This is a genomic window from Chitinophaga qingshengii (genome assembly GCF_014529935.1).
GTDB classification, from domain to species: domain Bacteria; phylum Bacteroidota; class Bacteroidia; order Chitinophagales; family Chitinophagaceae; genus Chitinophaga; species Chitinophaga qingshengii.
In genome coordinates this window covers 1-57,671 of the sequence record NZ_JACVFC010000003.1, presented here as the reverse complement: position 1 = coordinate 57,671, position 57,671 = coordinate 1, and the positions used below count along the sequence as shown (strand labels likewise).

The 57,671-nt window shown below is 47.4% G+C and carries 35 protein-coding genes (1 of these 35 running past the window's edge); 10 read left to right on the top strand and 25 right to left on the bottom strand.

What is annotated here, in order from left to right:
- From ICL07_RS20150 to ICL07_RS20115, 8 genes are all read right to left on the bottom strand, one after another.
- Positions 1-337 carry the 5' portion of a ribulokinase gene (locus ICL07_RS20150; protein ID WP_188089850.1) on the bottom strand. It extends 1,313 nt beyond the left edge of the window, so only the first 337 of its 1,650 coding nucleotides appear in the window; its start codon is at positions 335-337; its stop codon lies off the left edge, out of view.
- An 80-nt stretch (positions 338-417) separates the two neighbouring features.
- Positions 418-1,950 (bottom strand): alpha-N-arabinofuranosidase, encoded by a 1,533-nt coding sequence (locus tag ICL07_RS20145; protein ID WP_188089849.1) that lies wholly within the window; start codon positions 1,948-1,950, stop codon positions 418-420.
- 93 nt (positions 1,951-2,043) lie between these two features.
- Complete coding sequence (locus tag ICL07_RS20140; RefSeq protein WP_188089848.1) at positions 2,044-3,882, bottom strand: cellulase family glycosylhydrolase; 1,839 nt, start codon at positions 3,880-3,882, stop codon at positions 2,044-2,046.
- Positions 3,883-3,889: 7 nt separating this feature from the next.
- On the bottom strand, positions 3,890-5,464 hold the full coding sequence (locus tag ICL07_RS20135; protein WP_188089847.1) for a GH39 family glycosyl hydrolase: 1,575 nt from the start codon (positions 5,462-5,464) through the stop codon (positions 3,890-3,892).
- 21 nt (positions 5,465-5,485) lie between these two features.
- Positions 5,486-7,567 (bottom strand): beta-galactosidase, encoded by a 2,082-nt coding sequence (locus ICL07_RS20130; protein ID WP_188089846.1) that lies wholly within the window; start codon positions 7,565-7,567, stop codon positions 5,486-5,488.
- 24 nt (positions 7,568-7,591) lie between these two features.
- Entirely contained in the window at positions 7,592-8,788 is a 1,197-nt protein-coding gene (locus ICL07_RS32725; protein WP_188089845.1) for a glycan-binding surface protein, read from the bottom strand.
- 21 nt (positions 8,789-8,809) lie between these two features.
- Entirely contained in the window at positions 8,810-10,381 is a 1,572-nt protein-coding gene (locus tag ICL07_RS20120; RefSeq protein WP_246485122.1) for a RagB/SusD family nutrient uptake outer membrane protein, read from the bottom strand.
- Positions 10,382-10,388: 7 nt separating this feature from the next.
- Positions 10,389-13,514, bottom strand: coding sequence for a SusC/RagA family TonB-linked outer membrane protein (locus ICL07_RS20115; protein WP_246485121.1), 3,126 nt, complete (start codon positions 13,512-13,514; stop codon positions 10,389-10,391).
- Positions 13,515-13,650: 136 nt separating this feature from the next.
- Here ICL07_RS20115 and ICL07_RS20110 point away from each other — a divergent pair, with 136 nt between their 5' ends.
- Entirely contained in the window at positions 13,651-13,818 is a 168-nt protein-coding gene (locus ICL07_RS20110; protein WP_188089843.1) for a hypothetical protein, read from the top strand.
- 170 nt (positions 13,819-13,988) lie between these two features.
- Here ICL07_RS20110 and ICL07_RS20105 read toward each other — a convergent pair whose 3' ends face one another.
- A complete protein-coding gene (locus tag ICL07_RS20105) occupies positions 13,989-14,996 on the bottom strand; it encodes an aldo/keto reductase (protein ID WP_188089842.1) in 1,008 nt (335 codons plus the stop codon).
- Positions 14,997-15,006: 10 nt separating this feature from the next.
- A complete protein-coding gene (locus ICL07_RS20100) occupies positions 15,007-16,017 on the bottom strand; it encodes a zinc-binding alcohol dehydrogenase family protein (protein WP_188089841.1) in 1,011 nt (336 codons plus the stop codon).
- Positions 16,018-16,174: 157 nt separating this feature from the next.
- Here ICL07_RS20100 and ICL07_RS20095 point away from each other — a divergent pair, with 157 nt between their 5' ends.
- On the top strand, positions 16,175-17,110 hold the full coding sequence (locus ICL07_RS20095; protein ID WP_188089840.1) for an AraC family transcriptional regulator: 936 nt from the start codon (positions 16,175-16,177) through the stop codon (positions 17,108-17,110).
- Between the two features lie 64 nt (positions 17,111-17,174).
- On the opposite strand, the gene xylA is transcribed toward ICL07_RS20095, so the two are convergent.
- On the bottom strand, positions 17,175-18,506 hold the full coding sequence (xylA, locus tag ICL07_RS20090; protein ID WP_188089839.1) for a xylose isomerase: 1,332 nt from the start codon (positions 18,504-18,506) through the stop codon (positions 17,175-17,177).
- Between the two features lie 25 nt (positions 18,507-18,531).
- On the bottom strand, positions 18,532-20,007 hold the full coding sequence (locus ICL07_RS20085; RefSeq protein WP_188089838.1) for a xylulokinase: 1,476 nt from the start codon (positions 20,005-20,007) through the stop codon (positions 18,532-18,534).
- Positions 20,008-20,171: 164 nt separating this feature from the next.
- On the opposite strand from ICL07_RS20085, the gene ICL07_RS20080 reads away from it, so the two are divergent.
- A complete protein-coding gene (locus tag ICL07_RS20080; RefSeq protein ID WP_188089837.1) occupies positions 20,172-21,071 on the top strand; it encodes an AraC family transcriptional regulator in 900 nt (299 codons plus the stop codon).
- 36 nt (positions 21,072-21,107) lie between these two features.
- Here the strand turns inward: ICL07_RS20080 and ICL07_RS20075 are convergent, their stop codons facing one another.
- From ICL07_RS20075 to ICL07_RS20050, 6 genes are all read right to left on the bottom strand, one after another.
- Positions 21,108-21,935 carry a hypothetical protein gene (locus ICL07_RS20075; protein ID WP_188089836.1) on the bottom strand — a complete coding sequence of 276 codons (828 nt, stop codon included), beginning with the start codon at positions 21,933-21,935 and terminating at the stop codon, positions 21,108-21,110.
- A complete protein-coding gene (locus ICL07_RS20070; RefSeq protein WP_188089835.1) occupies positions 21,932-23,362 on the bottom strand; it encodes an acyl-CoA dehydrogenase family protein in 1,431 nt (476 codons plus the stop codon). The genes ICL07_RS20075 and ICL07_RS20070 overlap by 4 nt, the downstream gene beginning before the upstream one ends.
- A gap of 52 nt (positions 23,363-23,414) precedes the next feature.
- A complete protein-coding gene (locus ICL07_RS20065; RefSeq protein WP_188089834.1) occupies positions 23,415-24,416 on the bottom strand; it encodes a 3-oxoacyl-ACP synthase III family protein in 1,002 nt (333 codons plus the stop codon).
- Between the two features lie 618 nt (positions 24,417-25,034).
- Positions 25,035-27,626, bottom strand: coding sequence for a cation-translocating P-type ATPase (locus tag ICL07_RS20060; protein WP_188089833.1), 2,592 nt, complete (start codon positions 27,624-27,626; stop codon positions 25,035-25,037).
- Between the two features lie 151 nt (positions 27,627-27,777).
- The gene (locus tag ICL07_RS20055) at positions 27,778-28,500 is read right to left on the bottom strand and encodes a LytR/AlgR family response regulator transcription factor (protein WP_188089832.1); all 723 of its coding nucleotides are present in this window, start codon (positions 28,498-28,500) and stop codon (positions 27,778-27,780) included.
- Positions 28,497-29,321 (bottom strand): sensor histidine kinase, encoded by an 825-nt coding sequence (locus ICL07_RS20050; RefSeq protein ID WP_246485120.1) that lies wholly within the window; start codon positions 29,319-29,321, stop codon positions 28,497-28,499. The genes ICL07_RS20055 and ICL07_RS20050 overlap by 4 nt, the downstream gene beginning before the upstream one ends.
- Before the next feature lie 424 nt (positions 29,322-29,745).
- Here ICL07_RS20050 and ICL07_RS20045 point away from each other — a divergent pair, with 424 nt between their 5' ends.
- From ICL07_RS20045 to ICL07_RS20030, 4 genes are all read left to right on the top strand, one after another.
- Entirely contained in the window at positions 29,746-32,118 is a 2,373-nt protein-coding gene (locus ICL07_RS20045; RefSeq protein ID WP_188089830.1) for a TonB-dependent receptor, read from the top strand.
- A 16-nt stretch (positions 32,119-32,134) separates the two neighbouring features.
- Positions 32,135-32,941 (top strand): DUF4249 domain-containing protein, encoded by an 807-nt coding sequence (locus ICL07_RS20040; protein ID WP_188089829.1) that lies wholly within the window; start codon positions 32,135-32,137, stop codon positions 32,939-32,941.
- Positions 32,942-33,139: 198 nt separating this feature from the next.
- A complete protein-coding gene (locus tag ICL07_RS20035; protein ID WP_188089828.1) occupies positions 33,140-33,592 on the top strand; it encodes an Hsp20/alpha crystallin family protein in 453 nt (150 codons plus the stop codon).
- Between the two features lie 76 nt (positions 33,593-33,668).
- Positions 33,669-33,962, top strand: a complete 294-nt coding sequence (locus ICL07_RS20030; protein WP_188089827.1) for a hypothetical protein — start codon at positions 33,669-33,671, stop codon at positions 33,960-33,962.
- Between the two features lie 236 nt (positions 33,963-34,198).
- Here the strand turns inward: ICL07_RS20030 and ICL07_RS20025 are convergent, their stop codons facing one another.
- The 5 genes from ICL07_RS20025 to ICL07_RS20005 form a co-directional block, all read right to left on the bottom strand.
- Positions 34,199-35,833 (bottom strand): tetratricopeptide repeat protein, encoded by a 1,635-nt coding sequence (locus tag ICL07_RS20025; protein ID WP_223152038.1) that lies wholly within the window; start codon positions 35,831-35,833, stop codon positions 34,199-34,201.
- Positions 35,834-35,868: 35 nt separating this feature from the next.
- Complete coding sequence (locus ICL07_RS20020; protein ID WP_188090639.1) at positions 35,869-36,831, bottom strand: PorP/SprF family type IX secretion system membrane protein; 963 nt, start codon at positions 36,829-36,831, stop codon at positions 35,869-35,871.
- Between the two features lie 78 nt (positions 36,832-36,909).
- Positions 36,910-50,301 carry a DUF7507 domain-containing protein gene (locus ICL07_RS20015; RefSeq protein WP_188089826.1) on the bottom strand — a complete coding sequence of 4,464 codons (13,392 nt, stop codon included), beginning with the start codon at positions 50,299-50,301 and terminating at the stop codon, positions 36,910-36,912.
- Positions 50,302-51,430: 1,129 nt separating this feature from the next.
- Positions 51,431-53,404, bottom strand: coding sequence for a sensor histidine kinase (locus ICL07_RS20010; RefSeq protein ID WP_188089825.1), 1,974 nt, complete (start codon positions 53,402-53,404; stop codon positions 51,431-51,433).
- A gap of 30 nt (positions 53,405-53,434) precedes the next feature.
- Positions 53,435-54,067: a response regulator transcription factor gene (locus tag ICL07_RS20005; protein ID WP_188089824.1), complete on the bottom strand. Its 633-nt coding sequence runs from the start codon at positions 54,065-54,067 to the stop codon at positions 53,435-53,437.
- A gap of 611 nt (positions 54,068-54,678) precedes the next feature.
- Here ICL07_RS20005 and ICL07_RS20000 point away from each other — a divergent pair.
- Entirely contained in the window at positions 54,679-55,389 is a 711-nt protein-coding gene (locus ICL07_RS20000; protein WP_188089823.1) for a sensor histidine kinase, read from the top strand.
- Positions 55,390-55,437: 48 nt separating this feature from the next.
- On the opposite strand, the gene ICL07_RS19995 is transcribed toward ICL07_RS20000, so the two are convergent.
- The gene (locus ICL07_RS19995; RefSeq protein WP_188089822.1) at positions 55,438-56,151 is read right to left on the bottom strand and encodes a DUF3667 domain-containing protein; all 714 of its coding nucleotides are present in this window, start codon (positions 56,149-56,151) and stop codon (positions 55,438-55,440) included.
- A 9-nt stretch (positions 56,152-56,160) separates the two neighbouring features.
- Positions 56,161-56,403, bottom strand: coding sequence for a hypothetical protein (locus tag ICL07_RS19990; protein ID WP_188089821.1), 243 nt, complete (start codon positions 56,401-56,403; stop codon positions 56,161-56,163).
- 83 nt (positions 56,404-56,486) lie between these two features.
- Between ICL07_RS19990 and ICL07_RS19985 the strand changes: the two genes are divergently transcribed.
- Positions 56,487-57,248: a response regulator transcription factor gene (locus tag ICL07_RS19985; RefSeq protein WP_223152035.1), complete on the top strand. Its 762-nt coding sequence runs from the start codon at positions 56,487-56,489 to the stop codon at positions 57,246-57,248.
- A gap of 274 nt (positions 57,249-57,522) precedes the next feature.
- Positions 57,523-57,671 (top strand): transposase (locus ICL07_RS19980; protein ID WP_188089820.1); only part of this gene is annotated, 149 nt, incomplete at its 3' end.

Here is a 57,671-nt window from a genome sequence, read left to right as displayed (position 1 = left end):
TATTGGCAAATGCCGGTTGCAATGCCAGCGGCATACCGGTTTCATCTACTGCTACCGGCGTACTGCCGGTAGTATCTACCGATATCGCTTTTATTTGCCGGGACACATAAGGACCGGCCTGTTGCAGGCACTGCGTAATAGTAGCCGCCAACCCGTCTATATAATCCTGCGGATGCTGGCGGAACTGGCTACGGGCGGGGTTGCAGTATAAACCATCCTTCCAACGCGGATAGTAGTATACCGCAGCCGCCACCTCATCGCCATTGCGGGTATCCACAACAATGGACCGGACAGAATCAGTTCCAAAGTCAACTCCTATTACAAAAGAGGCATTCATCTTGTCTATTTCTTTTTTTCAGGCAAACGGCTGGCAGGGCTACACGGCCGTGTAGCCTTTACCTGTATATCAACGGATTTTTATTTCAGTTCCAGTACTACCACGGAGAAGGGCGGCAGCTTTACTGTCAGTTTATTATTTTTTAACACAGCGCCGTTAAACGCTACCGGCTTGATTTTGTCCGGCTGCGTAAAGCTGTTATGGTCCTGCAGTTTGGCAGCAGAAAGTATACGGCCGGAAACAGCTTTGTAAGCCGCGTTTGTTTGTACTGTTATTTCCTGTGTTTTAGAAGCGTCGATGTTAACGAGTGAAATATGGGTCGCCCCGGTTTTGTCTTTAGAAGCAGAAGCGGTAACAGCAGTCAGCTGCTCGTTCTTATACGTGTACCTGTTGCTTTGAATATCGACGGGAATCAGCGTAGCATCCTGATGCACCTTATACATCTCCATAACATGGTAAGTAGGCGTTAGTATCAGCTGCGCTCCTTTTGTCAAAATTACCGCCTGCAGTACATTGACCGTCTGCGCCAGGTTAGCCATACGCACCCTGTCGGCGTGGTTATTGAAGATATTCAGGGTAACGCCTGCGATCATGGCATCGCGCATGGTGTTTTGCTGGAAGAGGAACCCCGGGTTCGTACCTGCTTCCACGTTATACCAGCCGCCCCATTCATCTACCACCAGTGCTACCTTTTTCTTCGGGTCATATTTATCCATGATAGCGGAATGACGGCGTATCAGCGTATCCATAAAACAAGCGCTGCGCATTGTCTGGAAATACTGTTCTTCAGAAAAATCAACCGCATCGCTTTTTTTATCCCACTCAATCACGGAATAGTGATGGAGGGCTATACCGTCCAACATATGCAGGGGAATGTTTTTCATCAGTACTTCCGTCCAGTTATAATCGGAAGAATTGGCGCCGGAAGCAATTTTGAAGAGGTTGCCGCTCATGAAGGTGGCATATTTTCTATAGATATCCGCGTAGTATTCCGGCCGCATATTACCGCCGCAGCCCCAGGCTTCGTTACCTACGCCCCAGTACCGTACCTTCCAGGGTTGTTGCCGCCCGTTCTGCTGGCGCAGGTCAGACATCGGGCTTTTACCGCTGAAATTGACATACTGCACCCAGTCGGCCAGCTCCTGCACCGTGCCGCTGCCTACGTTGCCCGCCAGGTAGGGTTCTGTTCCCAGTTCTTCACACATGTCCAGGAAATCGTGCGTACCGAAGCTGTTGTTCTCTGTAACACCGCCCCACCAGGTATTCACGATGGTCGGTCTTTTTTCCTTCGGACCAATACCGTCTTTCCAATGGTAGGTATCCGCAAAACAACCGCCCGGCCAACGCAGGTTAGGTATGTTCAAGGCTTTTAAGGCAGCGATGATATCTTTCCTTACCCCCCTGATATTGGGAATACGGGAAGTATCTCCTACATAAAAACCACCATAGATACAATTGCCCAGGTGTTCAGCAAAATGACCGTAAATATTGCGGTTAATGGTCTGCGTTGGCACCTCTGTACGGAAAGTGATGTTGTTCTGTGCCTGTGATGCAGGCGAAACCGCCAACAAACACAATATTCCCATACAGAGAAAGCGGAACTTATTTTTCATGACGCGGAATTATAGCGATTACTGATTGATAGTTTCAAAGTAACAAAATATTTGTCAGATTTACAATTATAATTTTTTAATTCGCGATAACTGCTATTTAATAATCTTGACCACCTTACATTTTTTTGACCATCCCCTACCCTTGGCTACCACTACATAGGTGCCTGTTTTTAGCGCTGCACCCATAGACAACAGATCGGATGCTGAAGGATGCGCCTTTATCTCTACCGGTTTACCGGAAGCATCAATAATTGTTATGCGCTCTATTTTATCCTGCTTATCCGCGGTAACGCTGAATGTGGCGGTAAACGGGTTCGGATATACATTCAGTTCATCTTTAGACGGAGTGGCCATACCCACCGATGGCACTGCTGCTACAGCCGCAGCAGGCAAACCGATAGCGGTCATTGTCCATTGCTGGTTGTAACTGCCGCTGCCTGACCACTGCGCCAGGTCGGCACCGTTGGCTGTTTGTCCCAGGCCATCGAGGTACAACCCGGTAGCACGGTTCTTCAGTTTGACATAATTATCTGCCGCCTCCGGTTTCCACTGCTGATTATAGCTGGTGCTGAAGCTCCATTGCCCGGTCACCGCTCCGTCGGCTGTTCTCCCCATACCGTCGAGATACAGCCCGGTGGCCCGGTTTTTCAGTCGTATATACCCGTCGGCCGCTTCCACGGCCCATTGCTGGGCATCGCTGCCACTGCTGCCCCACTGCCCGGCATTGGCGCCATTGGTATTCCTGTATATGCCGTCTGCCAGCAGACCGGTGGCCCGGTTCACCAGCCTTATATAACCGGGAGCATTACCCGCAGCCTTCATGATAGCGGAAATGGTTTCCTGGTCCAGCACCGCGCCGGTACCCCTGTCGTACATCTCTTTGTTGATATCCCAGCAGATGGGGATAAGCCCCTTTGCCCTGGCCGAGCTGGCAAAGTAATCGTAAAAATGCCACCGGGAAGCATTATGCAATGCCTGATCGGAAGGAGGGCTGAGCGTTCTTCTGATGGCCGCAAATTCTCCGATGATCACCGGTATCCCTTTGTCAATGAACTTTGTTTTCATGAGACTCAGTTGAGCATCCATATAACTCTCTTCGCCCCAGGTAGCGTTCCGGTTAGTGTCTGTCGTGGAATGGTAGTTAACACCCCAGTAGTAAAACATTTTACCCCAGGTTTCATCTTTGGTGATGAGGGCAAACTGGGAAGGGTCGTAGTAATGCACCTCCATCATCAACCGGTTGGCGATGGGATCGGCAGGCAGGGTGTTCATCAATGTGTTCGTCTTATCAATATTCGTAGATGGTCCCTGGATGATGAGCGTGCGGGAACTGTTGTTACCACCGGTCGCCCGCACGGCATTGACAAATGTCTGATGGTAGGACAACAATACCGACATGCCGGTGGCATCGTTTACGGCAGGCTCATTAGCGCTGGCAAACAGCAGGCGTTCATTGTAATTTTTAAAAGTGTTGGCAATCTGTGTCCAGTAGTTTTGTTGTTTTGCATTTACCTGCACCTGGGCAGCGGGCGTGATGTTATTTTCCAGCCAGCCATTATCCCAGTGTATGTTGATAATAATATACAGGCTGTCCCGCATGCAATAATCCACCACTTCTTTTACTCTGGCCATCCATGCAGGATCTATCACCCCGTTGGTACTATGGCAGTCCCAGGCCACCGGTAGCCGGATAGTATTGAAACCCGAAGCCTTCACGGCATCGATAGTGGTTTGCGTAACAACGCCGCCCCATGCATTTTCTCCGCAGATAGCTTCCAGCGTGTTACCCAGGTTCCATCCCACCTTCATTTTAGCTGCAATAGACTGCGCCGAAGGCAACTGCGCCGATAAGGAAAAAGTTGTAAAAAGCAGCAGCAGTAGCTGCGCGGCTATGCGCAGGCCGCAGTGTTTAACATTTGTACGTGGCATCATAAAATGGTTAAATTTTGAGGATGTTGATAAAAAAGACATCGTTTTCACGGACATCTATTGTTTTCGTAAATAGTGCTTTTTCTTTGAGGGAGATGATAGTGCGGGACACCGGTGCGCCGTTGTTCTGCTGCTTTATAAATTCCACCTGTTGTTTATTCAGCTGCGCCGGCTTACCCATAGACAGATACGTCGTATAGGCGTCGTTGTTATTATAGCCTACTTTATATAGTTCTACTGCATATTGCCCTGCTGCCATTCCCGCTACATTCAATTGCAGCTTTCCTTTCTCTTTTGAAGGAAGATCACGGACATAGTACCGCTGGTTGTGCACGGAGTCGCCGGGATGTGTATTCGTGAAGTCCCACATCAACGCCTGTACGTTTCCGGAGCTATCGCGGCATATCCAGGAGGCGGAATCTTTGTTGGCCAGCTCTGTACTGCCCAGCCGGTTCAGCAACTGGTAAGCATAAAATACCGGCTTGTTGATGCCCTGTATGGTAAGCATTCCAAAACCGCCATGAAAGGGCGTAAACCGCGGTCCCGGTTCTTCAAAAATATCGGTGAACACCCAGTAGGACATTGAGTTTGCGGCCCTGCCTGCCTGTTTTAGTTTTTGCAGCACATAGGCGGCTTCATGGTAACTGTCATGGATAGGGTCTGCCGGCGTATAGGAGGCGCTCCATTCGGTATAATGCAGTTCCAGCTCCGGCATCTTCGACGCGGCAATTTCAGCGCGCGACTGCAACACATCGCCGCTCACGCTCGCAGGATTTTTATCGAGCACGGTGCCGGAATGACCGAACTCGTCCAGATACCCCTGTTTCACGCCATAGGCATGTGTGCTGATAAAATCCAGGGGGACCTTATGCTGGTAACAGTAATCAATCATCTCCGGCTCCCAGGCCGCTCCTGCGGTACCAGGCCCGCCAACACGGTAAGCCGGGTTAACGTTCTTTATGCCGCTGGCGGCATGCGTATACAATTTAAAATAGTCGGCCTGGCTGCCGGCCCAGAAACCTTCCAGATTAGGCTCATTCCAGACTTCAAAGTACCAGCTCTTCACTTCCTCTGCACCATACCGTTCTGTAAAATGAGTTACCAGGTGTTGAACCAGTTTTTCCCATTCCTCATAGTCACGCGGCGGCGTTACATTGCCACGCCACCAGAAAATAGTCTTAGACCCGCTGGCCAGCGCAGACGGCATGAAGCCCAGCTCTACAAAAGGCTTCATCCCAATGCTGTGCAGGAAATCGAACAACACATCTATGTACATATAGTTGTATTGCGGATTCCCTTTTTCGTCCCGGGTGTAAACCGCCATTTCGTCGTTCAGCAGCCCATGCATGCGGATATACCGGAAACCGCATTCTTTCCGGACATAAGCCAGCTGCTGCTGCCAGTCGGCACGAAGCCCTTCGGCGGCGCGGCCCGCGCCCACACATGCATTGAGCATGTCGGGCAGCGGTCCGGCTGTTTTGCTGAGGTTAACGTTAATGACCCTTTTTTCCGGGAAATTTTGTGAAGCAGCATCATTCGGAATCATAAAAAGTGCCGCTGCTATTACATGCCAATATTTTTTCATCTTCATTATCGTTTCAACAGATTATTCCTTCCAGACAAGCACGCCGCCCGGTTTTACAGTCCTTTCTCCGATCAGTATTTTTGCCGCGCTGTTCATAGGCATGGTGTAATCATCAGAAGAATAATTCACCGCCACATAAAAACCATCCCGCCAGTATACGAACACTCCCGGCGGATATTGTTCTGTTGTAGCGCCTGCAGCAGTATAAACGTCCTTCAACACGTCCTTTTCCAGCCGGGCGTCGTCGGTATCCACACCGATGTAGGTAACAGTACCTTTGCCCAGCTTGCGTTGTACCACGGCAGCAGCGCCTTTGTAAAACTGGTCGTTATAAACCGCCAGCGTTTCGGTATTTTTGCCTGGCTGTAGTAAGTCTCCCCAATTGTTCCATTTATAGTGACCGGATTTCGTTTGTACGTCGCCGTAGTATTGGTCCGGCAGCATATCGAAGGCGGTGATGCGGGCTCCAATCAATGCCGTTAAAGGCGCGGCCCAACCGGCTTCCCACAGGTACCCTGCGCGGTTTTTCGCCGCCGTACGGCAGGTAATAACCAGGTGGCCGCCGCCCGCTGCATAGTCCTGCCAGTTTTTAATCAAACCACTGTCTGCCAGTTCATATGCCGGAACAATCACTACGTTGTATTTGGATAAATCCGCCGTTTCCGGCACCACATCGGCCTGCGCGCCCAGCGACCTGGCTATCTGCAGGAATTTGACGGGGTAATTCCAGTTGTCCCATTGCCTGGTTTGCCGTTGCTGATCGAAAGACCAGTAGTTCTCCAAATTCCAGAGCACAGCGGTAGAACGTTTAGCCAGTTTTTCAGGTAACGGCGCCCTGGTATCGGCTTCCTTACGCAGGATGTTCATTTCCTTCATGAACTGCATATAGTCGTACCCGCCCGGCGATGGCGTTTCGCCGTCCGTTTCCATGATACCGGAATGATACTGTTCCGCACTGTAGTTGATCTGGCGGAACCGATAAGAACAAGCCAGCTTACCACCGGCTGCAAAAATGTGATACAGCCACATACGTACTGCACCGGGCAAAGGCAAGGGCGTAAAATTGCCCCAGTTGACAGTTCCCGGCTGTATCTCCATAGCGCCGGTTACGCCGCCTACCGATTTGTAATACTCGGCAGCAAAAAGGATCAGGTTACTGTTGCCTAACCGGAATCCCTGCTGACCGATATTGTACGTTCCCCCATTGGGGTAAGCGGTGTACGTGGCGAAGTCCAGCAGCTTCGTGCGCCGGGGATCGGCCCCGGTGGACACGGCGGTGTAATTGGTGGTGATAAACTGATGGGAGGAAATATGTTCCCTTAAAATATGGGCCTGAAAGTCGAGGAATTCGCCCTGTGCATCTGCCAGGTAACGTTTCAGATCGAGTACAGCATGAGGATTGCTGCCCCACCAGCCAACAAGGTTCACATTGGGTAAAATAATCTGGTCAAAGCTGTTGTACCACTGGCTCCAGAAAGCGTTTCCCCATACGGTATTCAAGGTATCAATGGAATGATACTTTTTTTTCAGCCATTCCCGGAATGCTTCCTGGGAAGAGGGGCTGAAATCGTGTTTAGCTTCCGGCTCATTATCCAGCTGCCAGCCGATAACGTTTTCATTTTTTCCATACCGCTGTGCCATTTGGGTTACAATACGGGCTACCAGCCTGCGGTATACCGGGTTCACCACGGAGCTCAGCTGCCGGGTACCATGTTCGCCCCGGATATACTGGCTGTTCATCAGGAAGGTTTCGGGGTACTGGTAACGCATCCATGCCGGCGTAGTAGCGGAGGGTGTACACATCACTACTTTCAGGCGGTATTTGGCGCAAAGGTCCATCACCTTGTCCAGCCATGCAAAATCAAACTTTCCTTCTTCCGGCTCCATCTTAAACCAGGCAAATTCCGCAAGATGCACAAACTCAAATCCCATCTCGGAAATCCTCTTAATGTCGCGCTCCCAGCGGTTAGGGTCCCAATGTTCGGGATAATAATAAATACCCGTCGTGATCAGGCGTTTAGCCGGAAAAAAAGGATTGTCTGGTTGGGAAAACGCCTGCGCTACTGCCAGTACCGCACATAACAACAAAATACACTTCTTCATTTATCAGCTTTAATAATTAAACGATCATTTGATTTTGACGACCCTGATGTTATCGACGGCAGCGTATAACCCGGTGGCGGTAGGCCCTGCGGAGAAATTGGCCGTTTGGATATTCACCGGGCCGGCGCCGGTGGCGGTCAGCAGCGTGGTCATGTCGGTAGCGCTCACGCCTTTGCCGTCGTTGGAACGGAAGCTGCTGAAGGGGATCGTCACCGTGCGCCAGCCTTTGGTGACGTAGCTGGCGGTGGTGCCATCGCTGTGCTGCCACGGCTCATAGCGGGCCATGAAATCGTGGCTGTCTCTCACTACATAGATGGTGGTGCCATTCCATGCGGCAGGAACGTTGATTTCAAACTTCAATGCATATCCCTCCAACGCAGCCTGCAGACTATCTTTCGGCACCCATTGCACGTCTTTGGTATTGATGCTGCGCCCATTAGCCCACCAGGTACGGTCTCCACCAGCGAGTATATCGTTTTTCAGTACCGCGTAAGTGCCGTTACCACCCGGAAAGTCAGCACCTGCACTCTCCAGATTGGTACCCCAGCTGAAGGAGTTAATGTCATCGAAGTTGCAGAGCATGCCGGTGGTAAGATCGTTGACATTATAAACAGTGGTATCGGCGCCGGACTTTGTTGTCACCACTACCCTGCCGCTATGGCTGAGTGATGGCAACACAAAGCCGATGGCCGTTCCTTCTTTGGCAACGGCGAATTGGGTGATGGGTACGCCGGCAAAGGACACCCCTTCTGTAAAAAAGAAGTTGCTGCCGTATATGTATACTGAATCGCCTGTGTGGGCATTTTCATTGGAGATGCCGGTAATGACCGGCCGCGGCGCCACAATACTGAAAGAAAAAGTGGTGGCGCCCTGTGGTGTCACGTAGCGAATGCTGTTCAGGTCTTCCGCTGATACCGTCGGGAAAGGTATGACGGCCGGCAGCTGCACTACCGCGCTGGTATCGGAAAACATAACGCTTTTGATACTGGCAGGCACCCCGTTAAAAGTTACTGTTAAGGCATCTGCCAGATGATGACCGCATACTACTACCCACTGACCGGGTTCTACTGCGGCCAGTAGTGTATCATTCGGAGATGCTGCGTAGTTTCTGATATGAGTGATGACAGGGCCGTTTCCATTCCTGTCCTTTTTACAGGCGGTTTGCACCAGCGCCATTATCCCGGCGAGCAACCATAACGAATGGGAAATTATTTTATTCACTGGAATAAGTGTTTACATGCTTTAATAATAGGATACCGGTGGTTCCAGCAACTTAGGATTGGCCGTTACTTCGGAAGAAGGAATGGGAAATGCAAAGCTGTGAATGGTGGCAGGCGTGATAACGCCATAAGGGCTGGCCGGCGTTACTACACCGTCTGCGTAGGTAAACGTCACCCGCGCCTCATCGTTCAGTTTGGCAATAGCTTCCGTCGGGTTATAGTAAGACAACCGCACCAGGTCTGTCCAGTATTGTCCTTCCGCTGCCAGCTCAAGCCGTCGCTCCAGCAAGAGGGTGTTTGCATCTATCGACGTCCTGGGAGGCACCCCAGCCCTTTCACGTACTTTGTTAAAATATAGCAGCGCATCGGGATTGCTGGTGGCGGCATTATTGCCCAGCAGGGCTTCCGCATACACGAGGTATACGTCTGCCAGTCTTAATAAAGCATTATGCTCTACGGAAGATGTCTGCGTCATGGTAGGCGCATTGTTGTCCTTGTTGGTGCCGATGATATGTTTTTTTAACGCACAGTCGCCGGTAAAACGGTACCCGCCGCCTGCTGCGTTCAACTCCGCATAATAGTCACCATTCAGCATAAAAGTGGCTTTACGGCGCACGGAATCCTGCGAGGTATATAACTTATACAGGTCTACCGTAGGACCGATATTGAACCATCCGGCCTGGCCGTTAGCCGATATTTCCGCGCCCGTGGAGTAGATCTGTAACATATTTCCCTCCAGCCATGCACCGCCGGGCGCCCATTGCAGGGCGAATAAGGACTCAGGGTTATCGTTGAACGTTGTTTTAAAAAGATCTGCATAATTGCGCAGCAGCGACAGCCCGCTGTTCTTACAAACATTACCGGCGTATTTTGCCGCGCTGTCCAGCAGCGCCTGGTCGCGTGTACCAGCGCGGTCCAGTCCCGCTACCGTGAGGTATACTTTACCCAGCATACCTTGCGCCGACCAGGTGGTCAGTCGTCCTGCCACATCGGCGGAAGGCAGGTGTTGTGCTGCAAAAGCCAGGTCATTGATCACAAAACGGAATACGTCTGCCGTCTTTATCCGGTTAAGCAACGGGGAGACCACCAGTTTACTGTTGTCTTCAATCACCGGTACGGCCCCCCAATGTACGGCCAGGTTATAATAGGCAAAGCCTCTTATAAAACGGGCCTCGGCAATAGCAGCATTTTTGTTTACCGCTGCAATACTGTCGGGCGCTTTCTGTTGGATGGCCTGGATGGTAATATTGCAGTGTGCAATGATGTTGTACATCGCCTTCCAGTTGGAAACCATGATCCCGTTCAAACCGGTAACGCTGAATGTATTCAGCTGTACCGCATCTCCCCAGTAGCCTACCGCCAGGTTGCCGCTCAGCACATCGCCCACGGGAAGGTAACAGGTGTAGTTCCAGTCGCCCCAGGGCGAGCCAGCATACAGTGCTGCCGTTGCCAGCCGCAGGTCGTTGGTGGACTGGTAAAAATTATCCGCACTGATCTGCGATAGCGGCGGACGGTCCAGGAAACTTTTGGAACATCCTGCCAGCAACATCACTCCTATCTGCCAGCATAATATTTTTATAATACGTTTCATCATCTCTTATTTATTTGGTCAATTTTACATTTGCGCCGATGGTAAACACGCGCGGTTGTGGATAGAACCCGTTATCAATACCAGCGGCCAGCGGGTCCCAGGAGCCGATTTCAGGGTCTAAGCCCGAATAATTGGTAATGGTAAATGCATTGGATACATTGACATACAGCCGCAGGTAGTGTATACGGATCTTAGAGAGAAGTTTATCCGGCAACGCATATCCCAGGGAGATGTTCTTACACCGCAGGAAAGAGCCGTTTTCCACGAACTTGTCGGAGGTACGGTTATTATCGTTGGTGTTGTCATTTCTCAACCCAACAATCCTGGTATCCGGATTTTTTACGTAAACATTTTTGATGTCGGTGGATGAACCCGCAGGGTCTACCAATGCCAGCTGCGCATAGTTCATGAGCGAACGCAGGTAACCAAAGCTTGTACCGGGATAATCGCCATTGATCCGCATCTGGTTAAAGACTTTATTGCCAATATTGGCATTGAAGAAGATATTAAGATCAAAATTTTTGTAGGAGAAAGTATTATTCAGGCCTATCTGGTATTGGGGAATGGGTGATCCAAGGAATGTTTGGTCCAATTCGTTGATGATGCCATCGCCATTGATGTCTTTGAATTTCAGATCGCCATACCAGATGCTGCCGCCGGCGGGGCCTACGGGCAAACGCACGCCGTTTTTAACCGGCAGCGCATGCGTTTCAAAATCTGCGGGGGTAGCAAATACGCCACCGTCCACCACATAACCGTAGAACTCCCCGATAGAGCGGCCTACTACCGTTTTGCTATAGGGCCGGCTCAGTGAAGCGCCGTCTGTATTAAGTTTGATGACTTCATTGATATTACGTGAAACTGTCACATCTGTTTTCCAGGTAAATTTTTTACCCTGGATATTGGTTGAACTAATCCTGAAATCGAAGCCTTTATTATTAACCGTTCCGATGTTGACGTAAGGCGCATCCAGCGAGCCGGGCGCCCATCCAATGGAAGTACCGGAATACAGTGGTAGGGGAATCTGCATGACCAGTCCATCGGTTCTGCGGTTATAGAAGTCAAAGGCAAAGTTCAGCCGCCAGTTAAAAAACGTTCCATCCAAACCGATATTGGTGTATTTGGTTTTCTCCCACTGAACATAGGGATTGCCCACGTTGACCGTAAGCTGCGCCACGCCGGTGAGGCCTGTTGCAACGGTCGACAGCGTAGAGGTGTAAGCATAGTCCCTGATATTCTGGTTGTTGGTCAGTCCATATCCCAACCTTAGCTTCAGATCATTTATTTTGTTGAACGGCTGCATAAATTCCTCGTTCTTCAGCTTCCAGGCAAACGCGCCGGACCAGGTGGTAACCCAGCGGTTTTGCGGTGCAAATTTGGAAGAGCCATCAGCGCGAACGTTGGCGGTGAACAGGTATTTATCATTAACCCCGGCATTGAGGCGGCCGAAATAGGACTCCTGGGCATTCTGCCCTTTGATGCCGGTATTGGCGGCCGTGGTGGGATCTCCGCTGCTGATTACCTGCACGTTATTGGAGGGGAAATTGGAGCGGGTGGCACTGGAAGCTTCGTTGGTGCTCAGCTGCGCCTCGTGGCCCAATAACATATTCACATTGTACTTCTTTTCAAAGAGATGTGAATAGGTCAGGAAGTTCCTGATGGTAGTAAATAAGTTTTGATTGTAGATGTAGGCACCGCTGTTATTGACGCTTTTTGACAACCCAAACGTATAGGAAGGGTTAAAGCGGTCTTCCGTAGCCATGGAGAAGCTCGCGGTGGCTTCATTTCTCAGCACAAAATCTTTCAGGAAAGATATTTCAGCATACAGGTTACCAAAGAGCTGATTCCTGTTGACCTGATCTTTATTGATTTGTGCAAAGGCGGCAGGATTGGGCATACTATTGACCCACCCGTTCGGATTATAGGCGCCGCCCCAGCTGCCATCCGTGTTTTTCACCGCGATATCCGGCGTCTGGCTCAACGCCATATTGACAATACTGGAGCTGGTGGAGTTCACATTCTCTTTGATATTGATCAATTGCAGGCTGGTGCCTATCTTTAGCCAGTCGGTCGTTTTATTATCCAGGTTAAGCCTTACCGAGAGCCGTTTAAAATCGGAGCCAAGCGCAATGCCTTCCTGTTTAAAATAAGAGCCGGACAGCAGGTATTGTGTTCGTGCATCTCCACCGTTGACCGTCAACGAGTGATTATACATCGGAGCATTTCTGAAGAGCTCCTGCTGCCAGTCGGTGCCTATACCGAGGTATTGCGGGTTAGCAAATTCCGGCCGGGTATCGAATCCCCAACCCAGTCCTTTGTTACGTTCGTTGATAAAAGCGGCATACTCCCGCAGGTTCATCAATGGTAGTTTTTTAGGCAGCTGCTGAAAGCCGGTGTACATATCGTACATAACGGCCGGCGGTGCAATCAATCCTCTTCTGGTAGTGATCACGATTACGCCGTTGGTAGCCTGCGACCCGTAGATGGCAGTAGCGGAAGCATCTTTCAGCACATCGATGGATTCTATTTCAGAAGGGTTGATACCTGCCAGCGGATTGGTGCCTGCTCCGGGAGCGGCCGTACCGCCGATGATCACACCATCGATGACATACAAGGGCGCAGTGGCGCCAAAGGAGGATATACCACGGATTTGCACGGAAACAGCGCCACCCGGCTGACCGGAAATTTGTTGCGCCACCAGTCCCGGCACCTTTCCCTGCAACGCCTGATCGAAAGTGACCGGCTGCGTTTTCCGTATCTCGTCTCCCGTTACCGAAGCGATAGATCCCGTAACATCCTTGCGTTTTGTTTTACCATATCCGATCACCACTACATCTTCCAGCTGGGAAACATTCTCCGCCAGCTCCACCCGGATAATACCAGTGCCGGCGATGGTGACTTCTTTCTTCTGAAAGCCCATCATGGACACTATTAATACGTTGCCTGCCGACGCTTCGATCGTGAACCGGCCCGCCGCATCGGTGACAGCATGGCGGCCCGCATTTTTCAGCGTTACGGAAGCACCCGGAACAGGCGTGGCATTTTTTTGATTCGTGACGATGCCGCTTATGCGGGCGGTTTGGGCGAAGCTGCCGGTACTGAAAAGGAATCCTCCCAGTAGCCATATAAACAGCATCGCCGGAAAGCGATTTATTTTGGTTGAGTACATAAGATTTTTTTAGCGTAAAAACTTCTGGTATTCACAGACAGGTACCCCAAAGCAACCGGATGGACATCCGATTGCATGAATATTCGTGTAACTCAGGGGTATTGTGCAGCATGAGAGAGCATCACAGGAAATATCGTCGGCGGTGGGCCGGGTATTCGCGGTAAACCGCATCTTTACCATGAACCTGGCGCCACCTGACAATATCTCCGTGAAAAGCAGATGGGATAAACAGTATGTCCGGCATAGGCAAACAGACAGTAATTATTTTTGAACGGGCAATAAATCGCCATGAGCCCCGAAGGCCCGGTAACAGTTGAAATTTCATAAACGTGGATTAGGTATCGTAAAAATAGAACAGTATACCCGTATCGTAGGTACCCGATTGTTTCAATTAAAGGGTCTATTTGTTACAAAAACCTGGTTTTCGTTGCTTTCCTTACATTATTCGGCCGTCCATAGTTGTTCCCAGAAAGCCGGAGGAATGACTTTATCCAGCATACGAAAGTTTTCGCTTACCCTTGTTGCTTTGGTGGTGTTGACCGCCACGCTCCTGACGCCGCGAACTTGCAGTCCAAAACTTAAACAGGCTTCTGCCGGTTTAACCTGATGATCCGCACAGATACGAAAAAACCGGTCCCTCCATTCAAAATAAGGCGCATCTCCCGGCAGGCTTCTGTCGAGCTTATGGTAATCAAAATAATCGCTCCCCAGCAGAAAACCGGAATGATAAACCGCCGAATTGATCACATGCACGCCTTTTTTATCCTGCGCTTCTATAAAGGACAATAATTCCGGCGGATGTGTAAATACGGTGAGGCTATTGGCTACCATCATCCAATCGAGTGGTATGTCGCCGGCCACCTGTTGCAATACCCTCCAGTCTTTGGCGCCAATACCCACTGCAGCCACCAGACCTTTTTCCTTCAGGTCAAAAAGTGCCTGATAGGCTTGCAGGATATCGTCGTATAGCCGTGCCCGGTGTTTGGTATCCTTTGCCCTGGCAAGGTATTCATCCGGATCATGTACGGAAACCATTTGCGGTATAAAGCCCCCCAATAATTCATTGCCTTGTTCGAAACATTCTATGATGCCCTGATAACTGATCCGTTGTACCGCATCGTGCTGCAGGTCTTTCCATACGCCAGGCTCAAAGAGCGGTTCCGGTGTTTTCAGTTCGGTGCGGTACCATCCCAGTTTATTGCTGATAATGATTTCCGACCGGTCTGCCTGCAATTCTTTCAGCGCGGCGCCCAGTGTCTCCAAAGCCAGTCCCGCTCCATATTTCCCCGCCGTATCAAAAACAGTCATGCCCGGCGAGCAACGGATACATTCTTTCACAATACTGGTTTTCTCCTGCTCGCTGATGCTCACAAAAAGATTACCCAGGCCGCTTGTACCAAAAATCAGGGCTGGTAGCGGCTGCCCGTTTATTAACAATGATGAATGCATGCGTAATGTTTTAATCCAGGCTGATCATCGCCTTTACTAAATTGCCGTCGGCTATCAGGGAAGGGAATTCTTCCACCATATCATTAAAATGCAGGTAATGCGTGATATATTTTTCAGGTGTGATCTTACCTATACGGATATTTTCCAGCACCCAATCGAAGTCTTTCCGGGTAGCGTTGCGGCTGCTGAGCAGTGTGCCTTCCCGTTTGTGAAATTCGGGATGACTGAAAGTGATGTTGTCTCTTTGCAGTCCTACCAACACATATCTGCCGGCATGCGACATATACCTGAACGCATTGTTGATAGCGCCCAGGTTACCGGTAGCGTCTATCACCACCGTAGGCATGTCTCCCTGGGTGATGTCCCTGAGCTGCTCTTCCAGGTGTTCCTCCTGTGCCAGGAAAGCGCCTTGTACGCCGGCGATTTTTTTTGCCCAGGTCAACCGGTAGGCACTCACGTCGATGGCCAGTACATCAGCTCCTGCTATGGCGGCCATTTCCATCGTTGCCAGGCCTATAGGGCCCGCTCCCACCACCAGCACATTTTCCTGCGGTGCGATCCCTGCGCGCCTGACACCATGTGCAGCGATCGCAAAGGGCTCTACCAGCGCCAGCCGGTCGGCGTTCAATCCATTAGCCGGTAACAGCAGGTGCGATGGTACCATCAGCAACTCCGCCATTCCACCATCCGTGTGCACCCCTATCACCTGCATATGCTGGCAGCAGTTGGTGTGGCCACTTCGGCAGGCTATACACTTACCGCAATGCTGGTACGGGATGACGGTAACCGCATCGCCTTTACGTATCCCCTGTACCTCGCCTTCCACCAGCTCTCCCGCCAGTTCATGCCCCAGTACCCTGGGATAGTTAAAATAAGGTTGTGTACCGCCGAAAGCATGGATATCGGTACCGCATATTCCGATACGCCGGATTTTTATAATAGCATGTCCCGGTAAACATACCGGCTCCGGAACCTCCCGGTATTCCAATCTCCCTGGCTTAATACAAGAAATTATCCGCATGAATCTCTTTTTTAAAAGCGACATTGTTCCGGGACGGTAGTTGTCGGCATAGATGATGAAAAATATCAGGCTAAGGCCATCAGGTAAGTCCCTATTGAATAATAACGTTTATGTTTCTCCCAAAAATAGCCATCGTACGCCTCTCTAAAATTTCCCTATGTCGATAAAAAATTGTACTTTATCGATATTTCATTTTTCCAGATTTACCGGCATGCGCAACGAGCAGACATCTCCCGATTTTATATTGCTGAACATCGGCCATGCCGTGCATAATGCCGATTGGAACTGGCGGAAAGTCTGCAGTCCGTTTATCCGGGTACACTTCATAGAAAGCGGTACAGCACGGCTTATCCGGGAGGACAAAGTATATGAACTGAAAAAGAACCATTTATACCTCACGCCGGCCTACACCAGCCATGGGTACAAATGCGAAGGACATTTATCTTTGTATTACATCCACATTTATGAAGAACAGCACCACCACACCAGTTGCTTTGACCTGATAGATGTTCCGGTGGAGATAAAAGCCGATCCATTGGTTATACAACTGGTCAAACGTCTGGCTGATATTCATCCTGAGCGGAAGTTGCCGCATTTCGATCCGTGGTCGTATGACAACTTTCCCACGCTTATCCGGAACATAGCCCGGCAAAATACCACGCCGCTGGGCTATGAAATGGAGGCGCAGGGTATCATCAGGCAAATCATATCCCGGTTCCTGGTGCACGCCACCCATAAAAACCGGCATATCGACAAACGTATCCTGCAAGCGCTGCGCTATATACACAGCCATCTTCATAAACCTGTCAGCGTAGATATGCTGGCAGAAAACAGTTTTCTTACCAAAGACCATTTTATCCGGCTGTTCAAAAAATATATGGGATGCACACCGGGGAAATACATTAACGGGAAAAAGATAGAAAAGGCGCAGCGGATCATGATGACCCGCGATGTAGCCATCAAAGACCTCGCTTACAGTCTCGGATTTGAGAACGATGCGTATTTCAACCGTTTCTTCAAAAGAGAAACCGGGGAAAATCCCGGCAACTATAAAAAAAAGATCCGGCTTCTGGCCGGTGGCGATTTCACCTAATAAAAAAACACAGCGATGAACTGCTGTGTTTTTTTGCGTTTGTATAACTTTTGTTTTTTACGATCTACACGATACAATTGTTGATCAGGTTCTCCAGCCATTCCTGTTTTCCGCTGGTTTGCACTGGCTCACCGCCTGATACGGCCAGCTGGCGAAGGTCTTCGAGTGAAAGCTTTCCTTCTTCAAACTCGCGGCCTTTGCCGGTGTCGAAGGAAGCGTAGCGGTCGCGCCGAAATTTTTTATAGGTCGTTTGTGTCAGTACTTTTTCCGCGATCACGGCAGCCCGTGCAAAAGTGTCGATACCGCCGATATGTGCATGGAATATATCTTCCAGGTCTGTTGAATTACGCCGGGTTTTAGCGTCAAAATTTACGCCGCCGCCCGAAAATCCGCCAGCTTCCAGGATAATGAGCATGCTTTCCACCAGTTCATTGATACTCGTCGGAAACTGGTCTGTATCCCAGCCATTCTGTGCATCACCGCGATTAGCATCAATACTGCCAAGCATACCGGCATCAGCAGCAACCTGCAGCTCATGCTGGAAGGTATGCCCTGCCAGGGTAGCGTGGTTTACTTCGATATTCAGTTTAAAGTCTTTTTCCAGTCCATACCGGTGGAGGAAACCAATAACAGTAGCGCTGTCAAAATCGTACTGGTGTTTGGTAGGCTCACAAGGTTTAGGTTCAATAAAAAAGGTCCCTTTAAAACCCTGTTTCCTGGCGTAATCGCGGGCCATGCCCAGGAAGCGTGCCAGGTGTTCCTGTTCCCGCTTCATATCTGTGTTCAGCAGTGTCATATATCCTTCACGGCCTCCCCAGAAAACATAATTTTCTCCACCCAGCGCCAGCGTGGCATCCAACGCATTTTTCACCTGTGTGCCGGCATAGGTCACTACAGCAAAATCAGGATTGGTAGCGGCGCCATTCATATATCTCGGATGACTGAATACGTTAGCAGTTCCCCAGAGCAGTTTAACACCGCTGGCAACCTGCTTCTGGCGGGCATAGTCCACTATCAGCTGCATCCTTTTTTCATAGGTGGCAATATCAGTGCCTTCGTCAATCAGGTCCACATCATGGAAACAGTAATAGGGTAACCCCAACTTGGTGATAAACTCAAATGCTGCGTCCATCTTGTCTTTCGCGCTTTGCGCAGGATCTGCGGACTTCAGCCAGGGAAAACTTTTGGTACCCGGACCGAAAGGATCTCCGCCGGTACCACAGAACGTATGCCAGTAGCTCACCGCAAAGCGAAAAAGGTCTTTCATGGATTTTCCTGCGATGATCCGGTTTTCATCATACCACTTATAGGCAAGCGGATTATCTGACTGCGGCCCTTCATAACGGATTTTACCTATCCCTTTAAAATATTCCTGATTTCCAAGTGTAATGCTCATACAAGGGTGATTTTAAAATGATATATTAAAGTTTTGATCGTAGCTCGGTGAGCCATTTCCCGTAGACATCGCGGTACTGCGCCTGCAGGTCTGCCTGGGGTTCTATGACCATCAGGCGTTCCATTCCCCGGAAGGCCTCCCCCATATTCACGTATCCGGCGCCGATGGCAGCTCCGCGTGCCGCCCCCTGCGCCCCGTCCGTATTATACAGCTCTATAACAGTGTTGGCAGTATTGGCGAAGATCTCACGGAAAAGCGGGCTGAGAAACATATTGGCGTGGCCTGCCCTCACCCGGTGAATCTTCAGCCCCATGCCAGACATAATATCTAACCCATAATTGAGCCCGAAAACAATTCCCTCCTGTACTGCCCGCAGCAGTTGCGGGCGGCTATGCCGGTTAAAATCCAGGTATCTGACGGACGCACCGGCCTGCCTGTTGCCCAATATCCGCTCCGCTCCGTTACCAAAGGGGAATACCATGAGTCCATCCGAGCCGGGAGAACAGGTAGCAGCTTCAGTATTCATGGCAACGTAATCAACATCACCCAGTATATTTTTCAACCAGCTGTTGGCGATCCCTGTACCGTTGAGGCACATCAATACGCCGTCCCGGAGATGCTGTTCGTCGTTGCTGACATGAACGAAGGTATTCACACGGCTCTGCTGGTCAGACGCATGTTTATCGTGCACGGCATAAACCACCCCGGATGTACCCGCCGTAGTGGCGGCTTCACCGGGGTTCAGCACATTGAGTGACAAGGCATTGTTGGGCTGATCGCCTGCACGATAGGTAACGGGTATGCCGGCCGGCAGCTGCAGCGCTTCTGCAGCGGCAGCGCTCAGTATTCCCTGTTGGCCAAACGCGGGTACCACGGCAGGCAACAGGGCTTTATCAATATTGTAGTATTCCAATAGTTTGCTGCTGACAGCACTGGCTTTGAAATCCCAGAAGGCGCCTTCAGACAGACCGGAAACGGTGGTGCATACCTCCCCTGTTAGTTTCAGGGCAATAAAATCGCCCGGCAACATTATCTTATCTATGCGTTCATAGACATGTGGTTCATTTTCGTATATCCAGCGCAGTTTGGAAGCGGTAAAATTTCCCGGGGAATTCAGCAGGTGGTCCAGGCAGTATTGTTTTCCCAAGGCGTTGAAAGCCCTGTTACCGATGTGCACCGCACGGCTATCGCACCAGATAATGGCCGGGCGCAATACCTGTTGTTGTTTATCTACACATACCAGGCCATGCATCTGGTAGGCAATACCAATACCGCCAATAACAGCCGCATCTATCCGCACCTGTCGCCGGAGCAGGTTAGTAGCATTGACCACCTCCTGCCACCAGCTTTCGGGGTCCTGCTCCGCCCATCCTTTATGAGGCACCTGTATGGCCATCTCCCGGGAAGGACTGGTAGCAGATGCGATGCACCTGCCACTATCGGCATCCAGTAAGGCAGCTTTTATAGAGGAGGAACCAATATCATAACCAATAAAATACATATTCGATAATTTGATTTGACTGACGGCACAAATGCGCTGCAGCAAATCTACAGGACCATACATCCCGCCACCACTACTATTGTCTAAGAAACATAAACTATTATATACCGCCGGTCTTTCTCCGGAATTCATATCTTAGCAGTTACAGTATAATCCGTGACGTTATGAAGCCGTTAATTGAGAAACTTACCTTATCTGAGAATACATCCTTTGTGGCCAGGACGTATCGTACGCCCAATTTTGAGGTTCCGTGGCATCAACATAACGAGTATGAGCTTATTCTGATCCTGGAAGGCCTGGGGACCGCCTTTGTCGGCGATTATATCGGAGACTTCAGCGCCGGGGATATTTTTTTCCTGGCCCCCAATCTGCCCCATACCTTTCAGAAGGCCGGGGATGTTATTACCAGCGCGGTAGTGATTCAATTTCCGGATGATTTCTGGGGAAACACGCTGATTAATTTACCGGAGGGAGTAGCTGTCAAAAATCTACTGCTGGCCGCCAGACAAGGATTAAAGATCCCTGACAGCTATCGGGAAAAGATGGCCTCTATTATCCGGGAGCTGGAAAACCAGCAGCGCTTTGCACGCTACATCAGTCTTTTTCAATGCCTGCATATCATGGCTGAATCAGGGGATTACCTATCACTCTCCTCCCGGGAACCGGAAACGGGTGGTCCTGTGATACAGGAAGAAATAGATTTAATTCTCCGGTATACCAACAGTAATTTTCAAAATAAGATCAGCCTCCGCGAAGCAGCAGCGGTCGTAAATATGAGCGTAGCCGCCTTCTGCAAGTACTTCCGGAGAAGCACCAAAAAAACCTATATCGATTACCTGAACGAAATCAGGATAGGCTATGCCTGCAAACTGCTGAAAGATACCAGCAAAAGCGTCATTGAAATATGTTTCGAAAGCGGCTTCCATACACTCGCAAATTTTAACAAACAATTCCTCAAATATAAATCCATCACTCCTTCCAGCTTTAGGAGGATGGTTAAACATACGTCCGTTCAATTTGCGATGGACTGTGATAACAGGGTGTTATCCGAAAAGGTTTCCTAAAAAAAGGCACCTGCACCGGGTGCAGGTGCCTGATCGTTACCTGCTTGTCAACGCTTCTATCGTCAGCAGGCAATGAGGAATATCATTTCCCTCGTCAACAAAAATCCGGTTGATAAACTGGAAAGTGTTTTTAGCACTCTGCACCACTGATACTTTCACTTCGCACGAAACACCCACCGGAATGGCTTTGGATACCGTTATGTCTACATTTTCAACGCGCAACACCTTCATGTGCCCGCTACTCAACCATTGAATATTCCCTTCCAATATACATTTGTAAAGAAAGGCCACCGCCACCAAAGGGAAGTCCGGGAAATGACCGAGGCAATGCCTGTACGAAAAGGGTGCAACGGTCATATCAAAGTTGCCGGTACTATGATCGTTCAATATTCTAACTGCCGGCAGGTTTTCCTCTGGAATCGCCTCCATGGGGCCGGCATGCCTGAAAGATGAAAACCGGGTTTCAAAAAAAGGAATGGACAGTATATGAAAGGTGTGGTTAAAACCATATAACACCTCTCCTTTTTCATTGACGATATCCGCGGCGGCGGCGCCGGCCCTGTCAGATGATATATCAGACCGGACATTCATGGTTAACTGCGATGCTTCTTCCATAGCGCCGTAACGAATGGTCCGGATTTTATCCCCCAGGAGGTATTGTCCTCTTGCCTTCGGATATAAACGGGCCAGATTATATTGCCCGAAACAGGCCGAAAGCCGTATCAGTTCTCCCAAAGCAGTAAATTCATAATCCGTGCCGGGGCCCAGCGGTACCGACAGCACATCTCCTGAAACAGAAAACGGCATGGCTTCAGGCTCAAAAAAAGGTGGCTTCATCAACGTTAATATGTCTTCGGTCATCATATTACATTTGAAATTTGTTGAGCAATTGATTTATTACCTAAGATGGTGGCAATTTCATTTACACAATAAAGGATGGCGGCCGAAATGCTTTCAGGGTCCGCCTCTGCGGTGGAGCTATATTGGTCCAGTGCAGCGATGGCGAAGATCCTGGTCAGTATCTGACCGGACATCACCAGTTCCAGGTTACCTGCCGGCATGTATGCCAGCTCCTTTTTATACGGTTCGAGGTGGGCGGCCGCAGCCTGCGTAAACGGTGAGTGGGTTATTAAGTCCCGGAAAGTAGTATGTCCTTCCCTTCCAAACTTCTCCAGGAACTCATTCGCCAGGTAAAGCGACAACACGTCATTGGGGATAGACAGCATCACAAATGCCTGGGCATCGTTCACCGCCATAGCTGCAATATTATCGGACGCGTCGTACCGGTACCCATTGGCGCCGCAGAGAATCTGATAATGCATTGCTCCGCTGAGCATACAATCCGACGCCATTACCTTGATACATTGAGCAGGGAATATTTCCCGTGTTCCCTTTTCATTGTTCCGGAAAAAATCAATTACATAATGAAACAATGCCTGGCAGATGGTCCGGCAGGCGGCAATATTACCGAGCCTGTAGCGAACAAACGCAATGTCCTTCAAATAACCGGCAGGACAGGGTCTTTCGCTGGCGAACTTCACAGATTCTTCATACATCCTGGACAGAAACCCATTACCCAGTGAGGCAAACTGTCTCCAGGTGGGAATAATCAATTGGTATATTTCAGGGATTCCGGTACCACAAAGGTTTAGCCGGCGATAGTCCGGAACGTAAGCGTCCAGCTCGTTAACACCAAAATCTATCACATGAAGCCCTTTAGGCTGGTATGTTTGAGCCGTCCGGAAGCCACCCGCTGCGCTTTTATGCACATAAAAACCGAAAGCGCCGGCTGTTTCATCCTGCCCCTTGTTTTTAGCCGTAACCAGCCACCAACCTGCGCTGGTACTGAAACACTGCCAATGCTTTTTACCTTTTATCCGGAAACCGTCACCTTCTTTTTCAGCGACGGTCTGCATCAGGCGAAGACCGGACCCTACTTCCGGCTCTATGATGGCGATCCCGCCCAGGCCCGCATGATCGGAAAGATCTGCTAACACTTCTTTTTTCAGCGCTTCTGTACCGTACTCCATCACATTGTCTGCAAAAAGAAGTGTCGACACGATGAAAGACATGGCGAGCCCTAAATTATGATAGGCAGCCTGTGCTATCATCCGGGATAGTTCCTCATAGTTCTCCCGGCCATCGTCACTGCGACGGATAACAGGCTGGTAAATCCCTGCGGTTACCAGTTTCTCCCACCACGCTTTGGAGATGTTCCCCTGGGTGTAATGACGGTAGTCAAAAGCGGAAAAATGTTCGCATACCTGCTCCAGAAAAGGAGTTTGTTTCATTGAAAACGTTTGCATAACTTATCTGTCTTTTTATTGATGTGTACTGTTTTTTTTATTGATTCGTACCGTCATAAGCCCATTTCAAATATCCCGCTCCCCAGGTGAAACCTGCGCCAAATGAAGCCAACAGCAAATGATCACCCTTCTTTAACTGTTTTTCATAATCCCACAGGCACAGGGGAATTGTTCCGGCACAGGTATTTCCCAGGCGATCTATATTGATCATCACTTTTTCTTCCGCCAGTCCTACCGCCTGCATCACCGTTTCCAGTATCCTTTTATTGGCCTGATGCGGCACCAGCCAGGTAACCTGGTCCAGTGAAAGCGCATTTCTAACCAGGACTTCCTTTAAAACATCTTCCAGGGAAGAGACCGCGAATTTGAATGTACCCTTGGGCTCCATATGCATGACATGCATGACGTTTTTTACAGTCTCCATGGTAGCAGGCATCTGTGAGCCGCCGGCCCTGATGGAAACATATTCATACCCGGAGCCGTCGGTCCTGAAAACAGAATCCAGTAACCCGTATCCTTCATAGTCCGGTTCCAGCAGCACCCCACCCCCGCCATCGGCAAAGACGGCGCTGGTCAGTCTTTCGTTATAATCCAGAAATGCGCTCATATGGTCGGCGCCAATCACCATTACCTTTTTGTACATACCGCTTTCAATGTAGCGCGCTCCCATATCCAATGCCGCCATAAAGCCGGAACAGGCGAGGTTTACATCAAAAGACCAGGCATTCGTTGCACCGAGCTTATGACAGACCAGATTTGAGGTACAGGGAAGCAACCGGTCAGGTGTAGAGGTGGCGAGGATCATCAAATCCAGCTCCTCCGGTCCCATTCCCCGTTTGCGCAGAATATCCTCCGCGACCGATAAACAAATCCTGGATGTTCCCATTGGGCCTTTTAATATCCGTCGTTCTTTAATCCCTAACCGGCTCTCTATCCACTCTTCCGTAGTGTCCAGCGAGGCGACCAGCTCAGCGTTGGTTAAAATAAATTCCGGAACCCATCCGCCCACGGCGGTGATAGCAGCTGTAATTTTCTCCATAGCTAATCTTGTTTAGTGATTATCATTAAATTGAAATAATGCAAAAGAATGCAGGAGATATCTGAAGATATCCGCGAGGTAACCGCAATTAGCCAAACACGGGAGTTCGCAACCCGGTATAACTTGCAGGTTATTTTGAGTTAGTAATGCATGCTGCCCTTCCGCCTCTTTTGCAAAAAGCGCTCAGAAGAAGAAGTAAATAGTGGAAAGAGGTTTCCCTATGGTCCCTTAGTACCAAACAGGAACAATACAAGTCGCCGGAAGATATGGTTAACGTGCACAACACCGCACAGGTTTGCATTTGGTCCCGGGGAGCAATACGATGCCCGGTTAGGGCGCCTATCTTCCCAAACGATTCACATAGACTTCTTTAAACACCGGCAATTGAAAGGAAAGTGGTCATGCAGTGGTAACTACAGTAACATCATCATGATGCTGTTACCAGTATAAACACATGACGCTGAATAATAAATTGTTTCCCCGGTAATGTGTGGGTGGATGATATGGTTTTCATGGTTACTTTGAGTTAGTAGATGATGGTTTTCATTGCTACGCCCGAAGTTATCCTATCTCACCGCAATATTATCGCAGTGGATTATTTTTTAGATCATGACAATGTTAAACGATTGAAGGTTGGGATCTTCTTCTTTTTCTCCAAACGGCCTTCTCCAATTCAACCGCAAAAAATACTAATGAAGCCACCGCACCAACGAGTAAAAATTCTCCTGGTGTCAGCGCTTCTGTTTGAAAAACGCGATGAAAAAAGGGAACAAAGGTGATGGTAATCTGGAGCAATAAAATTATTAGCACCGAGCTAACAAGCAGCTTATTGGAAAACAGCCCTGATTGAAATACGGACTGTTGTTCTGAACGAACGGCCAGTACATGGCCCATCTGGCTCAGGCATAAAACATTGAAAACAATGGTTTGCCAGTGCAATCCATTTCTTATAGCCCATCCCTGTAATAATAGTGTGGTCCCTGCCATCAAAGTTCCTACCCAAATCATATGTGTCCCGCGGCGGCCAGCAAAGACGCTCTGCTGCGGAGGCCTTGGAGGTCGGGTCATAATATTTTTTTCAGCTTTCTCGAATGATAATGAAATAGCGGGAATCCCATCCGATACCAGGTTGATCCATAAGAGATGAATGGGCAACAAGGCAATTGGCAATCCTAAAGGAGGCCCCAGTAAAACAACCAATAGCTCCCCCAAATTAGTTGTCATCAGGTATTTAATAAACTTCAGTATGTTGTCATAAATCCGCCGTCCCTCTCTTACCGCCCTTACTATGGTAGCGAAATTATCATCCAGTAAAATCATCTGGGCCGCTTCCCTGGAAACATCTGTTCCCGTAATACCCATCGCTATTCCGATATTTGCTCTTTTAAGTGAAGGCGCGTCGTTAACGCCATCACCGGTCATCGCCACATAATGCCCCTTTTGCTGTAAAGCTTTCACAATCTGCAATTTTTGTTCGGGCGACACTCTGGCATATACTTTTATCCGCTCCACTTCAGCAAGAAAGCCGTCATTGTCCATTGCCGCCAGTGCAGCGCCTGTAATGACAGCATCCTGCTCACTACCTAAAATGCCGATGCGCAGGGCAATGTTTTTTGCCGTCAGCGGATGATCGCCTGTTATCATTACCGGTACAATGCCGGCGGTTTTACATTGAGACACCGCTTCCGATACCCCTTCTCTGGGAGGGTCCATAATGGCAGCAAAGCCTAAAAATTGCAAACCAGCCTCATGGATGTCGCTTTGGAGACTTTCGGGCAATTCATCCCAGTAACGACATGCAAATCCCAATACCCGGAAGCCATTAGCCGCCATGTCATCCACTTCTTTTTTAATAGATTGAAAGTCCTCCATACCATCACACCGGAGCAGTAATATGTCCGGCGCCCCTTTAGTGAAAGAGATGATGCCGTTTTTATGTTGATGAAATGTCGTCATTAATTTACGGTCGGCATCAAAGGTAAGCTCGGCCATCCGGGGCCAATCCCCGGTGGCTACTTTTCGCTCATTGGCTGCTTCCAGTAAAGCGATCTCCGTACTATCCCCCTTCATGTTTCCCTCCGTATCCATCACTGCATTGTTATTTGAAGAGAATGCCTGCAACATCAGGCCTCCATATTCATCGGGTTTAAAGGAAGGCAGATCTTTTCTTTTATACCATTTTCCATTAATAAAAATCTGCTCCACATGCATTTTATTTTGGGTAAGGGTGCCGGTCTTGTCTGTACAGATATAGGTAACAGACCCCAGCGTTTCTACTGCCGGTAATTTTCTGATAAGAATATTGAACCGGACCATTCTCCTGGCAGCCAATGCCAGCGAAATAGTGATTACAGCAGGGAGCGCCTCAGGGATGGCTGCCACCGCCAGCGAAATACTGATCATCAGCATTTTTATCACCTCCTCACCTCTCCACCATCCCATCAGAAAAAGTAAAACACACAGGAATAACACCCATACAGATAATTTCTTCCCGAACGACGCCATACGCTGCTGCAGGGGCGTAGGCGCCTCTTCCTCCTGGAGCATTTGAGCTATTTTCCCCAGTTCTGTTTGCATACCGGTGGCCACTACAATGGCAACTCCGCGGCCGCAAGTCACGAAAGTTCCCTTGAAAGCCATATTTCTCCTATCCCCTACCGGTAAATTATTACGTTCCAATGAATGCGTTACCTTATCAATTCCGTGGGATTCACCGGTCAGCGCGGCCTCCTCCACCTTCAAGGTCATCGCCTCCATCAACCGTACATCAGCCGGAACAGCATTACCCGATTCCAGTATAATTATATCGCCGGGTACCAATGCTGTAGCCGGCATCCAGCTTTCCACTCCGTCCCGTAAAACCCTGGCTTGCGTAACAGCTATTTGTTTTAAAAACTGCATAGCTCTTTCTGCACGGTATTCCTGTATAAAACCAACAACAGCATTTATAAAAGCCACAATAAGGATAACAAATGTATCAGTCAGGTCACCAATGATACCGGATATTATAGCCGCCACCAGCAGAATTAAAATCATTACATCTTTGAATTGCCGCAGGAACATACCCGTGACGCTGTTTTTTTTTGTTTCCTGCAATTCATTGGCCCCGTACTTCAATAGCCTTGCCCCAGCCTCCGGCATACTCAGCCCCCATCGCCTTGTATCCAGCAATTCGAGTGTTGCGTCTACACTTAAGGTATGCCAGTTCATCAAACTTTATTTCATAAAAACAGCTGCCACACCTTCGATTCTTTGGGCCAGGGCTACTGTAAACCGGGATGCTTTTCCGGCAGGTGTGCGTGGCAGATAAAGCTAAGAGCAAAAGAGTTTACAAAGAATGACGAAAATCATGTAACAGGTATTACCTGCCCACGATCTTCTTTGTTATAAATTCATTGAAAAAGAAATCCCTGTAAATACCTCCAATAGGGATTTCGTTTGCACCGATGTACACCGTGTTATTATCCACAGAACCGATATGTTTAACATTGATGACGTAGGATTTACTCACCCTCACGAACATATCTTTTGGCAATTGATCGTAGATAGTCTTGATATTCATTGCCGTAACCACCTTGCGGTCCTCGCTGTGCATGACGACATAATCTTTCAGGCCCTGGATAAAAAGTATGCTATTGAAATAGACTTTAAAAATTCGACGGTCTGCTCTTACAAAGAAAAAGTCGTCGGCCACCTGTTCGATATTGTTACCGGCGTAATCTGTCAGGAATAATTTGGAGTAGGTATGGGCTTTTTCAACGGCCTTTTGGAAACGCGCTAATTTTATGGGTTTTATCAGGTAGTCGATTGCATCTACCTCATAGCTATCGCTGGCAAATTCAGCATAGGCAGTGGTAAAAATCACAAATGTTTCTTTCGGAATGGTTCGGGCAAATTCAATTCCGTTAATCCCAGGCATTTGTATATCAAGAAAGATTAATTCCACCTTATTGCTTCCGATAAAATCCATCGCGGATTCGGGGCTATTGAATGAACCGATTAAATCCACATGACCAGTTTGGGCAATCAACATCTCTATGGCTTCTCTTGCCAGTGGTTCATCATCTATGATAATACAGTTCATGATGCAATACGCTTTATGGTTAAAGTTACGCAATACCTTTCCGGGTCATCTTCGATATTTAAACGATGTGCTGCCGGGAACAAAAGCTCCAGTCTTCGCTTTACATTTGCCAACCCCAATCCGCCCGCATTACCAGCGGATGTAAGCATAGGCTTGGAGTTAATACATTTAAAGAAAAGTTCATCGTCGCTAACAACAAAATACAGGTCTACATAAGATGGTCTTGTTGCATCGTTATTGTGTTTTACCGCATTTTCCACGAACGAAATGAACAGCAAAGGAGGAATTTGCACGCCACTCAAGTCGCCTTCTTTCGAGATCAGGAAATCAAAGCTATCACGCCTTACTTTTTCCAAATTTAAAAAATCTTCCAGGAAATGAATATCCGAAGTTAACAATACTTTGTCCCTTGCACTGTCATATAGTTGGTAGCGCAATAAATCGCTCAGCTTCATGAGCACCTGCGAGGCTTTTTCGGGATCTTTCTTCGTCAGCACATTCGCATTGTTCAGCATATTAAACAAAAAATGCGGGTTGATCTGGTTTTTCAATTGTTCCAATTCCGCATTCGTTTTCGATTGCTCCAGCTCATAGATCAGTTGTTTATCCATCATCCCCTTCTGAAACAGTTTTATGGACGAAGAAGCCGCCAACAGCAGTGCTGTAAGGAAGGAAAAAAGCGGGATATTCAGGCCATTTGCTTTATTGAAAGGATTGAAAAAATAACCGCCGACAGCCATCACAACCAGAATAGCCAGCACAGACAGGCAGTAAGCAATGTTTCTATTGTTGAACAATAGCTTTGGTACCAGCACATACATATTTACATAGAACAACACAATAAAGTATACAAATATCACTATCGGATTGGCAATTACACCAGCGCTGTTGTACAACACAATACCTATAAAAAAGATGAGCAGCAAATGCCGGAATATCCTGAGCCGGGGTGAAATCAGGAAACGGAAAAGCACGTTTTCGCTAATAAGCTGTTGATGGGTAAAATCATTCATTTATTAAATTGTATAGCATAAACTTATACATGAAATACCTTGGTCCGATCTGCTTTTATACGAAGGTACATGCTTTTTATACGAAATCGGGAAGTATTACAAAACGTATAAATCAGCTATATATTTCGTAGCACCCCGGCATGCTTTGCTATAAAAGACACCGCATTTAATATAATTACAAAAAGGCGGTTATCCTACGGGATAGTTTTGTATCGAAATCCATTTTTACAGCATGATATACAAAGCTATTTATTCACTACTGCTGATCATCATTTCGTGCAGGGTCTATTCGCAGGAACGGGTTACCTTGAGTGGAACAATCACCATGAAGACAAGTACCGAAACCATCATCGGCGCCAGCATTTTTATTCCGGAAGCAAAAATATCTGCCATTACCAATACATACGGCTTTTATAGTATTACCCTGCCCAAGGGAGAATATACTATCGTTGTCAGCTGTGTAGGATTTGAGACCCTGGAGGAACATATCGTTCTCCCGGCAAACCTCAGGAAAAATCTTTCGATGGCTGAAAAAAGTAAAACGCTGGATGAAGTAGTGGTAAAATACAATAGTGCAGCCAGTAATATCCGGAAGCCGGAAATGAGTGTAAATAAACTGTCTATCGCCACCATCAAAAAAATGCCGGCAGTAATGGGCGAGGTGGATATTTTGAGAGCTATCCTGCAACTTCCGGGAGTAGCCAATGCCCAGGAAGGCTCTACAGGCTTTAACGTCAGGGGCGGTTCAGTTGACGGCAATCTGATATTGTTAGATGAAGCAGTGGTGTACAATACTTCACACCTGTTCGGCTTTCTATCGGTTTTTAATGCCGATATCATTAAAGACTTGAAATTGTATAAAGGTGGAATACCGGCTAATTTCGGTGGACGTACTTCCGCTGTCCTGGATATTTATCAAAAAGAAGGGAATAACAGGGAATATCATCTAACAGGTGGAATCGGGGCGGTTTCCAGCAGACTATTAGCAGAAGGTCCCATTGTAAAAGATAAAAGTTCCTTTGTGGTTGCCGGCCGTACATCCTATGCTCATCTATTCCTGAAACTGGCAGACAATCCCAATACGATTTCTTTCTACGATTTAAATGCCAAATTGAATTATAGGATCAATGACAATAACAGGATCTTCGCCTCAGGATATTTCGGAAAGGATAAAATGGATTTCAGTAATTTCTTCCGCAACGATTATGGCAACTCATTTATCAATCTACGGTGGAATCATCTTTTTTCGGAAAAGTTTTTCTCCAACGTATCTATCATCTATAGTAAGTATGATTATGGCCTGAAGATAAATTATATTGGCCTTGATTGGGTGTCGGATATCCGCAACTATAACTTTAAGTATTATTATACACAACACCTGTCAGACAAACTGGCATTGAATTATGGCATCAATGCTATTTATTACCAGTTCAATCCCGGTACCATAAAACCGATAGATGCTACATCCGCTATCAATCCCGACCAGATTGAAAAAAAATATGCCTGGGAAAATGCACTATATATCAGTGCCGAACAGCAACTCACGGAAAAAATTTCGTTGACTTATGGACTACGATATAGTTATTTCCTGCGAACAGGAGAACAACATGTAAATAATTATGCCGGCAACCAACCGGTATTTTTCAACCCTCAGCTACAAATTTATGAGGCTGGAACACCCACAGGTATAACGTATTACAATAAAAATCAAAAAATTATTGATTTTGGAAATATAGAACCTCGTTTAGCAGTTTCTTATGCTTTGAATAACGATCAATCCGTTAAGGCGAGCTATAACCGGATGAGTCAATATATCCATTTAATTTCCAACACGGCTTCCGTATCTCCGCTCGATATCTGGGCGCCGAGCGATCAATATCTGAAACCGGAAACTCTCGACCAGGTTGCGTTAGGCTATTTCAGCAATTTCCGCAATGGAAAATATTCCGTGGAAACAGAGATGTTTTACAAGAAAACTAAAAACAAAGCTGATTACATTGACGGCGCCGAATTGATTGCTCAAAAAGCCATAGAACAGGTGATGTTAAATGGAGAAGCGCGGGCTTACGGACTGGAAGTAATGCTGAAGAAAAATACCGGAAGGCTGACTGGCTGGCTCTCCTACACCCTTTCTAAAGCGGAGCAGCGCACACCAGGGAGAAACGCGGCGGAACCTGGCATTAACAACGGCCAATGGTACCGCGCCAACTACGACAAAACGCATAACCTTTCACTGACAGCCGCTTATCAGCTGGCAAAAAAGTGGAGCCTGGGCGGCATCTTCACCTACCAGACAGGGAAAGCGGCCACCTTTCCCACCGGCAAATACCAATATCAGGGAATTACCATTGCCAATTACGGAGAGCGAAATGGCAATTCACTTCCTGCTTATCATCACCTGGATGTATCAGCCACCTACACTCCCAAACCTGACAGCAAAAAAAGATGGAAAAGTGAATGGGTTTTCAGTATTTACAACGCTTACGGCAGAAACAACGCCGCCGCGCTGATGTTCGAACAAAACCGGGAAACAGGGCTAAGCGAAGCAAAGCGGATATCGATTTTCGGCATCATACCAGGTGTGACTTACAATTTCAAATTTTAATCCTAATAATAGAAAAATGAAAAGTATACTTCCGTTTTGTTTTTTGCTGCTGTCCTGCACAAAAGTAGTAGAAGTAGATCTGGAAACAGCAGCCCCCCAATTGGTCATCGACGCATCCATTAATTGGGTTAAGGGTACCACAGGCCATGAGCAGAAAATCATACTCTCCACTACAACCGGATATTACAGTAAGGCATTCCCCACAGTCTCCGGAGCGGATATTGTGATCACCGATCCCGCCAATGCTGTTTTTAGCTTTATAGAAAATCCCGGTACGGGAGAATATATCTGCTCCAATTTCCAGCCGGCTATCGGGGAAACCTATACCTTAAAAGTAGCTTTAAACAAGGAGGTCTATATGGCGACGGAAACCTGCATCAGTGTACCGAAAATAGAAACCAATATTGAACAGGACGATAACGGCGGATTTGGAGGTGATAAAGTGGAAATCAAATATTACTACCAGGATAACGGCCAGGAGAACAATTACTACCTGCACCGCATCCTATCGCCGGTATCAGTATTTCCCGCTTATAAAGTCAGGGATGACAATAAGAGCCAGGGAAATCTTATGCAGGAATATTTTTCCGACAAAGACCTGAAGACCGGAGACAGGATCAACATCCGGCTCTATGGAATTTCAAAAAGATATTATGATTACTTCAAAAAGTTATTGACCGCATCCGGAGCAGAGAACGGACCGTTTCAAACCATACCGGGTTCCGTGCGGGGGAATATCATCAACCAGACTCATCCTGAAAATTTTGCTTATGGATTTTTCAGCTTGTCAGAGGTGGATGTAAAAGATTATACAATACAGTAATAATTGGCACTTTGTCAGTAAGCTATTAACATCTAAACCTGTCAATATTTCAGCATAAAGAATTTGTTCCGGGTACTTTCCGCACCGTTAGTTTCATGCGATGAAAAAATGACAGTCAAACATTTATTTTTTTATGGCTGGCATATAGGTTGATCGCGCTTTTTTACCTATTTGTTAATATTTAAAAAGGAGGTTACTATGTCACTCGTAAGAAGCTACAGGGAACCACTTACCAATTTGCCGACCCTGTTCGAAAACTTACTTAATCGTGGTGTTTTAAGCTGGGGTAACGCTAATAATTCCAGCAGCGGCACTACCATTCCCACGCTGAATATCAGGGAAACCGATGAGGATTTCCTGGTCGAACTTGCCGCACCCGGTATGAAAAAAGAAGACTTCAAAATTCACCTCGATGGCAACAACCTGTGCATTTCTTCTGAAAGAAATATCAACGAGGAAGAACCAGGTAATGGTAAATATTCGTATAAGGAATTTAGTTACCAGTCCTTTAAACGCACCGTCACCCTGCCATCCAATGTGGTGGATGAAGAAAAAATCCAGGCACGATATGACAGCGGAATACTATCGCTGAAAATTCCTAAAAAAGAAGAGGTAAAGAAAAAGGCGCCCCGCCTGATAGCGATTAATTAATATCTTTTGTCAAGCCCAGCGGGAGGCGGGTCACTCCTATGGACCCGCCTTTCCGGCTGGCACAAACCTGCGATAAATGGAAGAGCGTTTTTATATCGATGTCCATTTCAAGGTAGCCAAAGGTTGGATAGCCTACGCTAAAATTAACCTGGGGTATGATCAGGCATTTGTCCATTCGCTTTTTGATATGTTAGCCGGCAGAACTTTACCCGAAGGGTTTCTCAGAATGAACCTGATGGAAACAAAAGATGATTTTGCCTTTCTGCACCAAAGCATGTACTGTACACTTCCTCAACTGGCTGAGAATTGTATGTTGGTGACGAAGGAAGTTTTCAGGTTTTATAATCTTGATAAAGGGATATTGGATTAATCTAAGCCCAGCCGGGTTGATAAATACCTGTGATCCAGCTGGAACCATATACACGAAAATCCTCGTTAAACCGTTGCTGGTGTATGCGTTTTATCTTAATTGCCGTTAGATCCTAAAAAGCCATATTAGTATCAACATGGCTTTTTAGGACTTTCATTTCTACATAGCTACCGTCGGTTAACTAACGCAGCATCCGGACGAATAGCTGATTTATCATGGATATAGTAAAGAATGCTTCAGTGTAAAAGCCCTCCCTTCCTGATTTTATTCTCAGGACAAATCTCTTTCTTCAAAACATCAGTCCCTTTAAGACCACGTGTATTAAACTCGATGCTGTCTTTAGGCTGATTGCCGGCAGGGGTAATACGAATAACATAATCTGTTTCCTTCTCCAGCATTATGGTAATGGTTTTTCCCGGGGTTGCCATGAAGCACCAACCAATGTTACGCTGCCGGTTGTACAGGTATATGCAGGCATCGTAATACCGCGGGCATACCGTACCTTCAAAAGGAATCTCCAGGGCCGGGCGCGGCAGGGGTATTATATCCATTCTTTGCGGAGCATGCCAGCTATAAATATCATCGCTGCCTTTTCCGCCAACTCTGTTGGAGGAAATATATCCGCTTCCATCTTCCCGGCTCACAAAATAAAAGTCGTCTCCGGACGTATTCACAGGATATCGCATATTTTCCGGAGTTACCCACTGTGCCTTGCTGCCACTAGATTTGAAGATATCGAAACCGCCCATACCGACAAGGCCTTTGCTTGAATAATAGAGATTTCCATCCGCTCCTATAGTAGGAAATTCTTCTTCATCTGTTGTGTTAATGGTTGGACCACAGTTCCGGGGTGTTCCCCAGGAACCATCTGCCTGCCGTTCACTATACCAGATATCGGTGGCACCCAGTCCACCGGGCATATCTGAGGCAAAATACAAGATATTGCCATCTTTGCTTAAAGCGGCATGTCCCACTGAATATTCGGCTGGTTTGTTATAGGCAAATGCCGTTGGCTGCACCCATTTCCCGTTACTATCCTTTTTACTGACATACAATTCCAAACGTCTGTTACCCGATATCGTCACCTTTTCTATTCTTTCCTTCACCGTAGCAATGCGGCGATCTGGTTCTGTTACAGTAAACCAGGCGGTCTGGTATCCATTATCAAATGCTACAGGCCCAACATGGTACCGGTACTGGTTAAACACAGAAGAAAGATCGCTCAGGTAAATATTTCCATACTTACTGCTATCTGCGAGATACAATTTATAATAGGGGTCATTTGTACGGCCATAGTTATTTTTATTCACCTTACTACCCGGAGCGAGTTGATTCCGGAAGAGGGAATCTGACATAAATACAATGCCATTGGGATACCAGGTGGCGCCCCAATCAGACTTTGCTGTATTGAGTCTGGCCACATTCCGGATATCATCCCTGGTTGGTTGCTGCATCCATTGAACAGCGGCGTCACAACCGGCAATCTTGTTTTCTACCCGGCGGGCCTGGTTGGTTCTCCGCGCATATTGCTGAAAGGCTGTTTTGGCAGCATCATATTTGCCCAGACTTTTCAGCATATCTCCATAATACAATTCATTGACGGGGTCAGCATCCGGCATTGCTACCAATTTCCCGTACCATTCTGCGGCATTGGCATAGTCATTTATTTGCCGGTAACACTCCGCCAAACGCTCCAGGCTTTTTATACTGACCTTCTTCTTTTTTGCCATTCTTTTATAGAGATTAGCTGCTTTCGCATAGTCTTGCTGCAGATAATATATGGTCGCCTGTTGTGCAACAGATCTTTGTTCCTGGGCGCATACATACCCGGCCAGCAAACAGCAAAATATAACCCCAACCGTCTTCATCATGTGGTGATTAACTAAGTAAAAAGCTTTCATAGTGATCAGAAATATCTTGGACTGAGTATACGTGTTCTTTTCCCGGGGAAGGTAATGCCCAGGGATATTTCATGTGACCCGCTCTGGGTAGAAGCCATTTTACTGATCGTAAGATCGTAGGCATAACCGATCCTGAACCGGTCGTTCGCATAAAATTCAACCATAGCGCTGGCAGCATCGAGCGGGTCGAGGTAGGAAGGCAGATTGGGTTTGTTCCACAAACGCACGCCTGTTCTGTAAGAGCCCCCTACCCACAATTTTTCTGCGATCAGTAAAAATGCCGTCAGATCCACATTCGTAGGCCCTTTGAAATCTTCCTTTATCAAAATTGAAGGTTTGAGTTTGAAATTCTCGCCCAGATCAAACACCGCACCTGTTGTAAGATACAGGTGCTGTGTTTTTCGGATCGTTTTGTATTGATACCCTTTCCAATAATACCGCGTAGGGTCTGTATACAATGAAAACAGGTCCATGACTGATGCGCTGGCATAAAACCTGGGCGTAAAGTAATAGATCCCAAAACGCGCATCCGGAATAAGCGTTGACACCCTGGCAGCCGGGATGGTGGGATCTCCGTCATCGTTGAACTGCAGCGTAGTCCCATCGATAGAATACTGTGTGGCCCCGGCGCCTATGCCGAAGCATAAACGCCTGGTACCATCTTCATCCAACGGAATACGGTAAGAATACATTCCGTAAAAGGCAGTAGCATCCTGCGGCCCCAGCTTATCGTATGTTACCTGTAGCCCTAACCCCACTCTTTCGTCTTTTGATTTAACTACTCCATCCACCGAAACAGCAGCAGTGACCGGCGCGCCGGGAAAGCCCACCCATTGCTTTCTGTAAATAGTATTCAGATAGAGATCTTCCTTGTAGCCCGCGTAGCCAGGATTTACACTCAACATGTTAAACACATATTGACTAAACTGCAGATTCTGCTGCCCTCTTGCCAAAGCAGGAATAAGCATTAATCCTCCTAAACACTTTAACAACACCCGGTTCCATCTTGATATATTATACATAACAATTTTTTTTCGTTTACGTAATTATCTCAATAATTCTATCCAGCCTTTATATACACGTTCTCCCTCCGGTGTTCTCAGTTTCAATATATAGTAGTAAGTCCCTTCATTCAAACCATTTCCATCCCATTTGTTATCATAGTCTTTGCTCTGGTATACCATATTACCCCACCTGTTATAGATGAACAAACCGCTACCAGGATATTTACCTAATCCCAGGATCACAAAGCGATCGTTCTTGCCATCTCCATTCGGGGTAATAACATTTGGAATAAATATCTCATCCCCTGCAGTTATCGTTACTACCGATGTATTGGAACCTGGCGCCGGATCATTTTCGTTGCCCTGTATGGTTGCCGTATTCAGGATACTACCGCCGCTTATTATCTGTACGGTATAAGTCAGTGTAAGCGCATCTGTGGTACTCACATCCCCGATGGTCCATATAATACTGCGACTTGTCGCGTCATAGTGCGCCTCTCCTTTCGTTACCATTATATCGACAGGCACTCCTAATGCAACTGGCAGCACATCTGTAACAACAACGCCAGTGGCTGTATTCGGCCCATGATTACTTACTTCGATCTTATATCCGATACGTTTTGCAATAACATACGGCTGTGGTGTAACTACTGCCTTATTGACTACCAGATCGGCCGATCTCACTGCATTGATATCCACCTTAGCGGTATCCGGTACCGACGTCGCAGGCGGCCCGGTAATGATAGCAGTGTTGCTGATGGCTCCCTGACCAACTAATACCAGGTCGTATGTGAGGGTGGTGCTTTGTCCGCCTGTTAGCGAATCTATTGACCAGGTGGCGGTATGTGATGCAGCGTTATAACTTACCGTTCCAAGACCAGGCTTACCAAACACCGGTGTCGGCAGGTTATCCCCTGTAAGCACATCCGTTACTACCACATCTTTAACCGTAACGGCGCCACCGTTACTAACGGTCAATGTATACGTTATTTTATCGCCTGGTTTGTATGGTCCCGGTGTTACTGTTTTAATGATATGCAGCTGAGGTTTTGCAACCACTGTTGTGATAACCGGAGGCGTAGTATTATTGTCCGGTACCTTATCTGTCACTCCTGAAGGAGTAGTTACCGTGGCTGTATTACTCAATGCACCAATGTTGGCCGCCGTACCGGAGATCAGGATACTTACGCTGCCGTTGGCAGGCAAAACAGCAATCGTGCCGGTCACATTATTGCCGCTTGCACTGACAACAGTACCCGCCGCGCCGTTTGACTGGCTTTGAACGATGGCAGTTACCCCTGTCACTCCTGCAGGCACTGCATCGCTGAAGGTAGCGCCGCTTACACCAGACGGACCGGCATTGGTGATGGTTACCACATAACCGATAGCGCTTCCCTGTATCAGTGTAGCGGGTCCTGTTTTGGTAATTTGCAGGTCTGTCACTTCACTTACCGTTGTTATAACAGGAGGTGTAACAACAGCCGGTTGACCAGGAACATTAGCTGTAGCGGTATTTACCAGTTGTCCGCCATAGTCGGCTGGGACTGTTCCGGTCACTGTTATCAGGATACGATTGCCGGTACCCGCGCCAATATTGGCAGTTACACTGATATTATTACCGGCACCACTGTTGCCGGCTGTAACATTCCCACTGCCGACAACGGAAGTTGTCCAACTAACATTTTTCAATGCGGCAGGTACCACGTCAGTGATAACAACAGCGGTGGCATCACTCGGGCCACTATTCCCGGCTGTAATCTGGTAAGTCACCTGATCGCCTGTGCGGGCAATGGTCGGTCCTGTTTTTTGCAGGGTTACGCCAGGCTGCTGTACAATCTTCGTTATCACCGTATTACTGTCAGGTGTAGTTGTCACCACTGTAGACGGCACTTTTATATGAGCCGTATTGGTAACAGTAGTTGCCGTGGTTTGCTGTAATGTTCCGGTAATAGTGATACGCAACTGACTGCCACTGGTGGCGGCTGCCTGTATACTGATATTATTACCCGTACCATTAGCCGGACCGGTAAAAATAACGTTACCGGCTACACGCACTGCCTGCCAGCTCTTAACGGTAATGAGCGATGGTACGACATCAGTGACTATCAAGGTATCCAGATCAGATGGACCGTTATTGGTTACATCTACCGTGTAGGTAATATCACCGCCTGCCGCCAGTTGTGCCGGTCCGCTCTTGGCTATCAGTACATTGGCTTTACGTTGCACATCCGTCACCGTTGTATCTGTAGTTACCTGTGGATTACCAGGAGCGGATACTTTAGCCACGTTCTTCACCTTACCGCTGAAATTCGGATCCAGTTTTCCATGAATGGTCACGACGATTTCATTACCTGCGCCCGCCGCTATATTGCCTGTTACCATTACCCCCATACCTGAACCAGCAGCGCCCGCAGTAACGGCAGCATTTCCGGAGGCCGCCGCTGTCCAGGTGACGTCATTAATACCTGCCGGCACATTATCGGTAATCACTGCACCTGTTGCTTCACTTGGCCCGGCATTCGTTACTGTTACAACATATGTTACAGCATCCCCGGCCTGTGCAGCAGATGGAGCTGCTTTAGTGATATGCAGTTCCGGGTGATTGGTTACCTGGGTTATTACAGGTGTACTGTTAACCGGTGTTCCACCCGGAGGTACAGCAGCGGCTGTATTTGTAATGGCACCTGTAAACGTTGGATCAACCACGCCATTGATGATAATCGTTATTTCATTCCCGGCGCCGGCAGGGATGTTAGCCTGTAGTTGTATATCATTACCACTGCCGCTGTTGCTGCCGGTGATGGTGGTATTAGTACCCGTTGCCGCGGCTGTCCAGGTGACCTTTTGCACCTGTGCAGGCACGAAGTCAGTTATATTTGTATTGATGGCATCAGACGGACCTGCATTCGTAACCACAATAGTGTAAACAATAGCCTGTCCTGCAATCACACCTGACGGCCCGTTCTTAACCACACTCAATCCGTGTTTATTACTGATGGTTGTATTTACAGCACTGGTAGCAGGCGTTCCACCCGGCAATGTAGCTGTAGCAGTATTGGTTATTACTCCTGTGGAAGAGGAAGCAACGATGCCTGTAACAGTAATACTGATCTTATTACCGGTACCAGCCGGTATATTTCCGGTTAAACTGATGTTGTTACCTGTACCACTATTTTGGCTCACACTGGTACCTGTACCGGTCGTTATAGCAGTCCATGTCACTTGTTGTATCTGTGAAGGCACAGCGTCTGTGATGCTGATATTACCGGCATCGGAAGGCCCGTTGTTAACAATATCTATGGTGTAGATAACCGGCGCGCCTGCGAAAACTGTAGTCGGGCCGCTCTTGGTAATCTGTACTGCTGCCTGGTTCACCACATTGGTGTTTACCGGTGGTCCGGTTACAGTGGCGCCTCCATTTGGCGTAGCCGTAGCTGTATTCACCAGCGTACCAGTGAATGATGGGCTCAAGGTACCCGTCACGCTGATCACAATCTTATTACCTGTTCCGGCCGGCAGGTTACCTGTCACATGAACAGCACTACCATTGCCCGCGCCCCCGGTCAGCACTGCTCCGCCGCCCGCTGAAGTAGCTGTCCAGCTTACGTTCTGCACAGCAGCAGGCACTGCGTCATCAATGCTCAGGTTCATAGCATCTGAAGGGCCGTTATTGATCACCGTGATACTGTATGTTATCTGGTTGCCCGCCGCAACAGAAGCAGGACCGCTCTTAATTACCTGCAGCCCGGTTTGACTATTGACATTTGTAGCTACCGTACTGATAGCAGGGGTAGGATCAACAACTCCTGCCGGCGGCGTAGCGGTGGCCGTATTGGTCAATGTACCGGTAAATGCGGCATCTACCTTACCGGTCACCGTAACAACTACTCTACCTGTACCTGCTGGTATACCGGCAATAATACCGATGGTACCGCCCGTGCCGGATGCCGTATTTACGGTCGCTCCTCCGGATACGGCAGCATTCCAGTTTACATTACTGATATTAGCCGGTATATTATCTGCAATGGAAGCACCGGTAACATCAGCAGGACCGGCATTCGTCACTTCAAATGTATAGCTGATCTGCTGCCCTGCATTGATATTGGCCGGACCTGTTTTGATGATATTAAGATCAGCCGACTTGTTGACAGATGTCGTAAATGAACTTGTTTTAATAGATCCTGATGTAGCTGTTGCGGTATTTGTAATAGAAGAACCAGCTGCCGGAGAGATAGTACCGGTAATGGTAATCAGTATCTCGCCCGGACCATCGGTAGTACCTTCGATCGCAGCCTGCAGATTAATATTATTACCACTTCCGCTTGTTGCACTTACAGTAGTACCACCGTTACCGGTAGCAGTGGCTGTCCATGTCACATCAGTGATTTCCGCCGGTACCAGATCTGCAATATCTACAGGTGTAATATTGGATGTCCCGGTGTTGCTGACAATCACCTTGTACACAATCTTATCTCCCACATTAGCTTCCGCAGGGCCACTCTTACTGATCTGCAGTCCTGCATCTGTATTGATGTTCGTATTAATAGTGCTGGTATTGGTTCCCGGTACTGTTTCTGTAATACCGGCGGGCGGTATTACTGTAGCTGTATTGTAGATAGCACCCGGCGCAGCGCTTGCATTTACAACGCCGTTGATATTTACCGTTATACTATTGCCTGCACCAGCCGGAATATTGCCGGTAACTGTCAGGTTATTGCCGGTAAGACCGGTAGTTATCACCTGGGCCGTACCGCTCGCAGTAGCTGTAAACGTGATATTGGTTACCTGGGCTGGTATGGCATCCTGTATGACCGCTCCCGGCACGTCTGAAGGGCCGTTATTGGTGATAAGCAGCTGGTAACTGATTGGCTGTCCTGCTGCCTTATCAGCCGGACCTGTCTTAATAATAACCAGGTCGGCTTTTCTGTCTACGGAAGTAGTTACCGTGCTGGTAGCAGGTGTCGGATCAGTGGCGCCCGGCGGAGGTGTGGCGGTAGCTGTATTTTTCAGCGTTGTTACTGTTGCAGCAGGATCTACTTTACCATCTACAACAATCGTCACTTTGTTTCCTGTGCCTGCCGGGATACTGGCGGTGATATCCACGTTACCGGTTCCGGTGGCAGCACTCACGGCAGTTCCGGTTCCCTCAGCGGCTGCAGTCCAGGTTACACCTTGCAAACCTGCAGGAATTATATCAGCGATATGACAGCCTACAGCATTAGCCGGGCCTTCATTGGTAACCACAATGGTATAAGTCACATGCTGACCGGCAGTCACCTGCTGAGGACCGCTCTTTACAATATTCAGGTCAGTTATATTATTCACCTCCGTAGTAACGGTACTAACTGATGGAGTCTTGCCCGGTACCGCAGCAGTAGCGCTATTTGCAATGGATGCCGACGTATAGGCCGGATCAACCACAGCGTTTATAGTAAATGTAATTTTATTGGCTACACCGGCAGGTATATTACCGGTTACCGCAATATTGCCGTTTCCGGAAGCAGCGCTCACGGTAGTACCTGCGCCTGTAACGGCCGCTGTCCACGAAACCTGCTGTAAACCGGCTGGTAAATTATCGCTGATAGTAACATTAGTGGCATTGGACGGTCCGCTGTTGGTAACGTCGAGTGTATACACAACAGGCTGTCCTGCTGAAATGGTAGCCGGTCCGCTCTTCACTATTACCACATTAGGATCATTGGTCACATCTGTCGACTTAGAAGCCGATACCGGTGCTTTACCGGTTACTCCGGCCGTTGCTGTATTGTTGAGCGTTCCGGAGAAAGACGAATCCACCGTGCCATGAATAGTGATACTGATATTATTAGCCGCTCCCGCAGGAATATTGCCGGTAATGTTGATATTGCCGGTTCCCGCAGACGCGCTGACACTGGCGCCTGTACCGTTGGCTACCGCTGTCCAGCTGGTATACAACAGGTTTACAGGAAGAACGTCCGTAATGGCGACGCCGGTAGCATTGGATGGTCCGGTGTTGGTTACCAGTAACTGATAAGTGATCTGCGTTCCGGCACTCGCCTTATCCGGCCCGGTTTTAACAATATGCAAAACAGGGTCGTTGGTGATAGTGGTAGTAACGGTGTCACTGGATACTGTCGGTTTACCAGGAACTGTTATCAGCGAGAAGTTACTCAGTGCTGATCCGGTATATGCCGGATCTACTTTTCCTTTAACATTAATGGTTATACTATTTCCGGCGCCGGCAGGTATATTCCCGGTAATGTTAACATTTCCCGCACCATTGACAGTATTTACGGTTGTACCGGTTCCTGCGGTAACAGTGTTCCATGTTGGATTCAGTATACCGGCAGGAATAGCATCCGTAATCGTTGCGCCAATAGCATCCGATGGTCCATTGTTGGTGACGGTAATGGTATAAGTGATATTCTGCCCTGCGCTAAGCGTAAGCGGACCGCTCTTGGTGATCTGCACATTGGGGTCGTTGGTAACGTTGGTGGTGATATTAGTCGTAACTGGTGGTTTCCCCGGAAGCGTAGCAGCAGCTTTATTAACAATACTACCGCTAAACGCAGGATCTACTGTTCCTGTAACGGTAATGGTAATTTTATTGGCAGCGCCCGCCGGGATATTACCGGTAATATTCACATTTCCGCTACCTGACTGTGCGTTGGATGTAGTACCGTTACCGCTGGTGGCAACCGTCCATTTTACTCCTGAAATACCGGCTGGTATGGAATCTGTAATCGCTACTCCCGTCGCATCTGAGGGCCCGTTATTACCTGCAACAATCGTATAGGTGATACCGTTACCTCCACTTACAGATGATGGCCCGCTTTTACTGATGGTTACATCCGGCGTATTAACGACTACCGTAGTAACAGGTTGGCTTGGTACAGTAGGGCCATCCGGTTGTTCGGCAGTAGCTATATTGATGATACTACCTGCAAAGGCCGGATCTATCTTACCACTTACCATAATGGTGATACTGTTTCCTGCACCTCCGGCTACGTTACCGGTAACTGACAACGTATCGTTGCTGATCGTCGCGTTAGCAATGCTGGCTTTTCCGGACACAGAGGAAGCGCTGATAACAGGATTCAGGATATGGCTATCCAGCGCATCCGTTATCCGTACGCCGGTTGCATCACTCGGGCCGGCATTGGTCAGTACCAATGTATAAGTAATGTTCTGTCCTGCACTAAGTGTGGCCGGACCACTCTTGGCCAATTGCAGAGAAGTCTTCCTGTTAACAACAGTAGTTACCGTATTTGACGGCTGTGAAGGTTTACCGGCGGGTGTCACGGTAGCAGTATTGCTAAATGTGCCTGTAATGGCAGGATCTGCTTTGCCTGTTACAACTATAGTGATCTTGTTTCCGGCACCGGCAGGTATATTGGCAGTAACGCTCACATTACCTGATGTACCGGTACTACCGGCTGTTACGGCAGCTGCACCTGTTGCAGTAGCCGTCCAACTGGCTCCCTGTATCTGAGCCGGAATATTATCTGTTATTACGGCGCCGGCTGCATCAGAAGCGCCATTATTTATTACTTCTACCGTATAAGTAATACTATCTCCGGCATTAAGCGTTGCAGGACCATTCTTGGTAATGACCAGTGCCGGATTATTAGTGACATTGGTAGTTACCTGGCTGGCTACAGGCGTACCACCGGCTGGGGTAGCACTGGCACTGTTAGTAATAGTGCCGGCAGGTGTAGCGGATGGTATTTTTCCCCTGATAACAATAGTCACGCCGTTACCGCTGCCGGCAGGTAAGCTGGTTACAATATTGATATTACCGGTACCATTCAACGGGCTTCCGCCGGTAATGCCGGCGGTACCGGTAGCAGTAGCGGTCCAGCTCACGCCTGTCAGCATCGCCGGAATGTTATCCAGGATATTGGTATTGGGAGCATCACTTGGACCGGCATTTGTTACCTGTATGGTATACATGATAGTATCGCCTGCAGATATGGTTCCACTGGCCGGACCGGTTTTCACAATATTAACACCTGTCTGGTTTTTAACAGTGGTGCTAACCGTATTAGATGGTATTGGTGTAGTGCTTCCGGGAGGCGTAACACTGGCAGTATTTAAAATAGTGCCGGTAGCGGAAGATTTAATAATTCCATTAACTGTAATAGTAATAGTATTTCCAATACCTGCAGGAAGATTGCCTGTAAGATTAATATCACCGCTTCCACTGGTAACGCTTACCGTGGCTGTTCCCTGTACGCTGGCTGTCCAGGTAACGTCGGTGATCTGTGTGGCAATGGTGTCTTTCAATATTACACCAATGGCATCGGACGGCCCGCTATTAACGTAGGTGATAGTATAGCTGATAGCAGTTCCTGCCGGAGCGTCCGGCGTACCTGCTTTTGTTGCCTTAAGATTAAATTGCGGACTATAGGTATCCGTATCAGTAACGGTATTGTTAGTTGTATTGTTATCTGTATAACCAGCGGGTGGCGTAACAGTAGCGGTATTTGAAAGATTACCGGTAAATCCTGCCGGTACTTTTAATGTAAGCGTATAAGTTATGCTTCCACCAGCAGGTATATTCACCAGTTGATTAATGGCGCCTGTACCATTGGGAGCCGGCACAGTTGCTCCATTAAGCGTGCTTGTGCTCCATGTTGCCGTAGTGATGCCGGCAGGTAATGCGTCACTGACGGTTGCCCCGGTTACATCTGAAGGACCATTATTGCTCACAACGATTGTATACACCGCGTTTGTTCCCGGGGTATACGTAGCCGAACCATCTGTTTTGGTAATAGCCAGATCTGCAACATGGCTGATCAGGGTGGTATCCTTAGCTGTTGGTGGCGTTGGATCGGTGGCGCCCGGAGGTGGTGTAGCCGTAGCGGTATTTATCAACGCGGTTCCATTAACGCCCGCATTCACAGTACCGGCAATCGTCAGGGTGGCACTTTGACCGGTGGCTAACGTCAACCCTGTCCAGGCTCCGGTTCCACTGGTATAACTACCCGCAGACGGCGTATAGCTGCTGGCGGTAAAACCCGCTGGTACGTTATCCGTTACCGTTACAACATCAGCTGGTAATAATATAGCGGGGCCGTTGTTGGTCAGCGTAATGGTATAAGTCAGCGCCTGGCCGGCTACGGCTGGTTTTGGCGTCGCCGTTTTGACCAGGTCCAGGTCCATGACACGGCTTACCAGTGTCGTGTCTTTTGCGGTAGGTGGCGTTGGATCAGTGATACCGGTCGGTGGTGTCAGCGTCACCGTGTTAATCAGGCTGGCGCCGGTATAACTATTGCCAACCATACCGGTAATCGTCAGCGTAGCAGTGCCGCCAGTGGCCAGCGACAAGCCTGTCCACGCTCCGGTAGCACTGTTATAAGTACCGGCAGATGGAGTGTAGTTATTAGCCGTAAAGCCGGATGGCAAATTATCTGTGAGCGTCAACGTATCGCCGGGCAGCATACTGCCCGGGCCATTATTCGTTAACGTAATGGTATAAGTCAGTGTCTGCCCTACTACCACCGGTTTGGGGCTGGCTGTCTTAGTCAGCCCGTAATCAATCACACGGTTAATCGTGGTCGTTTGACGGGCCGTATCATTTGATAAGTTCGGATCAGTAATCGTTGGCGGGTTGGTTACAATAGCGGTATTGTTCAGGCTACCGGTAGCATCAGCCGCTACGGCGCCTGCAATAGTGATTGTGGCGCTCTGGCCGGATGCAAGGGCCAGTCCTGTCCAGATGCTATTGCCGCTGGTATAGGTACCTGCAGATGCAGTATAACTATTAGCGGTATAACCGGCAGGCAGGTTATCTGTCACCGTAATGCTATCCTGTGCCCTCATAGCAGAAGGCCCGTTATTGGTAACGGTAAGCGTATAGGTCAACGGCTGACCGGCCGTAGCCGGATTGGGGTTGGCCGTTTTAGTGATAGACAGATCATACGCCGGTTGTATCATCAGGCTGTAGTCCTCCACTTCTCCATCCATCGCAGCGCCAACAGTACTTGTTGCTGTCAGCGGATCTGTGGTCAAACGGAAACGCGCATACGTAATTCCGCCTGAAATGCCTCCACCTGTGATTAAGGTATTAACATTATTCCAGGTAAGTGTAGCGGAGGTTGCATTATTGGCGACCGTAGTACCGGTAGCTTCCCCCGGATCAAAAGTACCATTACGGTTAAAGTCGATCCATCCTTCCAGGTTAGCTACCGTACCGGTCGTATTGGTAACAGGAAAAGTAAGTGTGTAAGTGGTTGTGGCGGCTGTAAGTACAGGTAACGATGCCGTCAGGCCATCGTCATTCGGATCACCATTGGGAACATTGGCGTCAGCGCCGGCAGCTACCGCAAGCGCCTCCGGTTTGCCCGCAACGGTAGCCCCTATTTTCAATCTGGGGTTAACAAGATGTGTAGGTCCATTAGATGCAGATAAAGTACTGTAGCTATTCGGCGCATCTCCTAAATCTGCCTCAGTTACAGGTGTTACGCCGCTAAATTCCGAGGTATTGTTTCCGGCATCGGTGGCTGTTGCCGTCAACAAACTACCTTGTGCCACCCCATTAAGGGCCGGCAATGGAATAGTAAATTGAAACCGGTTAGCAGTACGCGCTCCTATTGTACCGGTACCATCGTCCATATATGTGCCGGTAGCAGCATCCTGGTCTGCAATACCCGCTACCGTTCCTCCTTCCTTAAATGTAGCCAGATACCTGCGGCCTTCACCAAATCCCTGGAGGCTGGTAAATGCGGCTGGCAGCGGATTGGGGCTTAACGGTGGTGCAGGCGTAAAGCTGGCATCCCTGTCGGCCAGAAACAGTTCGATAGTGGCTCCCGGGGGTGAATAACCTTTTATTACCAGGTTATTTCCAATAACTGCCGCGCCGGTAACCACCGGAAAATTGAGCAACGCGTTAGGACCTGCAGTGGAGCTGCCATTGGGGGTAACAATATCAGGAGCGCTACCTGCAGCCCGTAAATCAACCCCAAGACCAGCATTGCCATAAGTACTGTTCTGCGTTATTTTATTGCCCAAAGCGGTAGCGCTACCTGCTATTGCAATACCGGAGGCTCCGCCAGCGGTAACAATATTCTTAGTAATGACACTGTTCGTAGTATTATTAAACTGAATGTTATCCTTTTCCGTTGCAATGGTACCAGCTGCTCCATTTCCGGAAAAAGTATTATTAGTAACTGTAGCACCGGCGCCCATAGACACTTTCAGCCCTTCATTCAGGTTGCTTTGTACACTGTTGCCCGTAATATTGAGCCCCTGAAGGTCCGTTGATACCGTTCCGCTGGTCATTTCAATACCGATGCCGGAAGGTTGCACCGAAGCCGGTGCTCCGTTTCCATTATTCAATATTTCATTACCGGAAATAGTAAGCCCATTGATGGCTGCCCTTTGCCGGATACCATCAAAGTCGGCACGAATAATATAGTTATTGGTGATATTGCCGGCGTTTCCGCTAATAGAAATATTGGAGCCAGGATCGCTTCCGGCAGCTTCTGTATTGGTTGAAACAGCTGCGCCTCCGATAATATTACCGGTGATCAGGTTATTGTTACCAGTACTAAGAATATTGGCTCCTGTGCTGGTATTGTTACCAAACCGGCTGATAGCGATACCCCGGACTACCTCATTATTGCCGCTCAGATTCAACCCGCTTGTAGCAGTACCAGCGGCGCCATTCCAACGTATTTCCACCTCTGGCCGCTGTACGCCGGGTAACGGTATCTGGTCAACGCCCACCTTGGTTCCCGGGTTACCTGCCACGCCCGGTTGTGTGTTACCGATATTGGCAGTTTGGGTACGGCCATCAATACTGGTGTTAGCGTCTGTAACAGCGGGCAATAAAGTTGTAAGATTAATAATGGCGGTAGCGCCACCTCCGGCAGCGGTTAACTGATTAGGCTTGTTAATCCCGGGGTGCGCGTTACCGTCCGGAATCATGAAAATACTGGTTTCCACACCAGGCGCCGGTGTAAAGATACTGTTAGCGGCCTGGCTCAACCCGGTATTGGTTAATATATTGCTGTTACTAATAAATTGCTGTAAGGAACCTTGCCCGGTACTATTCGTATTAACGATAGCAGAGAAGTTAAAACCAAAGTCGATCCCTGTGACATTGGAAGTCTCAATGGTAGCCTGCGACACAGATTGTGCAGCCCCGCTTACGCCTCCACTCAATACAAAAGTAGTTGTATTCAAAGTAGTAGTGCCGACCGTACCTGTACCCGGATCTGCTGTAGCCGGGGCTCTGCCTCCCACTTCATCCACTACATTATTCAGGGTAGCTGCTGCTACCCTTTCAGCTCTGAATGTTTGCACTCCCAGCTCTGTTCCGTTGCTGCCCGGCCGGGTAGACTTCACGGTATTATTTACAACCCTGACGTAAAAAACCCCATTTCCGCTTACGCCTACTGCATAAGTACCATCAGTTAGCGTATTGGTGGAGTTTTCCAGGACTCCTATAGCATTATATACTTCTACCCTTGCATTAGGAATCCCTGCAGTTCCTGCAGTACCAAATATCCTGCCTGCACCACCTCCATAGTTAACATCCTCAAATACGCGCCCGACGATCTTAAAAGCATTGGAGCCAAGGTCACCATATTGAAGAGGAAATGGTCCACTCAACACAGTAACAGATGAAGCCGGAATGCTGCTATTGCCGGACCATGCACCGGTTCCGGAAAATTCACCGGCATTTATTCTTACCACATAAGTGGCAGTACTACCTGAAATCGGGGCGGTAGTAAGTACATTACCCTGCAAATCAAATCCTATCCCGGCGAAATTATAGTAGGTTGCAGGTGCAATCACCGGAACCGATTTATACCCCAATATACTACCATTGGCAGGTGAAATCTCCCAAATAGAAGGTATGTTACCAGTGGTGGTTCCACTTACAAACAATCTACCGGCAGGGCTGAAATCAATATCCCCCCCTCCCACCGGAAGGTCGGTAACACTGGAAGGAGCAGGTATGACACTGGTTGAAACCACTGCCGCCGTTGCTTTATTGAGGTTGACCATGTAAGGCCGGCCGGGCAGGTTATTTGCATTCGTGGCACTATAGTTCGAAATTGTGAAAAGCGAGCCAGATGTAGTAAAGGCCAGCTTTCCGAACACCAGGTTTCTTGCTACGTTGTTTACGTCGCTAAAGGTAGCACTGATAGTCCCCACGGTTGAAAGCGTCCCTCCCGTTGCCGGCGGCGGATTAGGTACAAACTTTAGCAACCTGGCTCCGGCTATCTGGTTGTCTGTAAAGTAGATGTCTCCATTTAGATCTACTGCCAATGCCGTAGCTGAAGAGATGGTGCCCGGAGCGAAGGTATAAATAAAAGTAAGGGCTCCGGTAGCGTTGTCTATACGCACAATATTCGTAGTGCTATAGGAATAAGAAACGCCATATCCCTGTGCAGATGAGCTTTGCGCGCCACTGATACAAAACAATATTATTCCCGATAACATTACCAGGTATCTTAATAAGCTTCCTTTACAATATTGCCCCCTGTAGCCAGCACAATAATAGGCATAGGGATTCCTAAGCGTAGAACTTTTACTCATACACCTGATTTAATAACAACAGTTTTTATTAAACAATAGTCCGGGGAAAATTAAGCAGCCACAGATCCGGTATTAAGACACCTTGTTGAAGAGGTTTTGATGCTGCGCATGGGGAAAGTAATATGCTCTTTATCCGGCAAGCCGGGCCAATGGGTAAACTTCATAAGTGATACAGTCATGAGTGATAAATTAAGATGGTTACATCATTCGATTTGGTTGACGGCCGGGGACTCTTCCAGGCCCATGTGGTGTTTGGTATCCGGGATCAAAATTCAATCGGGAACCTTAAGCTGTAATATTTAATGATCCTTTCTGCTTTCAGCTTCGCATCGGGATCCTATATTCCTTTGTCCTTTGGTTTTGGAGATTTATAGCTAAGGATTAATGTCCATATTATAGTACGGTATAAATACTGATGGGTGTTACGTCTTATTAACTATCACAATCAAACCGGCAAAATAGCTGTGCATTCAAAAAACTATAGACGCATTCTCCTCTTCTTTCGGGAATTCATTCTACTACACCAACACTGTTTGGGGTTGCTTTAAAGAAGCTTCCAGCAATTGTATTATCTGGCAATTTTTCTTACAGCTCATGCTTCCTGTAGTGTTTCGATAAAATTAGCACCTTAGTCTCAAAGTGATATATACGACTATAGATTACAGCAACAATTTGCTATGCTATTTAAAAAAATAGCAAAATATTGTTATTCTTACACGAGCAAACACATCAATACTGCCACCTATTTTGCTTTTCGCATGACTATCTTCCCTGTTCCGGCGGGAACATTCAAACGACTAAAAACTATGATAAAATATATTCTTTCAAGAGAGGAAATGCCAAAATATGGCAAGTCCAGATTGCACCCTGACTTTGCGGGGGACCTGGCGGAGCGTTGTGGCAGCGTGTTCTATGCTAAAAGTATAATTAATTTGCGATAGCTGTAATAACTACAATACCCAATACAGGGTTGTAAAACATAGTAAAGCAAGATGCAAGTGTAACCGGCAATATTTTGTCTGCCGGTACAACATTAATGAGCTCCGGTATAGGACGATACCAACGGGATAGATACAATTAACTCAGTACCTTCAGCGCTTGAATTTATGTTCGTTTCACCATTCAGATATTCTACCCTGCGGCGAATCGAATCCAGGCCTATAGCTGATTTAGCACTGCCGGATTTCTTTGCGTTTAATCCGATCCCATCATCGCTGATCGTTAATATCAGGTCATCCTCTTCTTCATAAACCAGGATGCTTACATTCTTAGCCCTGGCATGCTTGATAATATTGGTGATAGCCTCCTGGACAATACGAAGTAATGCAATTCGTGTATCTGTATCGACATTAATTAATGAATTGTCGTCGATGTGAATGGTTTTGCTGTAACGGCCGTTGGGCAGCGCATCATCTGTCAGCAGCCTGACCTGCTTTTCAAAAGACAGCTCCTGTTGGCCGTCTGCGGCGTTGAACCATTCGTGGCTTTTTCTTCTGGCAGCCTCATAAGCGTTAGTTGTCGCCAACTGCAATCTACTCAATTTATTTTTCAGGTTAATATCTTCAGTATCCATTGATAGCGTTTCCAGTTGATGCCTGATAGCAGCGATAGACGAAGAAAGGCCATCATGAAGGTCCTGCCCAAGCCGTCGCTGCACTTCCCTCACCGCCTCGTGCTTGGCCTCTTCCATGGAGATGATCTGCATATTGGTAGCGTTATTTAACGCTTCAATCTGCGCTTTGGCTTTCCTGCTCCGGTAAAGCATGATAAAATAGATGGCCAGCACGATAAGGGCCGCGGCAGATGAAATGACCACCAGCCAAAGCGTTCGCTGTTTTTTAACAGCTTCTGAATGCTGAAGCTCAACCCTCGTGTTTTCGGCGTCAGTGTAGGCATAAAGCAAACTATCCATTTGTGTCATCAATATTGTCTTTGCCTTTCGCTCATTTGCCAAAGATTGGGCTAGCCATGTATAGCCTCCATGATAGTCTCCTTGCGCCGCCTGGAGTTTTGCTTTGTATTCATCCACTATCGGCTGTTGATTTTTTAAAAAAACGGGAAGCGATGCAAGTTTACTGATATAAAAGTGGACGCTATCATTTTTTTTTAAGGCCAGGAAGTGCTCTATTTTTAATTCATACAGGGTTCTTTCTATATAGGATGTCGCCTGGTCTTCATATGTACTTTTTAGCGCTTGTATGCTATCCAGCAGCGCCCCCGCTTTCGCCTGCCTGCCTTCAATGGCGGCAATATCATACTGCCTCATCAGTATGAAATAGTCGTTATAAAACATGAATGTTCTGTTAATAGGGTATTTGCGCTTTAGTTCAGCGCTAATTTGGTCGGCCACCTGTATTGTTTGACAGGCAGCTGTCGTATCATGCATATTCAAATAGGAATTGATGGTTCCCATTAAAATGTCTATTGCATGCATCCCGTTAACATTATCAGCTTTTTTATCCCGCAGCAGCTCAGGCAGCTGTTTTATATACGCTTCTTTACCCTTATAAAGAGAGATAACTTTACCATATGATTCCTGTTCCGTTAAAATCTGTACTTTACTCTGATCTTCAAGTAAAGGACGTATTCTGCCATTTTTTTCTAATTCCCTGGATTCTTTTTCAGTATAATACATGGCGGCCCCGGTTTCTCCAAACATTAAAGCATTATTGGCTAATGCCAGATAGTAGTTTACCCGGGGACGCCCGTATTCTTTTTTGCTCCAGGCAATCTCCTGATATAACCTGAGGATGTTTGCCAGTTCCTGGGTTTTGAATTCGATTCCATTATCAAGAAATTGTTGCGTCAACGAATAGGCCTGGTCCAGATATTTGTCATCTGAAATATTTCCTGCATGATAGGCTTTGTTCAGTTTTTCAAAATCCTGTCTGGCACTCGTGACCGACTGCCCGGCAGTAAATTGGACCGGGCATATCAGGAGTAGAAAAAATAGGATGAGAAAGTACAAATTCTTTTGTGGCTGATAAGTATTGGCTGTTGGCATCATAAGGTTACATAAATATTTTACCGGGGCTGTTTAGATTAATTCCTGTTTGCGCGCATATGACAACAATGCCGTAATCGAATTGACATTCACTTTTGCCATCATATTGCGCCTATGCGCAACAATGGTATGTTTACTAAGATATGTCCGTTCTGCCGTTTGAGCAATGGATAATCCATGTGCAAAATGTTGCAAAATCTCCACTTCCCTCGCCGAAAATGGCGTCTCGTTCTTTAAATTTGAATTAGAGGTAATTCCAGCTATCTCCGGACTGATATATTGTTCGCCACGACCTACTATATTCAGGCATTCAAGGACCGCATCAAATCCTGATGATTTACTGATAAGTCCGTGGGGATTATAGCTGAGAATATTAGTGATAGCTGCTGGACTGGACACAGAACTTACAACAATAATAATAACGTGTTTATTTAATCGCCTGGCCACATTGATAAGCGGTAGCCCAATTTGATTTTTCAAATAATAATCCAGGAATAGATAAATAGGAGTTCCTGAATGTTTAATCAGGAATTGAGTTAATTCCTGCTCCTCGCAAAACGTATGTACTGAACGAAAAAGTTCCAGCCGCTCAATCAAAGCTGAAAAAGAGTCTGCAAACAAAAGGTGATCGTCAAATACGATTGCTATAGCCTCCTTTTTTTTCATAAATATCTTCTATAAAACCTGAATATAGCAAAAAAATGAAATTTGATATAAGGGGGATGAACGCCGGTATATCAATAACTCACTCAAAGGTGCTATTATTTCTGCTGTAAAAGATAGCAATTTTTTGCTATTTTCTTAAATTCCATAGCGTATTATTGCCTTAAGGCATAGTCCTATATCTTGTTTTTAAAAGAACTCGTTAAGTTTGCAGTACTTCAGGACTCCTCTGTCAGGAGTATGAGCCATGTGGAAAATGGCTGTAACAAAGTATAAGATCTGTTTTAGGATGATCAATTTGATTGTGCAATCAGCAGCACAAATAGAGTCATAAAATTTATTTTTAGAATGCGATTAGTAATTGAAAATGTCGAAACTGCTTGTATTACCCCTGCTTCACACCCGAACCGACTAAATGTTGACATTGCAGGAATAGAGCCCGGAGATATCCTGCTTCAGATAAATATAGATCAGGCCATCAGCTACTATGGTATCACAGAACTACTCGACGCTATTGGTGACCAGGAAATCAGGGCTCATCTTTTACATTCGGGAGGGCAAAACTAATGGGTATAAAAATATAAGATTAAGACAATTGTTCACGTTATCCCATCATGATGAGAAAAAATCCGGATACTGCTGACAGCTTCAGCAAAATGCTGATTTCAGTATTAGTACATGACCTCAGACAACCATTTGCTTCCCTTATCTCGGCTGCAGACATGATCAAATATGCAGACCACCCCTTATCCGAAGAAGAATTATATATGATCTTTGACCATATGCGTCATACGGCATCAAAAAGTATTAAGCTGCTTGATGGGCTGGTTTTCTGGATGAAATCCCAAAATAGCGGTTATACCTGTCAAACACAATCATTACCCTTACGCGATCTGATCAACAGCGCAAATGGGCTGTATATTCATGACCAGGCGAGCAAATCTATCAGTATTTCCAATACTATTCCAGAGCATCAACTGATTCATGCCAATAAAGAAATGCTGCAATTTATTAATAGAAATATTTTAAGTAATGCCACTAAATACTCCCCTCCGGGAGGAACCATCAACATCTCCTGCAGTGTTGAAGACGCCCGGATCATCGTTGCCTTTGCCGATCAGGGAATGGGTATTAGGGAAGAACAGCTTGAGCGGTTATTTAGTATCCAGGATACTCCGGTATTAGATAGCCATTATCTTCAGGGCGCCGGTATTGCTTTGAGTATCTGCCAGGATATGATCCGGCAAATGAACGGAAAATTATGGGCGGAATCGGCGTATGGTCATGGAGCTACGTTTTTCTATTCATTGCCGCTTCCGGCGTAGTTAGGTGTTCAGTATCCGGCGATCGTGGCCGGAATGACTGCGCAATACTTAATCATTGAACCGATCTATTATCCAGGCCAACAATTCTACCGCTATCCAGAACGATCCCATACCTAATATATAACCCAGTAGTGACAAAACATATCCCTTTATCTTCTTCCCACCCAATATCTGACCAATGGCCCACATACTGTATAACAGCGATACCACTTCCGATATCAGCTTCATATTTTTCCCGCTGATTCCCTGCACCACTGCAAACAACGCATATATCAACATCCCCGTACCAATTACGAAACATAACATGATCAGTACCTCATAATAATTGTACACGCTTTTGCGCATAAACAATTTCAACCAGACGCCGATAAAAAGACCCATGATGATATTGGCATAGCCATAATGCCCTTCAATCCATGTGGTGAGGGCTGCAAAGGTTTCGTACCGTATGGACTCACTTACGTAGTGTTCATTCTCGATATGAAAGAAATGGGTAATCAGCGTATACAGCAGCGAACATATGATAAGGAAAATGACCGGTTTCACCAGTCTGCTCCTGTCTTCTGTAAGGAACCTCCTGATATTTACTCCGGGACGTATCAATAGCTCCTTGATCGTATACAATATTCCCTTCTCAAAATGCAGCACGTGCTGCACCTCATGAATAATATAATGGCTATCCACCCGCTTCAATGCTATCGGATTGCCGCAATGTCCACAATACTTATCAGCAACAACCGCGTTACATGATTTGCAATTCATAGTAAAAATTTATTTAGCGGAAGCAGCTGCACGGGATTTCAGCTCTTTCTTAATAGCTTTCAGCTGTTGAAACAAAGGGAAAAAGACCAGCGACAATGAAAACACCGGGGTGATATACACCACCTTCTTTTCTTTAATCATCAGAACACATACAATCATAATGATACACAGTACCAGGAAACCTGCCAGTATTCCCTGAATACGGCTTTTTCTTTTCAGTAGATCGTTAGTGTCAGTACTTAATAGGTTCATAATCTGGATTTCCGCCAAAAATCCCGACTTTTTTCTTGTAAAACCCTACACTTGAGTGTAAATTTATGGCGATCTTACTGCTTATGATGAAAAATACCCCCCGTCATGCCCTGCTGACAAAAAACAGGCTGGATAACATTACTGACAATGATGTCAGCGGGCAGCATTATCTGGATGTAGTGAAGGCGTTTGCACGGCTTTCTTACGAGAGCATTTATATAATAGATTATTCAAATATGTCATTTGAATACGTTTCGGACAATCCACTGTTCCTCTGTGGCCATACGGCCGATGAAGTGATTCAGCTGGGTTATGAGTTTTACTTCCTCCATGTGCCACCCCAGGACCTGGAAATGCTTTCCACGATCAATGATGCCGGGTTTGATTTTTATGCACAGCTACCTGAGCCCGAAAAAAAGCAATATAGCATCTCTTACGACTTTCACCTGGTTACCAAAGCAGGAAAGCAAATATTGGTCAACCACCGGCTCACCCCCCTCTTCCTTACAACCGAAGGAAAAATCTGGAAATCCATGTGCGTGGTGTCGCTTTCCTCCCAGCAACACCCCGGCAATGTTCGTATATTCAAACAAAGCAGTAACGACATCTGGCAGCTAAACCTGCAAACAAGAAAATGGAGCAAAAATGGCAAACCTGCCCTTACTGACAGGGAACTGGAAGTATTACGCATGTATGCACAGGGACTTTCCATCAACCAGATTGCGGAAAAAATATTTGTAGTGCCGGATACGGTGAAATATTATCGACGGAAGATATTTGAGCGATTAGAAGTGAAGAGTATTGCGGATGCGTTGGCGCAGGCGGTGAATAATAGAATGATATAATGGGGCCGATGGGAGAATATGATTTACTGTTGGAACTGCTGCCGGATCTTCTTCTATGAAGAGATAAGCTACGCATATCAAGACCTCAATTAGTCAGCTTAAAAAAAGCTTCCCGCAGATCAACGGTTTCTCCTGAAAGCTACCCTCAAACAGTAACGTTTTTACATAAAGTTTCCCATTCATTTGACGTCTGACGTCCCCCCGAAAAAATGTAGCGCTGTAAGTTGGAAATTTCGGGGCAAATTTTCTTACCTTAAATCTGAAAAAATTGCCCATGAAAAGGTCAAAATTCACCGAGACGCAGATCATATTTGCGCTTAAACAGTCAGAGACAGTGGCAGTGGAAGAAGTCTGCCGCAAATTAGGGATTAGCCAGGCTACTTTTTACAATTGGAAGAAGCGCTACGGAGGCTTGGATGCAGC

Bases quoted from the DNA above. Each gene is read 5' to 3' on its own strand.
- ICL07_RS20130 (WP_188089846.1), bottom strand. From the start codon at position 7,567: ATGAAGAAGTGTATTTTGTTGTTATGTGCGGTACTGGCAGTAGCGCAG.
- ICL07_RS20140 (WP_188089848.1), bottom strand. From the start codon at position 3,882: ATGATGCCACGTACAAATGTTAAACACTGCGGCCTGCGCATAGCCGCG.
- ICL07_RS20060 (WP_188089833.1), bottom strand. From the start codon at position 27,626: ATGAACTGGCATACCTTAAGTGTAGACGCAACACTCGAATTGCTGGAT.
- ICL07_RS20020 (WP_188090639.1), bottom strand. From the start codon at position 36,831: ATGCTTATTCCTGCTTTGGCAAGAGGGCAGCAGAATCTGCAGTTTAGT.
- ICL07_RS20120 (WP_246485122.1), bottom strand. From the start codon at position 10,381: ATGATGAAACGTATTATAAAAATATTATGCTGGCAGATAGGAGTGATG.
- ICL07_RS20115 (WP_246485121.1), bottom strand. From the start codon at position 13,514: ATGCTGTTTATATGGCTACTGGGAGGATTCCTTTTCAGTACCGGCAGC.
- ICL07_RS19990 (WP_188089821.1), bottom strand. From the start codon at position 56,403: ATGAACCTATTAAGTACTGACACTAACGATCTACTGAAAAGAAAAAGC.
- ICL07_RS20085 (WP_188089838.1), bottom strand. From the start codon at position 20,007: ATGTATTTTATTGGTTATGATATTGGTTCCTCCTCTATAAAAGCTGCC.
- ICL07_RS20030 (WP_188089827.1), top strand. From the start codon at position 33,669: ATGGAAGAGCGTTTTTATATCGATGTCCATTTCAAGGTAGCCAAAGGT.
- ICL07_RS20015 (WP_188089826.1), bottom strand. From the start codon at position 50,301: ATGTTATCGGGAATAATATTGTTTTGTATCAGTGGCGCGCAAAGCTCA.
- ICL07_RS20025 (WP_223152038.1), bottom strand. From the start codon at position 35,833: ATGATGAAGACGGTTGGGGTTATATTTTGCTGTTTGCTGGCCGGGTAT.
- ICL07_RS20010 (WP_188089825.1), bottom strand. From the start codon at position 53,404: ATGATGCCAACAGCCAATACTTATCAGCCACAAAAGAATTTGTACTTT.
- ICL07_RS20035 (WP_188089828.1), top strand. From the start codon at position 33,140: ATGTCACTCGTAAGAAGCTACAGGGAACCACTTACCAATTTGCCGACC.
- ICL07_RS20145 (WP_188089849.1), bottom strand. From the start codon at position 1,950: ATGAAAAATAAGTTCCGCTTTCTCTGTATGGGAATATTGTGTTTGTTG.
- ICL07_RS19985 (WP_223152035.1), top strand. From the start codon at position 56,487: ATGATGAAAAATACCCCCCGTCATGCCCTGCTGACAAAAAACAGGCTG.
- ICL07_RS20105 (WP_188089842.1), bottom strand. From the start codon at position 14,996: ATGCATTCATCATTGTTAATAAACGGGCAGCCGCTACCAGCCCTGATT.
- ICL07_RS19995 (WP_188089822.1), bottom strand. From the start codon at position 56,151: ATGAATTGCAAATCATGTAACGCGGTTGTTGCTGATAAGTATTGTGGA.
- ICL07_RS20040 (WP_188089829.1), top strand. From the start codon at position 32,135: ATGAAAAGTATACTTCCGTTTTGTTTTTTGCTGCTGTCCTGCACAAAA.
- ICL07_RS20055 (WP_188089832.1), bottom strand. From the start codon at position 28,500: ATGAACTGTATTATCATAGATGATGAACCACTGGCAAGAGAAGCCATA.
- ICL07_RS20070 (WP_188089835.1), bottom strand. From the start codon at position 23,362: ATGAAACAAACTCCTTTTCTGGAGCAGGTATGCGAACATTTTTCCGCT.
- xylA (WP_188089839.1), bottom strand. From the start codon at position 18,506: ATGAGCATTACACTTGGAAATCAGGAATATTTTAAAGGGATAGGTAAA.
- ICL07_RS20045 (WP_188089830.1), top strand. From the start codon at position 29,746: ATGATATACAAAGCTATTTATTCACTACTGCTGATCATCATTTCGTGC.
- ICL07_RS20100 (WP_188089841.1), bottom strand. From the start codon at position 16,017: ATGCGGATAATTTCTTGTATTAAGCCAGGGAGATTGGAATACCGGGAG.
- ICL07_RS20080 (WP_188089837.1), top strand. From the start codon at position 20,172: ATGAAGCCGTTAATTGAGAAACTTACCTTATCTGAGAATACATCCTTT.
- ICL07_RS20005 (WP_188089824.1), bottom strand. From the start codon at position 54,067: ATGAAAAAAAAGGAGGCTATAGCAATCGTATTTGACGATCACCTTTTG.
- ICL07_RS20135 (WP_188089847.1), bottom strand. From the start codon at position 5,464: ATGAAAAAATATTGGCATGTAATAGCAGCGGCACTTTTTATGATTCCG.
- ICL07_RS20000 (WP_188089823.1), top strand. From the start codon at position 54,679: ATGATGAGAAAAAATCCGGATACTGCTGACAGCTTCAGCAAAATGCTG.
- ICL07_RS20050 (WP_246485120.1), bottom strand. From the start codon at position 29,321: ATGTATGTGCTGGTACCAAAGCTATTGTTCAACAATAGAAACATTGCT.
- ICL07_RS20065 (WP_188089834.1), bottom strand. From the start codon at position 24,416: ATGGAGAAAATTACAGCTGCTATCACCGCCGTGGGCGGATGGGTTCCG.
- ICL07_RS20075 (WP_188089836.1), bottom strand. From the start codon at position 21,935: ATGATGACCGAAGACATATTAACGTTGATGAAGCCACCTTTTTTTGAG.
- ICL07_RS20095 (WP_188089840.1), top strand. From the start codon at position 16,175: ATGTCGATAAAAAATTGTACTTTATCGATATTTCATTTTTCCAGATTT.